The 57,671-nt window shown below is 68.2% G+C and carries 51 protein-coding genes (1 of these 51 running past the window's edge); 20 read left to right on the forward strand and 31 right to left on the reverse strand.

The features are described from left to right. Positions 1-261, reverse strand: a 261-nt coding sequence (locus tag RU09_RS04375; RefSeq protein WP_042537916.1) for a hypothetical protein, incomplete at its 3' end; no start/stop codon positions are given. Between the two features lie 303 nt (positions 262-564). Between RU09_RS04375 and RU09_RS18445 the strand changes: the two genes are divergently transcribed. Then, positions 565-789, forward strand: coding sequence for a hypothetical protein (locus RU09_RS18445; RefSeq protein ID WP_156145868.1), 225 nt, complete (start codon positions 565-567; stop codon positions 787-789). A 184-nt stretch (positions 790-973) separates the two neighbouring features. Here RU09_RS18445 and RU09_RS04380 read toward each other — a convergent pair whose 3' ends face one another. Next, positions 974-2,020 (reverse strand): NAD(P)-dependent alcohol dehydrogenase, encoded by a 1,047-nt coding sequence (locus RU09_RS04380; RefSeq protein WP_042537918.1) that lies wholly within the window; start codon positions 2,018-2,020, stop codon positions 974-976. A 126-nt stretch (positions 2,021-2,146) separates the two neighbouring features. Here RU09_RS04380 and RU09_RS04385 point away from each other — a divergent pair, with 126 nt between their 5' ends. Beyond that, a complete protein-coding gene (locus RU09_RS04385; RefSeq protein WP_042537920.1) occupies positions 2,147-3,157 on the forward strand; it encodes a DUF3824 domain-containing protein in 1,011 nt (336 codons plus the stop codon). 92 nt (positions 3,158-3,249) lie between these two features. Here RU09_RS04385 and RU09_RS04390 read toward each other — a convergent pair whose 3' ends face one another. The 7 genes from RU09_RS04390 to RU09_RS04415 all read right to left on the reverse strand — a co-directional run bounded on the left by RU09_RS04390 (position 3,250) and on the right by RU09_RS04415 (position 11,170). Continuing rightward, a complete protein-coding gene (locus tag RU09_RS04390) occupies positions 3,250-5,319 on the reverse strand; it encodes an acyl-CoA dehydrogenase family protein (protein WP_042537923.1) in 2,070 nt (689 codons plus the stop codon). Positions 5,320-5,469: 150 nt separating this feature from the next. After that, positions 5,470-6,222: an HTTM domain-containing protein gene (locus tag RU09_RS19060; protein ID WP_442922278.1), complete on the reverse strand. Its 753-nt coding sequence runs from the start codon at positions 6,220-6,222 to the stop codon at positions 5,470-5,472. A 24-nt stretch (positions 6,223-6,246) separates the two neighbouring features. Then, entirely contained in the window at positions 6,247-6,711 is a 465-nt protein-coding gene (locus RU09_RS19065) for a hypothetical protein (RefSeq protein ID WP_376708811.1), read from the reverse strand. Continuing rightward, positions 6,708-7,523, reverse strand: coding sequence for a DUF5819 family protein (locus RU09_RS04400; RefSeq protein ID WP_042537925.1), 816 nt, complete (start codon positions 7,521-7,523; stop codon positions 6,708-6,710). The genes RU09_RS19065 and RU09_RS04400 overlap by 4 nt, the downstream gene beginning before the upstream one ends. 74 nt (positions 7,524-7,597) lie before the next feature. Next, positions 7,598-7,966 (reverse strand): hypothetical protein, encoded by a 369-nt coding sequence (locus RU09_RS04405; protein ID WP_042537928.1) that lies wholly within the window; start codon positions 7,964-7,966, stop codon positions 7,598-7,600. Positions 7,967-8,108: 142 nt separating this feature from the next. Next, positions 8,109-9,869 carry a glycoside hydrolase family 3 protein gene (locus RU09_RS04410; protein ID WP_197065955.1) on the reverse strand — a complete coding sequence of 587 codons (1,761 nt, stop codon included), beginning with the start codon at positions 9,867-9,869 and terminating at the stop codon, positions 8,109-8,111. Between the two features lie 2 nt (positions 9,870-9,871). Beyond that, positions 9,872-11,170 carry an MFS transporter gene (locus tag RU09_RS04415; RefSeq protein ID WP_042537930.1) on the reverse strand — a complete coding sequence of 433 codons (1,299 nt, stop codon included), beginning with the start codon at positions 11,168-11,170 and terminating at the stop codon, positions 9,872-9,874. 134 nt (positions 11,171-11,304) lie between these two features. Between RU09_RS04415 and RU09_RS04420 the strand changes: the two genes are divergently transcribed. Then, on the forward strand, positions 11,305-12,588 hold the full coding sequence (locus RU09_RS04420; RefSeq protein ID WP_042537931.1) for a TetR/AcrR family transcriptional regulator: 1,284 nt from the start codon (positions 11,305-11,307) through the stop codon (positions 12,586-12,588). Between the two features lie 35 nt (positions 12,589-12,623). Here the strand turns inward: RU09_RS04420 and recQ are convergent, their stop codons facing one another. After that, positions 12,624-14,699, reverse strand: a complete 2,076-nt coding sequence (recQ, locus tag RU09_RS04425) for a DNA helicase RecQ (RefSeq protein ID WP_042537932.1) — start codon at positions 14,697-14,699, stop codon at positions 12,624-12,626. A gap of 91 nt (positions 14,700-14,790) precedes the next feature. On the opposite strand from recQ, the gene RU09_RS04430 reads away from it, so the two are divergent. Continuing rightward, positions 14,791-15,108, forward strand: a complete 318-nt coding sequence (locus tag RU09_RS04430; protein ID WP_042537933.1) for a GNAT family N-acetyltransferase — start codon at positions 14,791-14,793, stop codon at positions 15,106-15,108. A 70-nt stretch (positions 15,109-15,178) separates the two neighbouring features. Here the strand turns inward: RU09_RS04430 and RU09_RS04435 are convergent, their stop codons facing one another. Further along, positions 15,179-15,556 (reverse strand): hypothetical protein, encoded by a 378-nt coding sequence (locus tag RU09_RS04435; RefSeq protein WP_042537935.1) that lies wholly within the window; start codon positions 15,554-15,556, stop codon positions 15,179-15,181. Positions 15,557-15,620: 64 nt separating this feature from the next. On the opposite strand from RU09_RS04435, the gene RU09_RS04440 reads away from it, so the two are divergent. Then, entirely contained in the window at positions 15,621-16,583 is a 963-nt protein-coding gene (locus tag RU09_RS04440) for a pirin family protein (RefSeq protein ID WP_042537936.1), read from the forward strand. A gap of 59 nt (positions 16,584-16,642) precedes the next feature. On the opposite strand, the gene RU09_RS04445 is transcribed toward RU09_RS04440, so the two are convergent. Then, positions 16,643-19,675 carry a S8 family peptidase gene (locus tag RU09_RS04445; protein ID WP_052492857.1) on the reverse strand — a complete coding sequence of 1,011 codons (3,033 nt, stop codon included), beginning with the start codon at positions 19,673-19,675 and terminating at the stop codon, positions 16,643-16,645. 166 nt (positions 19,676-19,841) lie between these two features. Here RU09_RS04445 and RU09_RS04450 point away from each other — a divergent pair, with 166 nt between their 5' ends. The 5 genes from RU09_RS04450 to RU09_RS04470 all read left to right on the forward strand — a co-directional run bounded on the left by RU09_RS04450 (position 19,842) and on the right by RU09_RS04470 (position 24,651). Then, complete coding sequence (locus RU09_RS04450; protein ID WP_042537937.1) at positions 19,842-20,384, forward strand: ECF transporter S component; 543 nt, start codon at positions 19,842-19,844, stop codon at positions 20,382-20,384. A 91-nt stretch (positions 20,385-20,475) separates the two neighbouring features. Then, complete coding sequence (locus RU09_RS04455) at positions 20,476-22,263, forward strand: ABC transporter ATP-binding protein (RefSeq protein ID WP_042537939.1); 1,788 nt, start codon at positions 20,476-20,478, stop codon at positions 22,261-22,263. Then, on the forward strand, positions 22,260-23,078 hold the full coding sequence (locus RU09_RS04460; protein ID WP_042537941.1) for an energy-coupling factor transporter transmembrane component T: 819 nt from the start codon (positions 22,260-22,262) through the stop codon (positions 23,076-23,078). The genes RU09_RS04455 and RU09_RS04460 overlap by 4 nt, the downstream gene beginning before the upstream one ends. A gap of 11 nt (positions 23,079-23,089) precedes the next feature. After that, on the forward strand, positions 23,090-23,965 hold the full coding sequence (locus RU09_RS04465) for a siderophore-interacting protein (RefSeq protein WP_042537944.1): 876 nt from the start codon (positions 23,090-23,092) through the stop codon (positions 23,963-23,965). Positions 23,966-24,075: 110 nt separating this feature from the next. Then, positions 24,076-24,651 carry an ECF transporter S component gene (locus RU09_RS04470; RefSeq protein ID WP_042537947.1) on the forward strand — a complete coding sequence of 192 codons (576 nt, stop codon included), beginning with the start codon at positions 24,076-24,078 and terminating at the stop codon, positions 24,649-24,651. Positions 24,652-24,874: 223 nt separating this feature from the next. Here RU09_RS04470 and RU09_RS04475 read toward each other — a convergent pair whose 3' ends face one another. Together RU09_RS04475 and RU09_RS04480 are read right to left on the reverse strand one after the other, a co-directional pair. Further along, positions 24,875-26,038: an acyl-CoA dehydrogenase family protein gene (locus tag RU09_RS04475; RefSeq protein WP_042537950.1), complete on the reverse strand. Its 1,164-nt coding sequence runs from the start codon at positions 26,036-26,038 to the stop codon at positions 24,875-24,877. A gap of 163 nt (positions 26,039-26,201) precedes the next feature. Next, on the reverse strand, positions 26,202-27,137 hold the full coding sequence (locus tag RU09_RS04480) for a M15 family metallopeptidase (protein ID WP_042537952.1): 936 nt from the start codon (positions 27,135-27,137) through the stop codon (positions 26,202-26,204). Between the two features lie 83 nt (positions 27,138-27,220). Here RU09_RS04480 and RU09_RS04485 point away from each other — a divergent pair, with 83 nt between their 5' ends. Continuing rightward, positions 27,221-28,282, forward strand: coding sequence for an Rv2578c family radical SAM protein (locus tag RU09_RS04485; RefSeq protein WP_042537954.1), 1,062 nt, complete (start codon positions 27,221-27,223; stop codon positions 28,280-28,282). 52 nt (positions 28,283-28,334) lie between these two features. Further along, the gene (locus RU09_RS04490) at positions 28,335-28,874 is read left to right on the forward strand and encodes a YaeQ family protein (protein WP_042537956.1); all 540 of its coding nucleotides are present in this window, start codon (positions 28,335-28,337) and stop codon (positions 28,872-28,874) included. 372 nt (positions 28,875-29,246) lie between these two features. Here RU09_RS04490 and RU09_RS04495 read toward each other — a convergent pair whose 3' ends face one another. Continuing rightward, positions 29,247-31,532 (reverse strand): DEAD/DEAH box helicase, encoded by a 2,286-nt coding sequence (locus tag RU09_RS04495; protein ID WP_042538312.1) that lies wholly within the window; start codon positions 31,530-31,532, stop codon positions 29,247-29,249. Between the two features lie 293 nt (positions 31,533-31,825). Here RU09_RS04495 and RU09_RS04500 point away from each other — a divergent pair, with 293 nt between their 5' ends. Then, positions 31,826-32,722: an aldose 1-epimerase family protein gene (locus RU09_RS04500; protein WP_042537958.1), complete on the forward strand. Its 897-nt coding sequence runs from the start codon at positions 31,826-31,828 to the stop codon at positions 32,720-32,722. Between the two features lie 111 nt (positions 32,723-32,833). Here RU09_RS04500 and RU09_RS04505 read toward each other — a convergent pair whose 3' ends face one another. The 9 genes from RU09_RS04505 to RU09_RS04545 all read right to left on the reverse strand — a co-directional run bounded on the left by RU09_RS04505 (position 32,834) and on the right by RU09_RS04545 (position 43,093). Continuing rightward, entirely contained in the window at positions 32,834-36,055 is a 3,222-nt protein-coding gene (locus RU09_RS04505) for an efflux RND transporter permease subunit (RefSeq protein WP_042537960.1), read from the reverse strand. 21 nt (positions 36,056-36,076) lie between these two features. Further along, positions 36,077-36,667: a TetR/AcrR family transcriptional regulator gene (locus tag RU09_RS04510; RefSeq protein ID WP_042537962.1), complete on the reverse strand. Its 591-nt coding sequence runs from the start codon at positions 36,665-36,667 to the stop codon at positions 36,077-36,079. A gap of 117 nt (positions 36,668-36,784) precedes the next feature. After that, positions 36,785-37,954, reverse strand: a complete 1,170-nt coding sequence (locus tag RU09_RS04515; protein WP_042537964.1) for a Gfo/Idh/MocA family protein — start codon at positions 37,952-37,954, stop codon at positions 36,785-36,787. 43 nt (positions 37,955-37,997) lie between these two features. Next, on the reverse strand, positions 37,998-39,062 hold the full coding sequence (locus RU09_RS04520; RefSeq protein WP_042537966.1) for a LacI family DNA-binding transcriptional regulator: 1,065 nt from the start codon (positions 39,060-39,062) through the stop codon (positions 37,998-38,000). A gap of 3 nt (positions 39,063-39,065) precedes the next feature. Continuing rightward, positions 39,066-39,959, reverse strand: coding sequence for a carbohydrate ABC transporter permease (locus RU09_RS04525; protein WP_197065957.1), 894 nt, complete (start codon positions 39,957-39,959; stop codon positions 39,066-39,068). Beyond that, complete coding sequence (locus tag RU09_RS04530; RefSeq protein ID WP_042537968.1) at positions 39,952-40,911, reverse strand: carbohydrate ABC transporter permease; 960 nt, start codon at positions 40,909-40,911, stop codon at positions 39,952-39,954. The genes RU09_RS04525 and RU09_RS04530 overlap by 8 nt, the downstream gene beginning before the upstream one ends. A gap of 6 nt (positions 40,912-40,917) precedes the next feature. Continuing rightward, the gene (locus RU09_RS04535) at positions 40,918-42,189 is read right to left on the reverse strand and encodes an ABC transporter substrate-binding protein (protein ID WP_042537970.1); all 1,272 of its coding nucleotides are present in this window, start codon (positions 42,187-42,189) and stop codon (positions 40,918-40,920) included. Positions 42,190-42,344: 155 nt separating this feature from the next. Continuing rightward, positions 42,345-42,704: a fluoride efflux transporter FluC gene (locus RU09_RS04540; RefSeq protein WP_042537972.1), complete on the reverse strand. Its 360-nt coding sequence runs from the start codon at positions 42,702-42,704 to the stop codon at positions 42,345-42,347. Beyond that, positions 42,701-43,093 carry a fluoride efflux transporter FluC gene (locus RU09_RS04545; protein ID WP_042537975.1) on the reverse strand — a complete coding sequence of 131 codons (393 nt, stop codon included), beginning with the start codon at positions 43,091-43,093 and terminating at the stop codon, positions 42,701-42,703. The genes RU09_RS04540 and RU09_RS04545 overlap by 4 nt, the downstream gene beginning before the upstream one ends. Positions 43,094-43,179: 86 nt before the next feature. Here RU09_RS04545 and RU09_RS04550 point away from each other — a divergent pair, with 86 nt between their 5' ends. Next, complete coding sequence (locus RU09_RS04550; RefSeq protein WP_042538316.1) at positions 43,180-44,709, forward strand: FAD-dependent oxidoreductase; 1,530 nt, start codon at positions 43,180-43,182, stop codon at positions 44,707-44,709. Between the two features lie 3 nt (positions 44,710-44,712). Here RU09_RS04550 and RU09_RS04555 read toward each other — a convergent pair whose 3' ends face one another. From RU09_RS04555 to RU09_RS04565, 3 genes are all read right to left on the reverse strand, one after another. Next, entirely contained in the window at positions 44,713-45,537 is an 825-nt protein-coding gene (locus RU09_RS04555) for a nitroreductase family protein (protein WP_042537977.1), read from the reverse strand. Positions 45,538-45,541: 4 nt separating this feature from the next. Then, positions 45,542-45,916 (reverse strand): hypothetical protein, encoded by a 375-nt coding sequence (locus RU09_RS04560; RefSeq protein WP_042537978.1) that lies wholly within the window; start codon positions 45,914-45,916, stop codon positions 45,542-45,544. Positions 45,917-46,122: 206 nt separating this feature from the next. Then, positions 46,123-46,911, reverse strand: a complete 789-nt coding sequence (locus tag RU09_RS04565) for a MerR family transcriptional regulator (RefSeq protein WP_042537982.1) — start codon at positions 46,909-46,911, stop codon at positions 46,123-46,125. A gap of 140 nt (positions 46,912-47,051) precedes the next feature. Between RU09_RS04565 and RU09_RS04570 the strand changes: the two genes are divergently transcribed. From RU09_RS04570 to RU09_RS04580, 3 genes are all read left to right on the forward strand, one after another. Beyond that, positions 47,052-49,538, forward strand: coding sequence for a glycogen/starch/alpha-glucan phosphorylase (locus tag RU09_RS04570; protein WP_042537984.1), 2,487 nt, complete (start codon positions 47,052-47,054; stop codon positions 49,536-49,538). A 202-nt stretch (positions 49,539-49,740) separates the two neighbouring features. Next, positions 49,741-50,583 (forward strand): DUF4097 family beta strand repeat-containing protein, encoded by an 843-nt coding sequence (locus RU09_RS04575; protein WP_042537987.1) that lies wholly within the window; start codon positions 49,741-49,743, stop codon positions 50,581-50,583. Further along, positions 50,580-51,206 (forward strand): PadR family transcriptional regulator, encoded by a 627-nt coding sequence (locus RU09_RS04580; RefSeq protein ID WP_042537989.1) that lies wholly within the window; start codon positions 50,580-50,582, stop codon positions 51,204-51,206. The genes RU09_RS04575 and RU09_RS04580 overlap by 4 nt, the downstream gene beginning before the upstream one ends. A gap of 160 nt (positions 51,207-51,366) precedes the next feature. Here the strand turns inward: RU09_RS04580 and RU09_RS04585 are convergent, their stop codons facing one another. Beyond that, positions 51,367-51,909, reverse strand: a complete 543-nt coding sequence (locus tag RU09_RS04585; protein WP_042537991.1) for a universal stress protein — start codon at positions 51,907-51,909, stop codon at positions 51,367-51,369. 149 nt (positions 51,910-52,058) lie between these two features. Between RU09_RS04585 and RU09_RS04590 the strand changes: the two genes are divergently transcribed. Then, on the forward strand, positions 52,059-52,247 hold the full coding sequence (locus RU09_RS04590) for a DUF3073 domain-containing protein (protein ID WP_042537993.1): 189 nt from the start codon (positions 52,059-52,061) through the stop codon (positions 52,245-52,247). 133 nt (positions 52,248-52,380) lie between these two features. Continuing rightward, a complete protein-coding gene (locus RU09_RS04595; protein WP_042537996.1) occupies positions 52,381-53,202 on the forward strand; it encodes an MOSC domain-containing protein in 822 nt (273 codons plus the stop codon). Between the two features lie 42 nt (positions 53,203-53,244). Here the strand turns inward: RU09_RS04595 and RU09_RS04600 are convergent, their stop codons facing one another. From RU09_RS04600 to purM, 3 genes are read right to left on the reverse strand one after another with little or no spacing between them, the layout of a single operon-like run. Beyond that, entirely contained in the window at positions 53,245-54,576 is a 1,332-nt protein-coding gene (locus tag RU09_RS04600; RefSeq protein ID WP_228385640.1) for an MFS transporter, read from the reverse strand. Beyond that, positions 54,549-56,021, reverse strand: coding sequence for an amidophosphoribosyltransferase (gene purF / locus RU09_RS04605; RefSeq protein ID WP_042537998.1), 1,473 nt, complete (start codon positions 56,019-56,021; stop codon positions 54,549-54,551). Before purF ends, RU09_RS04600 begins: the two co-directional genes overlap by 28 nt. Positions 56,022-56,027: 6 nt before the next feature. Next, entirely contained in the window at positions 56,028-57,158 is a 1,131-nt protein-coding gene (gene purM, locus RU09_RS04610) for a phosphoribosylformylglycinamidine cyclo-ligase (protein WP_042538000.1), read from the reverse strand. 62 nt (positions 57,159-57,220) lie between these two features. On the opposite strand from purM, the gene RU09_RS04615 reads away from it, so the two are divergent. Then, positions 57,221-57,671 carry the 5' portion of a hypothetical protein gene (locus RU09_RS04615; RefSeq protein WP_042538002.1) on the forward strand. 182 nt of this gene lie beyond the right edge of the window, so 451 of the gene's 633 nt are visible here — the first part of the coding sequence; the start codon lies at positions 57,221-57,223; its stop codon lies off the right edge, out of view.

The raw sequence follows: 57,671 nt of genomic DNA on the forward strand, positions 1-57,671 counted from the left end.
GGTCGCACCCCGCACATCCACACCCACCGTCCGCTGCAACAGCTCATTCAGCCCCCGGCAGCCCGCCGAATGCGGAAAGTCGCCCGGATCCCCCGTCGCGATCGTCTCCACGATCACCGCCTCGGCACGCCGGAACGCCGCCCCCGCACCCTGCAACACCGCGACCCGGTCCGCATCCGACAACCCCGCCAGCCCGTCATCGGACAGCACCGCATCGAGGTCGGCGACGACCCGATCCAGAAGCTCCGCAGTGCTGTTCATACCCCCCAGTCAACCGGGGACCACCGACATTCGAGACCCGCAACTGCCCGCTTTTACCCCAGATCAACGCCATATTCCGATCTCCCGATACAGCGCACCTACGCCGCGCACACCACAGCCACGGGAGCGGCGCGAGAGCGAGAAAGAACGGCGACGGAGAGACACATGGAAATGGAGACGGAGAGACGACTCGAAGGGAGAGCACCCGGAGGAAGAGGGCACTCCGACGACGAGGAGAGCGCCGGGCAGGAAGCGAACACCCGGCGAGGACGGACCTCAAGAGGGTGAGAGCGCCCTGACGACGTGGAGAGGAGAGCAGAGGAGCAGAGACGACAGAAGGAAAAGAGAAGACGGAGGAGAGAGAAGAGAAGACGGAGAAGAGAGAAGACGGAGAAGAAGAGGAAGAAGAAGAAGAAGAAGAACAGAGAAGGACAACAGAGAAGGACAACAGAGAAGGAGAACAGAGACGAGAACAGAGAACGAGAACAGAGAACGAGAACAGAGAACGAGAACAGAGACGAGAACTGAGAACGAGAACAGAGAACGAGAACGAGAACGCGGTATAAGAGAACCCGGGAACAACACCCTCGGAGAACGCACCCGCGGGATGGAGACCCGCAGAGAAGAAAACCCCGGGGAGAACGCCCCGGAAAAACACCCGGAGACAGCGAGAAGCCCCGGGGTGTGACACCCCGGGGCTTCTCTCCGACCGTCAGTCCGCGAAGGTCGCGGCGTCGATCACGAAGCGGTAGCGCACATCAGAGGCGAGCACGCGCTCGTAAGCCTCGTTGATCTGCGCGGCCGAGATGACCTCGATCTCGGAGGCGATGCCGTGCTCGGCGCAGAAGTCGAGCATCTCCTGGGTCTCAGCGATGCCGCCGATGTTCGATCCGGCGAGCGAGCGCCGTCCGCCGATCAATGACGAGACGTTGACCGAGAGCGGTTCTGCGGGGGCTCCGACGCAGACCATCGACCCACCCACATCCAGCAGACCGAGGTAGGCACGGAGGTCGACGACGGCACTGACGGTGTTGAGGATGACGTCGAACGATCCGCGCAGCGAGCGGAACGTGTCGGGATCGCTCGTCGCGTAGTAGTGGTCTGCCCCGAGGCGAAGCCCGTCGTCCTTCTTGCTGAGGGTCTGCGAGAGCACGGTCACCTCGGCGCCGAGCGCGTGGGCGATCTGCACGCCCATGTGGCCGAGTCCGCCGAGCCCGACGACCGCCACCCGCGTGCCAGGGCCGACGTTCCAGTGCCGCAGCGGGGAGTACGTGGTGATCCCCGCGCAGAGAAGGGGTGCGGCGACGTCGAGCTCGAGGGCGTCGGGGATGCGCACGGCGAACGACTCGGTCACGACGACCTGCTCGGAGTATCCGCCCTGCGTGATGGTCCCGTCGCGATCGACGCTGCCGTAGGTGAAGACAGCGCCGTTGGAGCAGAACTGCTCGTCACCGCGCTGGCAGTTGCGGCACTCTCCGCACGAGTTCACGAGACATCCGACCCCGACGCGGTCTCCCACGGAGTGCTTCGTGACGTCGGCCCCGATGGCGGCGACGGTGCCGGCGATCTCGTGGCCCGGTGCGAGCGGGTAGCTCTGCGGACCCCAGTCACCGCGCACGGTGTGGATGTCGGAGTGGCAGATTCCGGCGAATGCGATGTCGATCAGGATGTCGTTCGGGCCGAGTTCGCGGCGCTCGATGACGGTCTTCTCGAGCGGTGCGGCTTCGCTGGGTGCGGCGTAGGCGTTGACACGGGTCATCTCGGACTCCTCGGGTCGGGTCGGGTGGGCCAGATCGACACTACTCGCGGCGCCCTGTGCGCCACCCCTGTGCGCCACCCCTGTGTGATCGATACGTTGGGGCTACGACTCCGGAGGGGAAGTCCCATGCACCGCTCGACCTTGACCACCCGACTGATCACCAGCGTGATCGCTCTCGTGCTCACTCCCATCGCCCTGATCCTGCTGTCTGTCGGCGGACAGACCATGATCCTCACGTTCTTCGCGTACGCCAGCGACGGCGACCTCGCGTCGCTGACCGGACCTGTGCTGCTGCAGATCCTCGGTCTCGCGCTGCTCATCCTCGTCGTGCTCACCGGCGTGTGGAGTTCAGCCGGCCTGATCGCCATCGGCATCCTCAGCATCGTGCCGCTGATCGTCGCCGTCTTTCCCGTGACCCTGTCATGGCTCTACGGCATCGCACCCAGGGAGTGGGTCGACGGCTTCGTATACGGCCTCCCTCTCGTGGTGCTCGCCGCGCTCGGGGCGATGGGCCTGGTGCTCGCCCTCGTCCGCCGGGATCCTCGACCGAAGGGTGCCGCGCTCGGCGTGGTCGGCCTGATCGTCGCCCCACTGCTGCTCGCTGCGGGCGCCTGGTCGATCACCTGGGGAATCGCCGAGGGTACGCTGTTCGCCCTGCAGCGGTTCGAGTTCGACGTGCGCCCCGGGCCAGGCTTCGCAGTCGTCGCCGGGGCTCTGCTCGTCATCGCCGGTATCACCGTGACCCGCTGGTCGCGATTCGCACTCGTCGTTCCCGCCCTCGTGCTCCTCGTCGGCAGCATCCTGCTCGTCGTGGCCCGCGATGCCGTGATGCCTGCGCTCTTCGAGCTGCCGCGAGGCATGAACACCGTCGCACCGAGCCTTCTTCTCTACGGCGGAGGAGCCGCGGCCGGACTCATCTATCTGACCTTCACAGCGGTGCTGCTGCGCGTCGTCGCTCACGCGCGATCGGCCGGAGCGCCCGGAGCGACGACACCCGACACCACGGTGCACGCGCAATACCCACACGCGCAATATCCACAGGCGCAGTACCCACCAGCACCGATGCAGCATCCGTACCCGCCGGTCCCCGGTCAGCAGCCGCCCGCTGCGCCGTACCCGCCGCAGCCCGGCCCGTAACTCACGGAGCCGCCGCACGACGGCGGCTCAGACAGAAGGAACCGGCCGGAATCCCACGATTCCGGCCGGTTCCGTGCTCTGCGAAAGCCGCGTCAGCGCTTGGCGTTCTTCTTCAGCGTCTTCTCCAGCACAGGTGCATCGCCGGATGCTGCGAGCGCCGCGTAGTACTCGCGGGCCTCGTCCTGACGCTCTCGCTCTGCACCGGACGCGATGGGCGCTCGGACGTGCTCGGGCTCGTATGCGAACGCATCGACCAGGTCGAGGGCATATGGGCGAAGCCGGGCGCACAGACGGTCGATGTACCGCGAGACCGCAGCGGCGCGCTGCGTCGAGAGACGTCCGTTGATGAGGTGCCAGGCGAGGTGCTTCTCGATGAGCTGCAGGCCGAAGAGGTCGCGCAGCCAGGTGAGAACCTTCTTCGTGTCAGCGTCATCGACTCGGTGGACGGCATCGGTGAACGCCTCCCACTGCAGCAGCTCGCCGTGTGCGCGGGCCGCCTCGATCAGCTCGGCCTGGTTCTCGTTGAACAGCTTCGCGCCGAGCACCTTGTCCTTGCCCGCAGGGCGCAGACGACCGGCGATGTCGGCGACCATCTGCTGCACGCGCTCGGCGAGCAGCAGGTGCTGCTGCTCTTCGCGCAGGCCGTTCTCGACGGAACGCGAGACCTGCCCGAGGTCGACGACCGACTGGCCGAACTGACGCAGGCCGGCACCGTGGAAGAGCTTGCCCGCGGTCATCCCGACGGCGAACTTGGCCAGAGCCGCAGCATCCTTGCCGGTGAACTGCTTGGCGTAGTCGGTCAGCAGCCGCTTGCCGACGAGCTGAAGCAGCACGTTGTTGTCGCCTTCGAACGTGACGTAGATGTCGAGGTCGGCCCGAAGACCCACGAGGCGGTTCTCGAACATGAAGCCGGCGCCGCCGCAGGCCTCGCGCGCCTCCTGCAGTGTGTCGAGGGCGTGCCAGGTCGACAGCGGCTTGAGTGCCGCGGCCAGGGTCTCGAGATCCTCGCGGTCGTCGGGGGTGTCGGTGCGACCCGAGAACACCCCGTCGAACTTCTGCAGGAACTCGTCGTGCGCGAAGATCTGCGCATACGTCGTCGCAAGCCGCGGGAAGAGGCGTCGCTGGTGCTTGCCGTAGTCGAGGAGCACGACCTCCTGCCCGTCTGCCCCGTCGAACTGACGGCGCTGCGTGGCATATGTGATCGCGATCTTGAGCCCCAGAGCGGATGCCCAGCAGGCCGCGCCGTCGAGCGAGACCCGACCCTGCACGAGCGTGCCGAGCATCGTGAAGAAGCGACGGCCGGGGCTGTCGATCGCGCTCGAGTACGTGCCGTCGACCGCGACGTCGCCGTACTTGTTGAGCAGGTTGGTGCGGGGAACGCGCACGTGGTCGAAGCTCAGACGGCCGTTGTCGATGCCGTTCAGTCCGCCCTTGAGCCCGTCGTCCTCTCGTCCGATGCCCGGCAGGTCGATGCCGTCATCGCCGCGCAGCGGCACGTAGAAGCAGTGCACCCCGTGGTTGACGCCGTTCGTGATCAGCTGGGCGAACACCGTCGCCGCGACGCCGTGCAGTGCGGCGTTGCCGAGGTACTCCTTCGTCGCGCCGCGGAACGGCGTGTTGATGACGAACTCCTCCGTCGCGGGGTCGTACGTCGCGGTCGTGCCGACTGCGGCGACGTCTGACCCGTGCCCGATCTCGGTCATCGCGAAGGCGCCGGGGATCGAGAGATCCATGACTCCCGGCAGCCATTTCTCGTGGTGCTCGGTCGTGCCCAGCTGCAGGATCGCTGAGCCGAACAGCCCCCATTGCACACCCGATTTGATCTGCAGGCTCGGATCGGCGACGACGAGCTCCTCGAAGCCGGCGATGTTCCCGCCGTTGTTCTCTTCGCCGCCCAGCGACTTCGGGAACGCGCGGTGCACGGCCTTGTTGTCGACGAGCAGGTGCAGCTGGCTGAGCACGCGCTCGCGGTGCTCGTCCTTGCCCAGTTCGTCCTTGCGCCAGAACGCCGAGTCCTTGATCATCTCGCGCGCCTCGCGGCGGGTGTCGGCCCACGTGCCCATCAGCAGGTCGGTGACCCGAGCGACGTCGATCCGCAGGTTCGCGTCTGCGTTGTCGGTGTGGGGGCGAGTCGTCTTCGGACGGACGGCGGCGTCGACCATGAGCGTTCCTCTCAGAGGGAAGTAGTGATACGCCCATGGTAGGTGTGCCACAACCAGGAGCGAACTGCTGTGTACGCATCCTCCAACTGCCTGCGGGCACATCGCCCCGACGGATTGTCGTCAGACCACAGTCCGCGCGAGACCGCGACCTCAGGCCTCCACGCCTGACGGCCGGGGCGGGGCCGTCTGCGCCTGCTCCCACCGCCGTCTCGTGCCGGAGCTCAGACGCGCCCAGGTCCGATCACGGATGAAGATCGAGTCGATCGCGATCATCGTGAGCGAGAACCAGGGCAATCCCATCAGCACGCCGATGCCGATGTGGAACGAGAGGATGCCGACGAGGCCGATGAGACGCGTCGGCCGCGTGAGCAGCATCAGTGGGAACGCCACCTGCAGGATGATCGATCCCCAGGTCGCGGCGACGACCATCGGCCCCCACGTCGTGACGAGGTCACTCAGAACCGGCCACGTGCCGAACCGGGCGGTCTGCAGCGGGTTGTACACCGCGTAGCCCTCTTCCCAGGGCGCACCGCCGGCTTTGTACAGCGCGCCGGAGGCGTAGACGAAGCACACCTGGGCGGTGAGCGCCACGAGGGCCAGATTGTGGAAGACGGTGCCCAGAAGAGCCGGCTGGCTCCCCGGAGCGAACCACTCGCCCTTCTTCGCACGACGTCTGGCGTCGAGCGACCACCGAGCCGCGGGGTCTGCGAAGAACAACAGCAGCAGGGCGATGCGGAACATGTTGTCGCCCTGGTCGCCCACCATGTCGTTGGCTTCGATGAACCCCACCCAGAGGCAGAAGAACACCGGCAGGACGATCCGGAAGCGCCAGCCCAGCACGAACAGCACGTCCAGCACGCCGAGCAGCAGATAGAGAGCGGTATAGAGGACGTCATTTCCCATCGCCGCATGGAACGCGCTGAAGATTCAGATCTTCGGGAACTCGCTGACGGGTTCGGCGAGCTCGCCGTTCCACGCCGACCCCGAGCCGAACGTATAGAGACGTGTGCCGAAGTTCGATGCGAGCAGGCCGATCGCCGTGATGCCGAAGAGGATGCGGGTGACCGCCAGGCCGTAGAGGGCCTTCTTGCCGTTGAAGAGCCAGTCCCCCACGAACGCAGAGATCCGGTCGATCGCCGACAGGACCATCGACCACAGCCCGCCGATCATCGACGAGACGAAGCTCAGCAGACGCGTCACGAAGGAACGGGGCGGCTGCAGCTGCGGCTGTGGTGTCGCAGAGGGAGAAGGAGCAGGCGAGACCGACGGAGCAGGCGCCGGAGGGGCGGATGCCGGCGCCGGCGCTGTCACCGTCGAGCGGGAGGTCTGAGACCCGGCATCCTTCTTCTTCTTCGCGTCTCGCTTGGGCGCGGTCCTGATCGGCGCGCTCACGGCTGGATCCTCTCGAACTGGGCGCGGAAGGTGTCGGCGAAGTTCTCGCGACTCTGCCCTTCCTCTTCTATAGGCAGCCGCCACCCGGTGGTCGAGAACGTGGGATCGGGGCGCTGCGCGCTCGGATCGTTGCGGTCGGCATAGGGGACGACGTTCTGGCGGCTCACGCGGTACTGGACCTGGACGACTGCATCGGCACCCCAGATCGCATAGGCCACCTGAGTGGCATAGGCGGTCGACAGGTGCTCCTCGGCCATGTACGCCTCGGTCGACGGCTTCTCGCCCTCGAGCTCATCGAAGGAGCGCACCATCCACTCCTCCCAGCCCTCCTCGGTGAAGTCGAGTCCCACGACGGCCTTCTGATCGTCGTCCAGCTTGTTGAACGCGTTCATCTGACCGCTCGCGACCTCACTCGACTGGATGCCGGCGCGAGGCGGGAACAGGTTGTAGCGGATCATCGAGAGCTCGACGTCGGTGGCGCTCACCCACCCGGTCTCGATCTCCTGGCCGTCCTTCTCTATGACGGCCCGGACGTTGAAGTGGTAGTCGCCGTTGATCGGCTCGGGAGCGAAGACGCTCCACGACTGACCGAACATGGGCAGCATGTAGCCGGCGAGTACCTCCTGAGTGGGGATCTCTCGCAGTGCCGAATACGGTGCGATCCAGAGGAACGACGCACCCACATGCCACAGGGTCAGCAGACAGGCGGCGAATGCGATGAGCTTCACCCACCAGGTCGGGCGCGGTCGCGGGGCGGCCACGGCAGTCGCCGCATCCTGCACTTCCGGTGAGGTCTCAGTCATCGTGCTCATCCACATCCTTCTCACCGCTGCAGGTCGGGGCCGCCGCAGCGACGGCCCCGACCTCTCAGCGTTCCTGCACTGCGTTACTCCGTCTGGGCGAGCGGCCGTCGAGAACGCGCGACCCTCGTCATCCCGAGCCCGAGCATCAGCAGCAGCGCCGCCAGCGCGATCCACCCGCCCTGGATCTCACCACCGGTGGTGGCGAGGCCGGACGCCACGACCTGGAACGAGGCCGAGACGCTGCCGGAGGTCGCTCCGGTCAGGGTCACTGCATGGGTTCCGAGGTCGGTGCCGGACGGGATGGTCCAGGTGAAGGTGACCGTGCCCTGCGCATCGGCGACCTTGGTCCCCAGTGCGATCGGCTCGGAGGTCATCACTCCGGTGACGGACTCGCCGGGCTTGAACCCGGTGCCGACCGCCGTCTGCTTCTCGCCGCGCTCGAGTGAACGCAACCGATCGGCAGGTTGATCGCGCCCCTCACGTTTCGACGGACGAAAGGTCATCCCGACAGCACGCAGCCGCGAGCCCTCGGAACGACGAAGACCGCCCCGCAGGTCGATGCCTGCGGGGCGGTCTCAGAGGGGCGGGCGAGTGCTAGAGCGTGAGCCCGTGACCGAATCGGAAGAGCGGATCTGCGGTGTCGAAGGGCACGTCCGGACGCGAGGCGACGACCGCCGCCATCGACCTCGGCAGGTCGAACGGCAGCCTGCCCTGCGCGCTGGCGACGCCACTCAGCACGTCGAGCAGCGCGGCCGCGGAGACGCCCCAGTTGACGGTGACGGCAGCCGCGGCATCCGTGATCGGCTGGAGGATCGGCGGACGATCGGCGAGCACGTCGACCACGGTCGGCACGGCACCCGCGATCGCACGCACGTGATCGAGCACCTCGTCGGGGAACTCGAGCGAGCCCGCGTGGAAGAAGTTCTCGAAGGTGGTGTCGCGCTGCTCGAACGGGGCCTGCAGGCGGATGACCGCGAGATCGGCCTCGTCCGGCGTCGCGACGACCTCGCCGTAGGCCGCCGCGACCTCGGCGTCGATCCCTTCGACGTAGAGCTTGAGCCCGGTGGCGAACGGCAGCGCGCCGTCGTTCGTCAGCACGGTGACGGACGCTCGTTGAGCCGCCTCTCCGGCGGCACGGAACTCGGCGCGGCCGACGATCTCATCGGCCGCGTCCTCGTCGACGAACGGATCCTCGAAGAGCCCGAGCTCGAACTTCTCCCGCAGGATCCGTCGTGCCGAGACATCGAGTCTTTCCTCCGAGACAGAGCCGTCGGCGAGGAGCTCGAGCAGCAGCTCCGGGCAGTCCTCGCCGCCGAACTGATCGACGCCGGCATCCAGCACCTTGAGCATGCGCTCGCGCGGCGTCAGGTCTTCGACGCCCCACGCCCGAGCGGGGAACGGCTGCCCGAAGATCTCGGCGTCGTTGATCAGTCCCCAGTCGGTGCACACGACCCCGTCGAACCCGAAGCGCTCGCGCAGCAGGCCCGTGATGACCGATCTGTTGAAGCCGAAGCCGACCTCTTCGTATTCGGTTCCCACGGGCATGCCGTAGTACGGCATCATCTGTCGGGTGCCCGCGGCGAGGGCGTCTTCGAAGGGCTTGAGGTGCAGCTCGAACTCGTCGCCCGGGTAGACCTGCTCACGGCCGTAGGGGAAATGCGGATCCTCCCCGTCGAGTTGCGGCCCTCCTCCCGGGAAGTGCTTCGTCATCGTCGACACGGATCCGGGGCCGAAGGAGTCGCCTTGGAATCCACGGATATATGCCGCTCCGAGAATGCCTGTCAGTTCAGGGTCCTCCCCGAAGGTCGCGGTCTGCCGTGCCCACCGTGGTTCGGTGGCGAGATCGACCTGCGGATGGAGCGCCACACGCAGACCGACGGCCGTATATTCCTGTCGAGCGATATCAGCGAAACGCTCCACCAGCTCAGGGTCTCGAGTGGCTGCGAGACCGAGTGTCTCCGGCCACTGCGAGAACGGCCCTGCGAGGATCGATGCCCCGGGGTTCTCGCTGAACGAATGCCGCGGGTCGGTCGACAGAGTGACCGGGATGCCGAGTCTCGTCGAGGCGGCGAGCCGCTGCAGCTCGTTCTGCCACGCCGCGATCTCGCGCCCGGTGGTCGCGGCACCCAGCAGATTGAAGTGCGTCATGTTCTTGACCTCGACGAACTCGCGCGCGCTCGGGGTGCCGAAGATCGGGTTCGCCTCGTCGAGGTCGCCGATCGCGATCATCGTGTGGAAGAACAGCCCGGCCTTCTCCACGATGGTCATCTCATCGAGGAGCAGCTGCACGCGCTCATCGATCGCCAGACTCGTGTCGAGCCATGGTCGCGCGGTGATGACATCGGTGTTCGTCATGGTCACTTGACTCCCTTGATGCGGTAGACGAGAACGGCGCCGGCGAGCGCGACGAGCGCCCCGAACAGGTACCAGGTGGTGTATCCGCCGAGCGGGGTCGCCGCCCCGAGTGCGATGATGCTCGGCGCGATGGCGGGAGCGATCGACTGCGGAAGAGCGTTCGCGATGTTCAGCACGCCGAGGTCCTTGGCGACATCGTCGGGATTCGGCAGCACCTCGGTGGCGAGGGCGAGGTCGACCGACAGGAACGAGCCGGCACCCAGGCCGATGATGGCCTGCGCGACGATCACGACCGGGATCGAGGGTGCCAGGGCCAGGATCACGAGGCCGACGACCATGATCACTCCGGCGATCGCGACGAACGGTCGCCGCTTGCCGATCCTGTCGGACAGGAACCCTCCGAGCGGGGCGGAGATGGCCATCGCCGCCATCGACGCGAGGTTCGCGATGAGGATCGTGCCGACCGCCCCCTGCTCGTCGAGCTCGAACTTGTTGACGAGGTACAGGGGAAGGAAGGTGGCGATGCCCGCGTAGCCGAACATGACGAAGAACTTGGTCAGCCAGGTCCAGCCGAAGTCCGGGTGCTTGCGGGGGTTGAAAACGAACGAGCCGAAGAACGTGCCAACAGTGAAGCGTGTGGCCGGCTTCTCGGTGAGTCGACGATCCTTCAGCGTGAGCACGAACACGACGACCAGGATCAGCGCGATCGCACCGGGGACGAAGAACCGCTCGAAGTCACCGGGGAGGAAGTTCACGATGAAGCTGCCGGCGAGGATGCCGATGGGTGTCGTGATGCCGATGATGCCCGAGACCTTGCCGCGGCTCGAGACCGGCACCTGGTCGGGCAGCGTGGCATTGGCTGCAGCGAGCACCGCGTTCATCGACGCCTGCACGAGGCACCAGGCCAGCAGCACGACGAGCACCGAGGTCGCGGCGCCGATGATCGCGAAGCCGCCGAGACCGACGATCGCTCCGCCGAGGATCCAGGGGCGGCGCATGCCCCACTTCGAGGTCGTGCGGTCGGAGAGACGCCCCACCAGCGGGTTCGCGATGAGCGCGAATGCAGCGCCGACTCCCATCACGAGGCCGAGGCTCGCCTCGGTGTTCGTGGGGTCGAGGCGCTGGATCTTGAACGCCATCGACACCATCACGGGGGTGAGAAGCGCCAGGTAGACGCCGAAGTTCACGGCGGCGAGTCCGGGCGTATATCCGCGGGGCGTCTTCAGCGGCGTGGTGCCGGGGACTTTGAAGCCGGTGGTACCGACGGCAGCCGCAGTCGCGGCCGATGACAGCTCTGTCACGGGGGATCCTTTCGGGCAAGGTTCGTCGGTCATCTGCGACCGGACGTGAGGAAGACGATACACGAATCTCGACCGTTTGGTAAGTGAATGTCTACCGACTGGTAATGAGAGAGAATGAGGGGGAAGGGGGAGCGATGACGACAGCGACGACGACAGGCTCGCGTCAGGCGCGCGCCGCGGCCACGCGCCAGCGGATCGTGGACGCCGCCCGCGAGTTGTTCATCTCGAACGGGTACCGCTCGACGTCCCTGCGCGACATCGCCGCCGCGGCATCCGTGAGCCACCCCGGCCTCCTCGGCCACTTCGCCTCGAAGGACGACCTGCTCGCCGAAGTCGTCGCCGGATTCGAGGAGGAGAACGAGAGGGCGTTCGATCTGGTCGGGGCGGCATCGGACTCGGGCGAGCTGATCTTCGCCGACGTTGCACGGCGCAACGCGCGCACCCCGGGTTACCTGGAGCTCTTCGCCGCACTCACGGGCGAGGCGTCGGCCCCCGAGCATCCGGCCCACGAGCGGATGCGACAGCGATACGCCCGTCTGCGTGAGCTGAGCTCGGAGGTGCTCGAGGACGCGGCGCTGCACGGTACCATCGACGCCGGCAGAGATGTGTCAGACGAGACCACCCGTCACATGGCCGGCTGGGACGGGCTGCAGCTGATCTCGCAGTACCTTCCCGACCGCGTCGATGTCGTGCAGATGCTCGAGGAGCGCGAATCGCTGTGGGCGCTGCCCGTCGGTTGGCGCGACCCTGCCCAGCCCGCACCCGCAGACGTGGCCGCGGGTCCGTTGCCCGCCATGTCGGCGGCGCTCGTCGAGGGCGCTGGCGACAACGAGCCCGGTTATGCAGTCGGTCGACGCCGTCGGGCGCAGATCCTCGCGGACGCGATGCATCTGTTCTCGCGGGGAGGATACGGCGACACGAGTCTCAGCGACATCGCCAAGGCTGTCGGGGTGTCGAAGTCGACGCTCCTGCACCACTACCCCTCGAAGGAGCTGCTGCTGAGCGCCGTGCTCACCGAGCGCGACCGCGCCATTCAGGAGCGCAGCGAGGACGAGCATCCCGAACGCGCCGGGGCCGCACTGCGCGATCTCCCCACCGGCGCGCGCGTCAGCGCACTCGACGAGCCGGGCCTGATCGAGGTGTATGCGGTGCTGTCGTGCGAGGCCGTTCCCGCGACGCACCCCGCCCACGACTACTTCGCCGAGCGCTTCGAGGAGGTCATCGGCTACTTCGCCGAGCTCTTCCGGCTCGCGCAGGTCGACGGGGACCTGTCGGAGCATCGCGACCCCGAGCACGAGGCCGTCTGGCTCGTCGCGATGTGGGACGGGCTGCAGTATCAATGGCTGTACGACAGGGACGCGGTCGACATCACCGCCCACCTGCGCGCCCATCTCGACGACGTTCTTCCGCTGCGCTGACGCGTGCGACGTCCTGCCGGAGGCCTCAGACGGCGTCAGGCCGCGGCGATCACCGCAAGCACGCCCTCGCCGTAGGCGTCGCGCTTCTTGGCGCCGATGCCGGTGATGCCGTCGAGGTCGGCGAGCGAGGCCGGCCGGTGCTCGGCCAGAGCGCGCAGCGTGGCATCGCCGAAGACGATGTAGGCGGGAACCCCCTGCTCCCGTGCGGTCTCGGCACGCCACGCGCGCAACGCCTCGAACAGCGGACGGTCGCCGGCGTCGAGTGCATCCGCCGCACTCGCCTTGCGGGCCCGCGGTGAGGACGCCGGTCGCCCGATCGTGTCCTTGCGCAGCGGCACAGGGGTCTCGCCCTTCAACACGCCGACCGACTGCTCGCCGGGGGCGAGCGTGCCGTAATCGCCCTGCGCCACGATGATGCCGCGCGCGAGCAGCTGACGGATGACGCTGCGCCAGTCCTGATCCGAGAGGTCGGCGCCGATGCCGTAGGTCGCGAGCTTCTCGTGGCCCTGCTGGCGGATGCGCTCGGTCGAGGCCCCGCGCAGGATGTCGATCAGGTGACCGGCGCCGAACGACTGGTTGCGCTCGCGCTTGAGGCGCACGATCGTCGAGAGCAGCTTCTGCGCGGGGACGAGCCCGTCGAAGGTCTCCGGCGTCTCGAGGCAGGTGTCGCAGTTGCCGCAGGGCCGGGACTCCTGTCCGAAGTAGCCGAGCAGATTCTGTCGACGGCACTCGACCGTCTCGCACAGCGCCAGCATCGCGTCGAGGTGCTGTCCCATCCGCATCTTGAAGGTGCGGTCGCCCGGGCTCTGATCGATCATGCGCCGCTGCTGCACCACGTCGCCGAGCCCGTAGGCCATCCACGCGATCGACGGTTCGCCGTCGCGGCCCGCACGCCCGGTCTCCTGGTAGTACCCCTCGACGGACTTCGGCAGGTCGATGTGGGCGACGAAGCGCACGTCGGGCTTGTCGATGCCCATGCCGAAGGCGATCGTCGCGACCATCACCACACCGTCTTCGCGCAGGAACCGCGACTGGTTCTTCGCCCGCACCTCGGCGGGAAGGCCCGCGTGGTACGGCAGGGCGTCGAAGCCCTGCGCCGCGAGATACGTCGCCGTCTGCTCGACCGACTTGCGGCTCAGCGCATAGACGATGCCCACCGAGCCCTCCGGCTGCGCGCGGATGAAAGAGACCAGCTGCTTGCGCGGATCGACCTTGGGCACGATGCGGTATTGGATGTTCGGCCGATCGAAGCTGGCGACGTAGTGCTTCGCCGTGTCGAGCCTCAGTCGCTCGGTGAGCTCTTTGTGCGTCGCACGGGTGGCGGTCGCCGTGAGCGCCATGCGCGGAACGCCGGGGAACCGCTCGCCGAGGTCGCCGAGTGCGAGGTAGTCGGGGCGGAAGTCGTGGCCCCACTGCGACACGCAGTGCGCCTCGTCGATCGCGATCACGCTGAGTGTGCCTCGTTGCAGCAGCGCCGTGGTCTGCGGCGAGGACAGCCGCTCGGGGGCGACGTAGATGAGGTCGAGCTCACCGGCGACGTACGCCCGTTCGACCTCGCGCCGCTCGTCGATCCCCTGCGTGGAGTTGAGATACGCGGCGTTGACGCCGTTAGCCCGAAGGGCGTCGACCTGATCGTGCATGAGGGCGATGAGCGGGCTGATCACGAGACCCGTGCCCTCGCGCACGAGAGCGGGAACCTGATAGGTGACGCTCTTTCCGCCACCGGTCGGCATGAGCACGACCGCGTCGCCGCCGCCGATGACCTGATCGACGATCGCGGCCTGGTCGCCGCGGAACTCGTCGTAGCCGAACACCGTGTGCAGCGCCTCGGCCGCCGACGGATAGCGGCTGGGGGTGGCACGCCGCACCGCGGGAGCGGATGCCGCAGAGGACGTTGCGGCGGATGCCGTCGCGCGGGACGCCGACCGCCCGACCTTCGTCGTCACGGGCGTCACGGGACCGGGACCCCAGTCGAGCGGAGGCTCGAACCCGGCGCCCTGCGGCTCCCAGTCCATGGGCTCCGGCGGCTCGGAGGGCTCCCATCCTGCGCCGTCCCAGGGCTCGTCTGCGTACGGCAGATCCTCGTACGGGTCACGGGGAGTCTGCGGCATCCCTCCAGCGTAACGACCCCCGCCGACCTCGGCCCGCCCCTCCACAACTCCACGGGCGTAGGTTGGACGCAGACGCCTGAAGGAGATCCCGATGACCGACATCACCGTCACCCGCGACGACGCAGAATCCCGCTACGAGATCCGCTCGGACGGCACGCTCGCCGGCTACGCCGAGTTCGATGTGCGCCCCGGCGCGATCCGCTTCATCCACACCGAGATCGACCCCGCATTCCAGGGGCAGGGCCTCGCCGGCATCCTCGCCGAGAGGGCGCTGACGGATGCCGCCGCCTCCGGCGATGCGATCGTGCCGCTGTGCCCGTACATCGCGAAGTACCTGACGACGCACGAGATCGCCGGCGCCGAGATCCGCTGGCCGAAGCGCCCCGGTACCGCACCGGCCGAGGCGTGACCGGATTCGGACCTGGGCGAATGGCCTGGCGGGAATGGCCTGATGGGGATGACCTGACTCCAGGGCTCGACTACTGCAGACAGGTGCCCATGTAGTACTCGAACAGGGCTTCTCCTGATGCTTTGGCGTTGTCGTCGTACGCCTCGATGACCGCGGTGGGATCGTCATCGATCGATTCCGCACCCACCGTGAGGTAGTCGGTCCAGGCCGTCAGGTCATCGGCGAGCTCCGGGGTCGGCTCGAGCTCCTCGACGAGGCTGAGCCGCGTCTGCACGTCCGCTTCCGTGTTCATCCCCGGGACCAGCGCGACGAACGCGACCGCCGCCGCCTCATGCTCGTCATGGAGCGGGCCGCAGAACCCGGCATCGCCGCCTGAGGCGCAACCCGACAGCACCACCGCCGAGGCGCCGAGGGCGAGCAGGATAATGGGAGAACGTCGAGACATCATGGGGCGAGCCTAGGAGTCCACCGGAGTGCCGGTGCGCAGACGCCCCTGAGCGAAGGAGAATCGGATGACCGTTATCGCGACCCCATCCGATGACGTCCACGGCGAAGCACGGATCGGCGAACGTCGCATCGTCCTCGAACCGCGCGAGGTGCCTCTCGGCGGGGTGCGCGGCATGAATGTGCTGCGTGTTCTGCCGCACCGCAACCTGCCGACGATCGGGGCCTGGTGCTTCCTCGACCGGTTCGGACCGGCCGACACCCGCATGCGGGTCGAGCCGCACCCCCACATCGGATTGCAGACGGTCACCTGGCCGCTGGTCGGAGAGATCCGTCACCGCGACTCGCTCGGCAGCGACGCCGACCTGCGACGCGGGCAGCTCAACCTGATGACCGCCGGCAACGGCATCTCGCACTCCGAGTACTCGATCGGCGATGACCCCATCCCCCTCGACGCCCTGCAGTTCTGGGTGGTCCTGCCCGACGGCGCACGCCAGGGAGCGGGCGGCTTCGAGCGCCACACCGATCTCCCTCAGGTCTCGCTTCGGGCCGACGAAGGCTCGTCGGCCACGGCCACCGTGGTTCTCGGTGAGTTCGCCGGCGTCACCTCACCGGCCACCGTGCACACACCCATCGTCGGCGCCGAGATCGTGGTGCCGGCCGGCACCCGCGTCCGGCTACCGCTGCGCCCCGAATGGGAGCACGCCCTCATGCTCGTCGAGGGAGATGCAGACGTGGCGACGCACGGGATGACCCAGAACGAGATGCTCTACCTGGGCGACTCGCGCGATGCCGTCGAGGTGACGAGCGTGCAGGGTGCCCTGCTCTTCCTCATCGGAGGCGAGCCGTTCGCCGACGAGATCGTCATGTGGTGGAACTTCGCCGGACGTGATCACGACGAGATCGTCGAGGCGCGCACCGAGTGGGAGGCGGCATCCGCTCGCTTCGGCGTCGTCGAGGGGCACGACGTGCGCATCCCCGCACCTCCCCTGCCCGACGTGCGGCTCATGCCCCGCGGTCGGAAGATCTGACTCCACAGCGCATGACGACGCCCCGCGCTCCGAAGAGCACGGGGCGTCGCCTGTGACTGCTACTGCGCGTCGACCGTGACGATCGTGCGCACGGCGGACTCACCGTATTGCACGAGTCCGAGATAGCGGGTGCCGGCGGTGAGGCCGGTCCAGCTGAGCTCGTAGCTCGTCGCCTGGCCGCGCACGGCCTCGATCGGGTTCGGGGTCGCCGTGAACGCCCCCTCGCCCTCGGGCTGCACGTTGGCGTAGGTCATGTCCCACGTCATCGGCGCCGAGGTCGAGTAGACGTTCGCGACCACCAGGTAGGTGCCGGCCGTCGGTGCAGGAAGCGTCACCCGCTCGTCGGCCGACCCCGTCGCCGACTGCCAGCGCTCGTAGTAGCGCAGGTCGTCGGGGCTCACGACCCGATAGACCGTGAGGTCGAGGTCGCTGCCGGTGTCATCCGACGAGTCGAGGTCGAAGCGCGAGAGCGTCGTGCCCTCCGGCACGTCGACGATCCACGACACGTCCTTGTTCGCGTCTCCCGATGCCTCGTCACCCGAGTGGCCGACGACCCGGCCGTCCGGGTCCTCCAGCAGCGTGAACGGCGTGAGGCCCGACACCCCGAGCGCGAGAGCGCCGTCGACGCCGGGAGTGATGTCGACCGTGGTCGAACCGTCGACTCCCGTGCCCTCGACCTCGGCCGGAGCATCCGCCGTGACGGGGAACACCGCGATCGGCGATCGCACCGTGTTCTTCTTGCTCGTCCAGGTGAGCGATCCGGTCGCCCACTGCTCGACCGGTGCGCTCTGGTTGTCGAACGTGACCGTATAGGTCGCGGTCTGGCCCGGCTTGTCGAACTTCAGCGTCGACGGCTCCACCGTCACGTTCACGCCGGGCAGATCGACGGATGCCGTGAACGTGCCCTTCTCCGTCGCTGTGACCGTGCGAGTGACCGTCTGCGCGCTGGCGAGCGATCCGATCGAGAACGACGCGACGTTCAGGTCGCTGCCGTCGATCGGCTCGCCGGGGAAGTCGGCCAGGCCCTTGCCCTCGAGGAACGCCACCCAGTCGGGCACGTCGTTCAGATAGAGCAGACCCGGGTTGAAGTAGCGCTTCGGGTCGACCTGACCCGCGCCCTGCTGGAACGGGTCCTTGTTGGCAGAGCCGTCGGGGTTCACCGTGTCGTATGCGGTGGTCATCATCGCGGACTTGATCTCGGCGGGCTTGGCGTTCGGCCGCTCGCCGAGATAGAGCGCCGCGAGACCGGCGATGTGCGGAGAGGCCATCGACGTGCCGGACAGGATGCCGAACGTCGGCGCCTCTCCGGGAGCGTTCTGCGTGGCCGCGAGGATCGCGACACCCGGGGCGGCGATGTCGGGCTTCATGATGTCGCTGCCGTCTGCCAGCATCGGGCCGCGGCTCGAGAATCCGGCGATCTGCGGCACGGGCGTCACCACTCCGGTCGTGTTCTCACCCACGAGCGTGATCGGACGGTCGACGCCGCCCTGCACGTAGGCGAGCACCGCTGCGCGATGCACCGAGGCGAGGTGCACGGTCGGCACGGCATGGAAGTCGTTGTCGAGCGAGTCGGCGGCACCGGGCACGTTGACGAGCACGACGCCCATGCCACCGGCATCCTTCACGACCTGCGACTTCTCGGCGCGAGCGTTGCCGCCTCGGTCGCAGACCACGATGTGACCGGTGACCTTCGCGACATCGAGCGTGCCGGGGAGGCACAGCGCGGCATCGGCGGCGGCCTGACCTGCAGCCGGCGCATCGCCCGCGTAGATCGACGGGCCGGTGACCGTCGTGCCGAAGGGCACGCTCACCGACGCACCGGCCTGGGCGAAGCCGTCGAACTGCACGGTGCCCTCCCACGTGGGGATCGTCGAGGCGGCGACCGTGGTGTACCACGGAGACGCGTGATCGGCCGTGACCGGGTCGGGGCCGTCGTTGCCGGCGCTGGTCGCCACGAAGACGCCCGCGGCGGCCGCGTTGAAGAACGCGATGTCCTCCGGCGCGAGCACGGTCGACGCGGCTCCGCCGCCGATCGAGTAGTTGATCACGTCGACCCCGTCGGCGACGGCCTGGTCGATCGCGGCGATCAGGTCGCTGCCGGCACAGATGTCGTCGGTCGTGACCGCCTCGTCGGGTCCGACGTAGCAGGCCTTGTAGGCCGCGACCTTGGCACCGGGTGCGACCCCCGAGATCCTGCCGAAGTCGACGTCCTCGATCGAGGCCTTCACACCGAAGTTGCCGGCCGCCGTGCTCGCGGTGTGCGAACCGTGGCCATCGCCGTCACGCGGCGAGAGGTAGTCGTACTGGAAGTCGAATCCTGCCGCCTCGGCGCCGGTGTAGAAGTACTGGGCGCCGATGAGCTTCGTCGAGTAGTCGCCCTTGTCCCATTCCTGGGCCTCGACCATCGTTCCCTGGAACTGACCGCCGTCGGACTTGTCGAAGTAGACGTAGGTGCCGTCGGTGTACGGCTGATTCCCCTTGTGGCGCTTGTCCTTCTTGGGCTGCTTCTTGAGGTTCTTGCCCTCGAACGACGGGTGCTCGGGGGCGATGCCGGTGTCGATGACACCCACGACCACGCCCTCGCCGGCCTTGTCGACACCGCCGGTCTGCTGCCAGACGCCGCCGCGGCCCTTCTTGTCGTCGCCGAGACCGAGGAAGTCCGTCGAGGTCTGCGCGTCGGGGTGACGGATGAAGTCGGGGTAGACGCCGTAGACGTCCTTCGACGCACGGAGCTTGTCGACCTGCTCTCCCGACAGCTCGGCGCTGAAGCCGTTGAGCACCACCTGGTAGGTGTTCTCCGGGGTGACCCCGACCTCTTGCGCGATCGTCTGCTGCTCGGACTCGAGATGCTCGACATAGCGCTGCGAATCCTGCGACTGCCTCTCGAGCTGCTCGCCCTCGGCCGGCTTCGTCGCCTTGAGGCCGTTGACGTCGCCGGTGTAGCTCGCGAGTGGATCGGACTTCAGCACGACGATGTAGTGACCGGGCGTGCCTTCGACCGGGGTGGGGTGGTTCACCTCCTTCGTGCTTGCGTAGCCTGCGGTTGCCGTCGATGCGATGAACAGCGTTGCCAGGGTTGTGGCCGCTGCCATCCGGAGGGGTGTTCGACCCATGCGCTTCTCCCGATGATCACGGTGCGACTGCGTTGCCGCACCGCCGTTCAAGCTACGCCGGGCTTCCGTCCACACACCAGAGTCGGGGATTATTCCTGGACGAACGGCCAGCCGTGTCGCCGATGGTCGACACTAGGCTGGACGAGTGGCATCCTCCCCCGTCCTGACGACCCGCGTGCTGCTGGTCTGCGCCGCGATCGGCGTCGCCACGGGCCTCCTCGGAGGGATCGCCGGCTGGATCACGCTCCCTGTTCTCGCGGGCCCGGCATTCCTCTACGGCCTCGTCCTCGGCTCGCACGTCCTTCCGGGCATCATCGCCCAGGAGGTGCTGCGCCGCCCCCTGGTCGCGCTCGTCACGCACGTCATCGCCGCGCTCATCTCGAGCGCCTTCAACCCGGCCTGGACGCTGCGCTTCATCGGCACCGCGCTGCTGTTCGGCGCGATCCAGGAGGGCATCGCCGCACTCACGCGGTACCGCTCGTGGGGGGCGTGGCGCTTCTTCATCTCGGCCGGGGTCATCGGGGTCATCGTGGCGGTCGTGGTGTTCTTCGCCGCTCACCTGGCCGTGCTGCCGCCATGGGCGCAGATCGCCTATCTCGTGATCTCGGTGCTCGGCCCCATCGCCTGGACGGCCGTGGGGTTGGCGATCGGCGGCGCCCTGAGCCGGGCAGGCGTGGCCCGGCGCTGAGCGTCGATCGCGGCTGATCCGGCGCGTGGCGATTCAGGTAAGGCTCAGCTAAGTTAGAACGGTACCGATCCGCCGAAACCGGGGTTATGCCGTGCGCTCATCCGCGCCCCTTCTCAGCGTGCGTGACCTCTCGATCACCCACGCCGGTGCGGTGCGCCCCTCGCCCCACGACGTCACGTTCGACATCGGCACCGGTGAGGTCGTGCTGCTCCTCGGCCCCTCCGGTTCGGGCAAGTCGACGCTCACGCTCGCACTCAACGGGCTCGTCCCGCATGCCGTGCCGGCGACCATGACGGGCGCGGTCGACGCCGGCGGCGTCAGCACGATCGAAGCCGACACCGCGTCGTTGAGCACCCACGTCGCGATGGTCTTCCAAGACCCGGATGCGCAGATCGTCACCGGCACCGTCTACGACGAGGTCGCGTTCGGACCCGAGAATCTGCTGCTCCCCCTCGACGAGGTGCACGCAAGGACAGCGGACGCTCTCGGTCGCGTCGGCCTGTGGGAGCGACGGGACGAGAACCCCGACCGGCTGTCGGGCGGCGGGCGTCAGCGCCTCGCGATCGCGTGCGCACTGGCCATGGGGTCGCCCCTGATCGTGCTCGACGAGCCGACCGCGAACCTCGACCCGCAGGGCATCGACGATGTCTATGCCGCACTGACCGATGTGGTCGCCGCCGGCGATCGGGCCATCCTGCTCGTCGAGCACAACCTCGACGCGGCGATGGGCTTCGTCACCCGCACGATCGTGCTCGACCGTGCCGGACGCGTGGCGTTCGACGGCCCGGCGGCCGAGATCATCCGCACGCACGCCCCCGAGCTCATGACCATGGGGGTCTGGTTGCCGGGTGCGACTCTGGCTGCACTGCGGATGCAGGATGCGGGGGCGCACTTCGACGAACTCCCCCTCACGCCCTCCGAGCTCGCCGCGGCGCTGACCGTGACGCGGGTGAACCACCTGCAGGGCCCGGGCGCGACGTCGTCCGCCGCCTCCCGCCCGAACCGTCTGCAGGACCGAGGCACGGATGCAGGACCAGACGACGCTGTTTCGCCCGACGTTCGCGCCACGGTCCTGCAGACGGACGCAGGTCGCGGCTCGACGACCGAGACCGGCGACACCGCACCGATCATCAGCGCCCGCGGCCTCACCGTGCGCCGCCACCGCACCGAGATCCTGCACGGCATCGATCTCGACATCGAGCCGGGAACCCTCACCGCGATCATCGGCACGAACGGCGCAGGCAAGACCACCCTGCTGCAGGCGCTGGCCGGAGTCGTGCCGCCGCCGAAGCGTCAGGTGACGGTCGACGGCATCGACCCCGGCTCGGCGTCGCCGCGTGAGCTCGCGAGCCGCATCGGGTTCGTGTTCCAGAATCCCGAGCACCAGTTCATCGCCCACACGGTGTTCGACGAGCTGGCCCACGGGCTTCGTCTGCGGCACACCCCGGATGCCGAGACGCGCGAGCGCGTCGATGCCATGCTCTCCCGCTTCGGACTCGAAGCCAAAGCCGACGTGCACCCGTTCCTGCTGTCGGGCGGAGAGAAGCGACGCCTCTCGGTCGGCACGGCCCTCATCACCCGTCCGCAGGTGCTGGCGCTCGACGAGCCGACCTTCGGTCAGGATCGCGCGCGGGCCTCCGAGCTCCTCGCGCTGCTGCGCGATCTGCGCGCTGAGGGAACGACGATCGTCATCGTGACCCACGACATCCAGCTCGTCGCCGAGCACACGTCGCACACCGTCATCCTCAAGGACGGTCGAGTGCACGCCGCCGATCGCACCGACGAGCTCTTCCGCGATGAGGCGCCGTTCGTCGAGGCGGGGCTCCGGCTCCCGGCGCTGCAGCGCGTGCTGGCCGAAGCGGGGCAGGCGATCGCATGAGCGCGCACGTCTTCGACCCGTACGCCGCCGTCTCGGCGTCCTCTCCGCGCCAGTTCCTCTATGCGCTCAACCCGCTGGCGAAGGTCGCCGGAGTCGCCCCGGCCATGGTGCTGCTGATCTTCGTGCGCGACCTCGCGACACCCGCCGCCTTCTTGGTGCTGTCTCTCGCGCTGATCGTCGCGGGTTCCCGCGTGACCTGGCGCACGGCCGCGCTGCTGTTCGTCGCGCTGCCGGTCGGCATGCTCGCGATCGGTGTCGGGTTCTCGCTGTGGGTCGATGCGTCGCTCGTCGACGACACCCGTGCCGCGCTGCAGATCGGCGAGTGGACGCTGCACCGGGGCGCTCTTGAGATCGGTTTCGCCACCGCCCTCCGACTCGGTGCGATCGTCGCTCTGGCGCTCGTAGGAGGCCTGACCACCACCGGCCCCGACCTCGTGCGCGCCAGCGTGCAGCAGCTGCGCGTGCCCTACCGGATCGGCTACACGGCCCTCGCCGCCTTCCGCTTCGTGCCGCGCTTCGGCCACGAGCTCGCTGTGATCCGTGCCGCGCATCGGGTGCGCGGTCATCACGGCGGCAGCGGTCCGTTCGCACGCATCGCCCGAGGCTGGGGCTACATCGTGCCGTTGCTCGCCGGAGCGATCCGCCACGCCGAGCGTGTCGCTCTCGCCATGGACTCCCGCGCCTTCGGCGCCCACCCGACACGCACCGAGCGTCATCTCGTGCCGTTCCGCACCCGCGACACCGTCTTCATCATCGCGTCGATCACCGCATCCGCCGCGATCTTCGTGCTCTTCTTCCCCTGGCAGCTGCCCTGAAAGGCGCCCGCATGGCATACAGCAAACTGGTCAAGCCCGAATCGTCCGAGCTCATCCACCTCAGCGTGCTGCGCACCCAGCGCCTCTCCGAGCACTGGATGAGAGTCACCCTCGGGGGAGGCGAGATCGAGAAGTTCCACCCGATGGGATTCGACCAGTGGTTCCGCCTGTTCCTGCCGATCGGCGGCGACGCGGGCCTCGACCGGGTGCCCGCGAAGGCGAACAAGATGTTCGGGTATCTCAAGTTCCTGCGCATCCCCGACGGCGAACGCCCCGTCATGCGCAACTACAGCGTGCGCGCACACCGCCCGGCGACGGCGGAGTCGGGCGCCGAGATCGACGTCGACTTCGTGCTGCATGGGTCTGCGGCCGACGGCACGGCCGGGCCCGCCTCGCGATGGGCGGAGACATGCGCGCCCGGCGAGCACGTGCTGATCATCGACGAGGGACTGACGTTCAACCCGCAGCGCGGAACGGACCGCGTCGTGCTGATCGGCGACGAGACGGCGCTGCCGGCGATCGCCTCGATCTGCGCGTCGCTGCCCGCGCACGCCACGGGCACGGCGATCATCGAGGTGCCGTCCGAGGAGGACGCGCTCGACTTCCCGCATCCGGCCGGTGTCGACCTGGTCTGGCTCGTGCGCCCGCACGAGTTCGACCCCGGGTCTTTCGCTCTGGCTCGACTGCGCGAGCTGACGCTCCCCGACGCGCCGTTCCACGCCTACGCGGCGGGCGAGCAGTCGCTCGCATCCGGTGCGCGCAAGCACCTCGTGGGCGAGCGCGGCGTAGACAAGAACGACGTCAGCTTCTGCGGGTACTGGAAGATCGGCGCTGCGTCGCCGACGTCGAAGGCAGCCCGCGAAGCGGCAGCGGAGCCCCTCGCATGAGCGGCGCGGATGGCATGCCCGGAGCGGATGCCGCGGACTCGAACCCCTACGCGGATTCGGCCCCCGACGGTGGTGAGCGGTCAGAAACGCATCCGAAATCGCCTTCTGGGATGCAGAATCGACCACGCACCGGCGGCGGACGCTCGCGCTTCCGGTTCCCGACGGCGATCCTCCTGACATGTGCCGCGCTCGGTGTCGCCGGTGGAGCGCTGCTCGCGCCGGCGAACTGGATCTCGACGATCCTCTTCCCCGGTCTCCCGTTCGTCAGCGTCGGGCTCGCCGGACTCTGGCTGCTCCCCTCGGTCATCGCCCTGCGTCTGCTGCGCCGCCCTCTCGTCGGTCTGCTGGTGGGCCTGCTGGCCGGACTCGTCATCGTCCCGTTCTCGGGATACGGCTTCAGCAGCGTCGCCACCAACCTGTGGTGGGCGGCGTTCACCGAGCTGCCGTTCCTCTTCGTGCTCTGGCGCTACTGGGGAACCTGGTTGCACTATCTGGGCGCCGCGATCGTCGGCATCGTCTACCCGGTGCTCGCCTGGACGTCGTTCAACCTCGGCAGCTTCGAGCTGCCCCTGCAGGCCACGTTCTTCGCCGTGACCCTCGCCAGCTGCCTCGGGGCGACTGCCCTCGGCATCCTGATCGCCGACCGGCTGCGGAAGGCCGGCGTGGGAGCACGGCTGCCGCGCTGACCGGGGCAGGACCCGTCAGGTGCCTGTCGTCCGGACACAGCTTCGGATGCCGACTCGCGGCGAGCCGTGCTCCGGCATCCGGCTCCGGTGCGTCGCTCCTGCCCGCGGAATATGCGCGGAGCGAAGCCGATCCACTCGCCCACGAGCCGACTCGGGGTGGACCCGGCACCACGAGAAAGGGCCCCGGATGCCGACATCAGGGGCCCTTCGAATCTCCGATGCGTCAGCGCTTGCCGACGATCTGACGACCGACGAGGTCGCGCATGATCTCGTTCGTGCCGCCGTAGATGCGGTGCACGCGGGCATCGGTGAAGGCCCGGGCGATCGGGTACTCCATGATGTAGCCGTAGCCGCCGTGCAGCTGCACACCCATGTCGAGCACCTCCCACTCGCGCTCGGTCGCCCAGAACTTGACCTTCGCGGCGTCCTCGGCGCTGAGCGTGCTGTTCTTGTAGGCGAGCAGTGCGCGGTCGATGTACGCCCACATCGCGTCGGTGGTCGCCGCCATGTCGGCGAGCCGGAAGCGGGTGTTCTGGAAGTCGGCGATGCGCTCGCCGAACGCCTCGCGGTCCTTCGTGTAGGCGACGGTCCAGTCGAGGGCGGCCTGAGCGGCCGCGGCCGCGGCGACGCCGATCGAGAGGCGCTCGAGCGGCAGGTTGAGCATCAGCTGGATGAAGCCCTGCCCCTCCTTGCCGCTGATGAGGTTCTCGTCGGGGATGAACACGTCGGTGAAGCTGAGCTCAGCCGTGTCCCAGCCGTGGAAGCCCATCTTGCTGAGCTTCTTGCCCTGGTCGAAGCCCTCCATGCCCTTCTCGACGAGCAGCAGGCTGAAGGCGTCGGGACGGTTGCCCTCGCCGGTCTTGACGAAGGTCACGACGACGTCGGCCGTCGAGCCGGAGGAGATGAACGTCTTGGCGCCGTTGAGGATGTAGCCGCCGTCGACCTTCTTGGCGTTGGTCTTGATGCCGCGCAGGTCGGAGCCGGCGCCGGGGTCGGTCATGGCGAGCGCACCCAGAACCTCGCCGGTGGCCATGCGGGGCAGCCACTTCTCCTTCTGCTCCTGCGTGCCCATGTGCACGAGGTACGGCACAGCCAGATCGTCCTGGATGCCGAAGGCACCGGCCAGCGAACCCGCGCCGGAGGCGATGACCTCCTCCATCACGACCGTGCGGAATCGGTAGTCCTGCAGCATCCCGGCTCCGCCGAACTCCTCGGGCACGGACAGTCCGATCAGGCCCGCCTCGCCCGCCGCCAGCATGGTCGCCCGGTCGATCTCGCCCGCGGCATCCCACCGCTCGATCGCCTCGTTGCTCACGTGGCGCTTGACGAAGTCCTTGACGAGGTCGCGGAATGCCTCGTGATCCTCTTCGTAGATGTCGCGTTCCATTGCGTCCTCCTGAACGTTCGTGCGTCTTTGCTCCGGCGATTCTATGCCGGGTCGCCGACACCATGACAGCCCGTTGTGAGAATGCATCCCACAATCCGTGGGACTGGGTACCGCGATTGTCGGATGCCGCAATCGAGCCGATCCGGACATGCGCGAGACGCGGTCAGTGGGTGTAATCGGGAGCGGCGGGGAGCCCGAAGAACTCCTCCAGCGTGTGATATCCGCCCTGATGGTAGGCGGCCGCGAGCTCGCGTCCGAGGTAGCGCAGATGCCACGGCTCCGGCTTGTACCCGGTGATCCCCGAACCGATCTGCTCGTATCGGACGATGAAGCCGTATTCCCAGGCGTTCGCCGCGATCCACTCGCCCTGCACGGTCGCCCCGAACGACTCGATGGCTCCGCACGACGAGTCGCAGGCCACGAGATCGAGTGCGAGACCGGTCTGATGCTCGCTGTGCCCGGCACGCGCCGACGAGGCATCCGCCCCGGCCTGGCCGCTGTTGCGCACATGCGATGCGTGGGTCGCGACCTGCAGGTCGTATGACCGGTAACCGTTGTTCGCGCCGATGCGGCCCGCTCCCTCGGCGGCGGCGGCATCGGCCATCTCTCCGACTGCCGCGGCGACGTCTGTGCGGGCCTGCCCCGAGCGAGTCGTCATCTGCAGCGGAAGGTCGGCGAGGGACGAAGGCGCGAAAGAGAGCGGAGCGAGGGGACGCGCCTTGTTCACGACCACCCAGACATGAGCGGGGTCGTCGAGCGCGATGCAGGGCGCGTTGCCCGCGACGACGGCGGCCCGGAAGCTCTCGCCGCCGCCGAAGCCGGCGATGATCGCCGAATCGTCGGCGACCGCTATCGCCTCGAGCACGCTCGGCTCCGAACACGGATCGGCCGCGGTGGTCGCACCGACCTCGACCGCCGGCACCTCCTGCACCACCAGCGGCTCCGGCATCGCCATCTCCGCGGGCGCGGATGCGGCGATGGGCGCGCCCGCGATCGACAGCAGGACGCCGATCGCCGTCACCGCAAGACCGATGGGCAAGGCGGGTCCGCGGATCGGAGAGCGCTGTGCCGCATGCTGAGGCTGCGGCGGGAAGAACATGCTTCCATTGTCCCTTAAGTCCGATCGAACAGAACTCCCACCCCGGGTTGACGTTCCATCGTAAGTATGTTCGAATTATCGGCATGCGGTGGCAAGGGCAGAAACTCGGCGACGTCGATGATGCCGCCCTGCCCGGCCTTGAGGCGCGCACAGGGGTGCTCCGCACGGTGACCACTCCCGACTTCGCGGGCATGACGTTCCATGAGGTGCTGTCGAAGTCCGCGCTCAACCATGTTCCCGGCGCATCGCGCATGCCGTTCGCCTGGACCATCAACCCGTATCGCGGATGCAGTCATGCATGTGTGTACTGCTTCGCTCGGGGCACCCACGAGTACCTCGATCTCGATGGCGGCTCGGACTTCGACTCTCAGATCGTCGTGAAGGTGAACGTCGTCGAAGTGCTGGAGAGAGAGCTGCGCAAAGGCAGCTGGGAGCACGAGACCGTCGCTCTGGGGACGAACACCGACCCGTATCAGCGCGCCGAGGGCCGGTACAAGCTGATGCCGGGGATCATCGACGCCCTCGCCGCGTCGGGCACCCCGATGTCGATACTCACCAAGGGAACGCTGATCCGGCGAGACATCCCATTGCTGGTGAAGGCGGCCCAGCGGGTGCCCGTCGACATCCAGATGTCGATCGCGATGTACGACGACGAGCTGCAGAAGGCGATCGAACCGGGCACCCCGACGACGCAGGCTCGGCTCGACACGGTGCGAGCGCTCCGGGATGCGGGCTTCAAGGTGACCGTGTTCCTGATGCCGATCATGCCCCACATGACGGACTCCGTCGAGGCGATCGACACAGCGCTGCGACGCATCAAAGAGGCGGGAGCGAATCGCGTCATCTACGGCGCTCTCCACCTGCGCGCGGGTGTGAAACCCTGGTTCATGCAGTGGCTCGGCGAGTTCCGTCCCGACCTGGTCTCGTCGTACCGCGGACTGTATCCGGGCGTCTCAGCCGAAGCGCCGAAAGGCTATCGCCAATGGCTCGCCAAGCGGGCACGGCCGCTCATCAGGCTGCACGGCCTCGACGGCCAGCACGAAGACGACTACCCGGTGCGCGGTATCCGCGCGTCCGCGCCGCACGGGCGCCCGGCGCCGGCGTTCACCCCGTCGCCTGCCCCTGCGCAGCCGATGCTGTTCTGAGGGAACAGGACGCGTCGGCGACCATCGCCCCGGGCGCGTAGGCTCGGACGTTATGGCTATCGGCTCCACCATGCACACGTTCGAAGTCCAACTGGCCGACATGGATCGCGGTGTGTACGACGACTTCTCGCTGCGTGCGGCACGGCATCCGTCGGAGACCGATGCGTACATGCTCACCCGCGTGCTCGCTTACGGACTCGAGTTCGCAGAAGGCATCGCATTCGGCGGCGGGATCTCGCAGACCGACGAGCCGGCCGTCCTCGTCCGCGACCTCACCGGCCAGATCACGGCCTGGATCGAGATCGGAGCGCCCGATGCCGAGCGCCTGCACTACGGCAGCCGACTGGCAGAGCGCACAGTCGTCTACACGCATCGCGACCCCGCGAAGGTCATGGCCCCCTGGGCAGACAAGCGCATCCACCGCTCGGAGGACATCCGGGTCTTCAGCTTCGATGCGGGGTTCATCGACTCCGCCGCACCGCTCATCGAGCGCCGCAACACCATGACGCTCACCGTCACCGAGCAGGTGCTCTACCTCGACCTCAACGGCACGACGTTGACGACAGCGATCCACGAGCACCAGCTCGGCTGAGCGTCGGGCGGAGGACTGCGCTTCGGGCGGACGATTCCGCTTCGGGCGGACGACTGCGCTTCGGGCGGACGACTGCGCTTCGGGCGGACGACTGCGCTTCGGGCGGAGGACTGCGCTTCCGGCGGACGACTGCGCTTCGGGCGGACGACTGCGCTTCCGGCGGACGATTCCGACCGATGAGTCCTCCCGAGGCGCAGATCTCCTCCCGAAGACGTCGCCCCACGCGCCGAAGCAGATCACACGCGCCGAAGAGGGTGGGACCCCACGCCCCGTGCCGCCGATCCGGCGACGCACACAGCCCCGGCGAACCGGACGAACATGACGAAGGCCCCGCCCCCGCGGATGCGGGGACAGGGCCTTCGTCGCTGCGGATCAGGCCGTGAGGTCTGACGCGGTCGGCATGCGACCGGCGATCTCCTCGATCAGGTCGTCGTTCAGACGAGCGTTCTCGAACGGAGCGTCGATCTCGGCGCGCTGCAGCAGCTCGGTCATGCGACGCTGACGCTGACGCGTGATCAGCGTGACGACGCGGCCCGAGCGACCGGCGCGACCGGTGCGGCCCGAGCGGTGCAGGTACGTCTTGTACTCGTCGGGTGCGTCGGCCTGGACGACCAGATCGATGTCGTCGACGTGGATGCCGCGGGCGGCGACGTCGGTGGCGACGAGCACGTTCACGCGGCCCGACGTCAGACGCTCGAGGTTGCGCGTGCGCTTGGCCTGGTTGAGGTCACCGTGCAGCGAGACCGCGGGGATGCCGGCGTCGTCGAACTGCTCGGCGAGCATGTCGGCATACGCACGGGTGCGGGCGAAGACGAGGGTCTTGCCCGCGCGGTCGACCAGCGACGTGAGGATGTCGGCCTTGTCGCGGTGCTCGATGACGAGCACGCGGTGCTCGATGGTGCTCGACTCCTGGTCTTCACCTGCGACCTCGTAGACGGCCGGGTCGACGAGGAACTCATCGACGAGGGCCGCGACCTCACGGTCGAGCGTGGCCGAGAAGAGAAGCTTCTGGCTGCCGTCGGCCGTGTGACGCAGGATGCGCTGCACGGGCTCGACGAATCCGAGCTCGCACATGTGGTCGGCCTCGTCGAGAACGGCGATCCGGCAGTCCGAGAGGTCGAGCTTGCCCTGGTTGATCAGGTCCTCGATGCGACCGGGTGTGCCGATGACGATGTCGACGCCCTTCTTCAGCGCGCCCACCTGGCGGCCCTGGGGCACACCACCGTAGATCTGCGTGGTGAACAGGCCGACGCTGCGGGCGATCGGCTGGATCGTGCCGTCGATCTGCAGCGCCAGCTCGCGCGTCGGAGCGAGGATGATCGCGCGGGGCTTGCGGCCGAATTCGCGGCGCTTGCCCGCCTGCGACTGCAGCACACGCTCGACGAGCGGAGCACCGAACGCGATGGTCTTTCCCGAGCCGGTGCGACCGCGGGCGAGGACATCGCGACCCTTGAGCACTGCCGGGATGCTGGCAGCCTGGATCGGGAACGGCGTCGCCGCGCCCATGCCGGCGAGGGTCTCGACGATGTTGGATCCGAGACCGAGGTCGCCGAAGGTCACACCGTCGACCTCGACGGCCGCCACGGACTTCGCCTCGAGGCGCTCGTGCACGACGTCGTCGGTCGGCTCGAACTTCTTGGCGGGGGCCGCACTCGATGTGGCGTTCCAGTCGTTGCGGCTGGGGCGCTCGTTGCGCGACGGCCGTCCACGGGTGTCCGACGTCAGCGGGCGGGGACGATCGGTGCGGTACGCGCCACCGGTCGAGGGACGCGAACGCTCGTCGCGGCCACCCTCGATCGAACGCTGAGTGCGGTCACGGTCGAAGGCACGACGCGCACGGTCGGCGTCGTAGGAGCGCTCAGAACGCTCGGCACCGCCACGGTCATCACGACGCGGGCCTGCGCCACGGTCGTCGCGACGAGGACGGTCGTCACGGTCGAAGCGGGGACGCTCGGATGCTGCGCGGTCGAAGCGCGGACGCTCGGTGCGGTCGCCCGAGCGGGCAGGGCGGTCGTCGCGGTTGAAGCGCTGGCCACCGCGGTCGTCGCGGAAGCCACCGGAACGCTGGTCACGGCGGTCGTCGCGACCCGGACGTCCGCCGTCGCGGTGATCGCCGTCGCGGAAGCCCTGGCGCTGCGTGCCGGCACCGCGGTCGTCACGGCGCGGACGCTCGTCGCGCTGGCCGCCACGCTCATCACGGTACGTACCAGGACCGGTCGGACGCTGTCCGCCGCGGTCATCGCGGCGCGGACGGTCGAAGCCCGCGGAAGAGCGGTCGTTGTAGCGCGGACGGTCTTCACGGCTGTGCGGTGCCTCACGGCGACCCGACTCGGCACGGTTGCGGATGCCGCGCGACTCGTCGCGACCCGCACGCTCCTGCGACGACCAGCGCTGCTTGGGTGCGGCGCCCTCTTCGGCCGGGCGGTAGCCGCGGTGGCCGACGCTGCGGCTGCCGGGACGACGGTCGTATCCGGCCGCGGGAGTGCGCCGCTCACCGGCATCCGCACGTCCACCGCGTGCATCACGCGAATCGCGGGTGTCGCGCGCGCCGTCACGGCCACCGTTGTGGCGGTCGTGGAACGACGTCTTGTTCGCGCCGTAACGCGGCTCGAAGTTGGCGGAGGGGCGTCCGCCGCGGGGCTTCTTGTTCTTGGGCATGAGTGTGTCCTTCTGAGTTCTCGCCACGAGAACGGCGCCGCGCACACGCGCGGTACCCTGCGCGCGGTGGGATGCGACCACGCGGGGTTTCCGGACTGTCAGCGGCCGGGGCCATTCATGTGATGGTTGATTAGCGTCGAGCGACGCTCACCATCGGCCCCTGGACTCACACTTCTTACACAAAAACGTCCGCGCACTGCGCGGGTGTCCGAAGCCGACGCATCAAGTGTAGCGGTCGCACCTGAAAGACTCCCCTGCCCCATGGCGGATGCGGGTCGCCATACGATTGCGGAGTGAACTCCGCATCCCCCACCGGCACACAGGTGCACCTCCAGCTCGGCGACGTCAGCGCTCAGATCGCGCAGGTCGGCGCCTCGCTCCGCTCCCTCCGCATCGGCGCTGTCGATCTGATCGCTCCGTATCCGCTCGACTCGCCCACCCCCTCCTGCTCCGGCGTGGTGCTCGCGCCCTGGCCGAACCGGGTCAGGGACGGACTCTGGAACGACGAGGGCACCGAGCGGCAGCTGGCGATCACCGAGCCGAAGTTCGGCAACGCGAGTCACGGCCTGCTGCGTTTCGCGGCCTACGACATCGCGGATTCCGCGTCGGCGACGACGCTGAGCGCGACGATCTTCCCGCAGACGGGCTACCCGTATCTGATCGAGACGAGTGTCACCTACGTGCTGCGCGCCGACGGGATCGACGTGACGCACGCGCTGACCAACCGCTCTGCCACCGAAGCACCGGTCGCGCTCGGCACGCACCCGTTCCTCACGATCGGCGACGTGGATCCCCATGAGCTCGTGCTGCGGGTTCCGGCGCAGACTGCCATCGACACCGACGAGCGCATGCTGCCCGTGGGCACGCGCCCGGCCGAGGGGGTGCTTCGCGACGGCGTGCGCCTCGGCGACATCTCTCTCGACACCGGGTTCACCGACCTCGAGCGCGACGCCGACGGACTCGTTCGGCACTCACTCACCGCACCCGACGGGCGTCGACTCACCCTCTGGCAGGGTGCGGGATTCGACGTCGTGCAGGTCTACACGACCGACAAGTATCCGGGGCAGTCCCTCGCCGTCGCGATCGAGCCCATGACCGCGCCGGCCGATGCACTGAACAGCGGAGTCGGCCTGCGCCGCCTGAATCCCGGTGAGACCTGGACCCTCGAATGGGGCATCACGCTCGACTGAGCTCGACCGCCCCGGTTCACAACTCAGCAAGAAACGCGCCGATGCCCGCCCGGAAACGCTTCCGGGCGGGCATCGAGCTCAGTCGTGCTGAATCGTGGACGGCGGATGCGGCTACTCGCCGCGCTCGCGAAGCTCGCGCCGCGTCAGCTGGTTCGCGTGCGGCCACTCCGAGGCCGGAGCGGCACCTCCGCTGGAGGCGCCCGCAAGCGCCAGGCCATCGGCAGGCACGGGCCCGTCCGACGGCTCGGCATCCTTCGTCGGCGCAGACCCGTCGTCACCCGAACCCGCCTTGCGGGCCCGGCGTCGCTCTTTCGCACCCTCCACGAGGTTGTAGAGCGTCGGCAGCACGATCAGCGTGAGCACGGTCGACGAGAGGAGTCCGCCGATCACCACGATCGCGAGCGGCTGCGAGATGAAGCCGCCATGACCCGTGATGCCGAGCGCCATCGGTGTCAGCGCGAGGATCGTCGCGAGCGCTGTCATGAGAATGGGTCGCAGACGCTTCTCGCCACCGGCCTTCACGGCGTCGATGGTCGACAGCCCCTTCTCCCGGTACTGGTTCACGAGGTCGATGAGCACGATCGCGTTCGTCACCACGATGCCGATGAGCATCAGCACACCGATCAGCGACGCGACGCCGAGCGGCACTCCCGTCACGATCTGCAGCAGGATGGCGCCCGTCGCCGCGAACGGCACCGACACGAGCAGCAGCAGCGGCTGCCGCAGCGACTTGAACGTCGCGACCATGACGACGTAGACGATCAGGATCGCGGCGAGCATCGCGAGTCCGAGCTGCGAGAACGAGTCGGCCTGCTGCGAGGCGACTCCGCCGACCTCGGCCGATGCGCCGTCAGGCAGGTCGACCGCAGCGAGCGCCTCGGTGACCGACTGGGTCGCCACGGCGAGGTTGTCGGATGCCGGGGGCACCGTGATCGTGGCGGTGCGGCGTCCCTGCTCGGTGGTGATCGAGGTCGGGCCGTTGCGCTCCTCGACGGTGGCGATGTCCTGCAGCTGCACCACACCGGTCGCGCTCGGGACGGCCAGCTCGCGCAGGGCCTGCGCGGTGGTCGGCGGCTCGGACGCTGCGAGGTAGACCGTCAGCGCGGTGTCGTCGATCTCGACGGTTCCGACCTGCTCCGGACGCATCGTGTTCGAGACGATCGATCCGACGGCCACTTCGGACAGTCCGCGCTGCGCCGCGGCGTCACGGTCGACGACCACGGCGAGGTAGGGCAGCGCTGCGGCGAGGTTGTCGGTGACCTGTCCGATGCCGTCTCGACCGTCGAGCTCGTCGATGACGGCGGTCGTCGCGGTCTGCAGGTCTTCGGAGTCGGATGCCGAGACCGTGATCTCGATGTCGCTCGAGCCGAGTCCGGCAGACGCGGCGACCGACACCTCTCCGACGTCGGTGAGTCCCTCGATGGCATCCTGCACATCGGCGCGGAGCTTCTCCTGGTCGGCATCCGCGTCGGTGAGCACCGAGTAGGTCACGCCGGCTCCGCCGGAGAACGCGTCGCGCAGAGCGGATCCGCTCGAGCCGATCGAGGCCTGCACGTGGGTGATGCCGTCGATGTCGAGCAGTGCGTCCTCGACGGCGATCGCCGCCTCCGACTTGGTCTCGAGGCTCGCGGTCGGACCGAGGTCCTGCGTGACGGTCATGGTGTTCTGGCCCGAGTCGCTGAGGAAGTTGATCTTCATCAGCGGTGCGGCGGCGAGCGTCGCGCCGAGCACGACGACCGCGAGGATCACGGTCAGCCCGGAGTGCTTCAGCGTCCACCCGAGGATCGGGCGGTATGCCTTCTGGAGCCGCGTCGGCGGCGCATCGGGGTCTTCCGGGTCGATCTGCACGCCGTTCTCGTCGAGCAGCGGCTTGCCCGGGCGGAGGAACCAGTAGGCGAGCACCGGCACGATGGTCAGCGACACCAGCAGTGAGGCGACCATCGCGATCGACACCGTCATGGCGAACGGTCGGAACAGCTCGCCGACCATGTCACCGACGAACACGATCGGCAGGAACACGGCGACCGTGGTGATGGTCGACGAGGTGACGGCCATCGCCACCTCGCGCACGGCCAGCCGGATCGCGTCTCCCTTGTCGGCGTCGCCGACGTAGTGCCTCTTGATGTTCTCGATCACGACGATCGAGTCGTCGACCACGCGGCCGATCGCGATCGTGAGCGCGCCGAGGGTGAGGATGTTCAGCGAGTACCCGAACGCCTGCAGACCGATGAAGGTGATCAGCACGCTGGTCGGGATAGAGATCGCCGTGACCAGCGTCGAGCGGATCGACATCAGGAACACGAGGATGACGATCACGGCGAAGACGAGTCCGAGCAGGCCCTCTGTGGCGAGGGTCTCGATGGACTGCTGGATGAAGGGCGCCTGGTCGAAGATGATCGTGAACTTCGCGTCGGGGAACGCCTCTTCGAGCGTGTCGAGCGCGGCGATGACCCCCTGCGACACCTCGACGGTGTTCGCCGCCGGCAGCTTGGTGATCGAGATCGACAGGGCGTCCTTGCCGTCGACGCGCGAGATCGACGAGACGGGGTCGGTCTCCTGCACGACGGTGGCGACGTCGCCGATCGTCTCGCTCGTGCCGACGAGCGGCAGCGCCGCCAGCTCATCGACAGACGTGATCTTCGCACCGGTCTGCACGGTGAGCGTCTGACCGTTCTCGGTGATGTCGCCGCCGGGGAACAGCGTGCCGTTCTGCTGCAGCGCCGTGGTGATGGCCTGCGTGCTCTGACCGACCGCAGCGAGCTTCGCGACGTCGGGCGTGATCGTGATGCGCTGGCCGACGCCGCCGATGATCTCCGCGGCGTTGACGCCGTCGACGTCCTCGAGCTCGGGGATCGCGACGTTCTGGAGCTCCGCCTGCGCGTTCTCGGCATCCTCGAAGCCGGTCACGGCGACCTGGATCACCGGGAAGTCGTCGATCGACACCGTCAGCACCTGCGGGCTCACGTCTTCGGGAAGCTGACCCGAGATGCGGTTGATCGCCTGCTGGATCTTCTGCTCTGCCGTCGCGAGGTTCGTTCCGTAGGCGAACGTGGCTTGCACGATCGAGGCGTTCGTCGTGCTGGTGGCAGTGGTGCCTTCAAGGCCCGGAACACCCTGGATCGCCGACTCGATGGGCGTCGAGACGTCGTTCTCGACGACCTCGGGCGAGGCGCCGGGGTAGGTCGTCATGACCATCAGGTTGGGCAGCTCGAGCGACGGGATGAGCTCCTGCTTGAGGTTCGTCAGAGCGAGCCCGCCGAACACGGCGGCGACGATCGTGATCAACGCGATCAGTGCGCGGTTCTTGAGGCTCAGGACGGCGAGGTTCGACAAGGCGGGTTCTCTCTCTGCTGATCAGGCGGATGCTGCGGCGGTGGATGCTGAAGTGGACGCCTGAGGAGTGAGGATCCCGGCGAGGGCGTCGCGGATGAGCTCTTCGTCGAGCGGCTCGTCGTGGATCTGAGAGTGCCAGAGTACGCCGTCGATGAAGACGGCTGCGGCCCTGGCCCTGTCCACTCCGTGAACGGGGGCGATGAAGCCGACGATCTCGTCGGACCAGAGCCGGGCGAACTGTCGGACGCGCGGGTCGTGCACGGCCGCGGTGACGACGGCACGGTCGGCCTGCACCGCACGCGCGTCGTCGAGCCCTCGGCGCACCAGGCGGGCGATCCCCTCGGGCGTCACTCCCTCGATGATCACGGCTTGCCGGGTCGCGTCGATGCGCGCCTCGATCTCGACGGCCAACGCCCCGATCGCCGCCTCGCGCAGGTCGTCGAGGGTGGCGAAGTACTGGGTCGTCGAGCCGAGTGGAACCCCGGCGCGCGCGGCGACCTTGCGGTGGGTGAGAGCGTCGACGCCGATCTCGACGATCAGCTCGGCTGCCGCGGTGACGATCTCTCGACGGCGCGCTTCAGGGTCGCGGCGGCGGCGCGTGCCATCGCTCATTCCGGACTCCCAGCGATCACCCCTGTACGGGCGTACATGTACTTTTGTACATTCTGCATTCCGAACCTGGGGGTTCGCTCAGGGCGCCGCTGGTGCGACAGCTGCCGCTCGCGCCGCCTACTCGACCTGGCCGCGCTCGAAGTAGGCGACGAGGTCTTCGTCCAGTTGAGGGACCGTGATCGCCGAGCCGTCGCCGCGCAGCGACTCGGTGGCGAGGATTCCGGCCGCCACCGCTTCGCGCGCGGCCACCGGCGAGGTCTCGGTGGCTCCTCCGTCGCGCACGAAGCGCAGGAACTCGGCGACGAGCAGCGCGTCTGCCCCGTCGTGCCCTGCACCCTCCGACTCGGGGACGAGGAACGTCTCGTCGGCGTCGGCCGCACCGCGGTGACGGCGGTTCCACAACCTGACCTCGCTGCCGGCGGTGTCGCCGACGTTCTCGATGCGCCCCTCGGTGCCGATCACCGTGTAGTTGCGCCAGTAGTCGGGTGTGAAGTGGCACTGCTGGTACGAGGCGAGGATGCCACCGGACAGCCGCATGTTGACCATCGAGATGTCCTCGACGTCGATCACCGGGTTGAGCCCGGTGAGCGACGTGGGCGGCCAGTTGTCGACGCTGAACCAGTCGGGCATGCGCTCGCCCGTGCGATCCCGCCGGTCGGTGATGTCGCCGTAGACGCTGAGCTCGCCCATCGCGGCGACCTGCTCGGTGTAGGCACCCGCCAGCCAGTGGATGATGTCAATGTCGTGCGCCCCCTTCTGCAGAAGAAGACCTGTGGTCCGGCGGCGGTCGGCGTGCCAGTCCTTGAAGTAGTAGTCGCCTCCGTGCCCGACGAAGTGGCGCACCCACACGGCCTTGACGTCACCGATCCGGCCGTCCTGGATGAGTCCGCGCATCAGCGTGATCACCGGCATGTGCCGCATGTTGTGGCCAATGTAGAGGCGGCTGCCCGTTCGGCGAGCGGTCTCGAGCATCGCGTCGGCGTCGGCGAGGTCGATCGCGAGCGGCTTCTCGCAGAACACCGCGACGCCCGCTTCGAGGGCCCGGATGCTGAGCGCCGCATGCGTGTCATCCGGCGTCAGCACCATCACAGCATCGACACCCGAGGTGAGCAGCTCGTCGAGCGAGTCGGTGATGAGAGCATCCGGAAGGAGGCGTCGAGCGTCGTCGCGGGCGCGCTCCGACGGGTCGCAGACCGCGGTGATGCGCGACCCCTGGCCGGGGCGGTGCACCTCCTCGCGCAGTGTGGCGCGCGCGCCGAAGCCGATGATTCCGATGGTGAGATCCACGGTGGTCCTTCTGTGAGTAGAGATGTGCGCGCAGACGGCGGCGTCAGCGCGAGTGAGAGGAGGGGGCGTCGAGGTCGGTCGACGCCCCGGGGAACAGCGACCAGGCGAACTCGTGCAGCTGCCCGGGAGAATCGTCTGCGGCGAGCGCGCGGTCGATGATGATGCGCGCCTGCCTGTCGTAGAAGTCGGTCGGGCCGACCGTGGTCAGCGTGGGGGCGACGAGCTGCGCGTCAGGGGTGTTGCCGACGCCGATCACGGCGACGTCGTGCGGCACGCGGAGCCCGAGCATGTGCGCCGCGTTGATCGCCGCGATGGCCGCGAAGTCGGTGGTCGCGTAGATCGCAGAAGGCCGGTCGTCCTTCGACAGCAGCTGCACGGCCGCCGCGAACGCGCTGGCCTGCCCCTCGGTGTATGTGACGGTCCAGTCCGGATCGACCTCGAGGCCGGCACCGCCCATCTTCTCGAGGTACGGCGTGTATCTGGTGACCTGCGTCGGCGCGAGGCGCACTGCGCCCTCGGCGGCGAGACACCCGATCGCCGTGTGCCGCTCGAGCAGGTGCTCCATCGCGAGCTCGCACCCCGGGATCGCATCCGACCGCACGACGTCGAAGCCCGCGGGTTCGAGGTGCTCCGAGAACACGACGAGCCGCTGCCCGCGCTGCACGAGGTCGGCGAGCTTGCGCTCGGCATCCTCGTCGATCCCGACGCCGTCGAGATAGGCGACGTCGCTCTCGACCCTGTCCAGGGCCGCATGCCAGTCGCCGTCGGCGAGGATGAGCGTCGTGAGACCGTGCCTGTTCGCCTCGGCGTTCACGGCGTCGGCCACCGCGAGCGACCACGGGTCGCTCAGCATGTGCAGCGAGAGCTGCACCATGCCGCTGCGCCCGGTGCGGATCGTCCGCGCGGCGATGTTCGGTCGATAGTTGAGCTCGTCGGCCGCAGCGAGCACCCTGGCCGCGGTGGCCTCGGCGACGCCCGCCCCCGATGCCGCGCCCGAGCGCCCCGAGAACACGTACGACACCGTGGCCGTCGAGACGCCTGCGCGCTCTGCGACCATCTTCAGGGTCGGCCGCCGTGCGGTCGCCGACTGCTGCCTGCGCTCTGCCATGGGTCAGCCCTTCGATCCGCTGAAGGCGATGCCCTGGATGAACTGCCGCTGCAGGATCATGAAGGTGACCAGCATCGGCAGGGTCGCGAGCAGCGCTCCTGCCATCAGCACCGGGTAGTCGGTGCCGTGGATGCCGACGAGCTGCGAGAGCCCGACCGACAGCGGCATCTTGGCGGGGTCGGTCGTCACGATCAACGGCCAGAGCAGATCGTTCCAGGACCACAGCACAGTGAACACCACGAGAGCGATGATGCCAGGCTTCGCGAGCGGAACCATGATCCGCCAGAAGGTCTGCCACGGATTCGCTCCGTCGATGCGGGCCGCCTCCTCGAGTTCGGCGGGCATCGACATGAAGAACTGGCGCATCAGGAACGTGCCGAATGCACTGAAGATGCCGGGCACGATCAGCGCCTGCAGAGTGTTCAGCCACCCGAGCGCCTGGATGATCTCGTACTGCGGCAGCAGGTACAGCTGCGAGGGGACCATCAGCACCGACAGGAAGACCACGAACAGGGCGTTGCGGCCGGGGAAAGGGATGCGGGCGAAGGCATAGCCAGCCATCGTGCACAGCACGACCTGCCCGACCGTGCGCCCCACAGTGAGCAGCACCGAGTTGGCGAACATCTGCGCGAAGGGCATCGACTCGAAGACCTCGCCGAAGTTCGTGAACACCCACTCGCGCGGCAGCAGGCTCGGCGGCACCTGCACCGAGTCGGACAGCGTCTTGAACGAGGTCAGCAGCTGCCAGATGAACGGGAAGACCATGAGGATCGCGCCGACGAGGAGCACGACGTGGACGATCCAGAGCCCCCTGTTGCGAGGCTTTCCGGGACGGGCGGCCGAGCGACCGGTCGGAGCGCCGACGATGGCACGCGTGTCGAGCGAGACGTCACTCATAGTGCACCCACTTCTTCTGCAGACGGAACTGCACGACCGTGAGCACGAGGATGATCACGAGCAGCAGGAAGGCGATGGCGGCGGCGTACCCCCGGTCGTTGTCGAGGAACCCCGCTTCGTAGAACAGGTAGACGACCGTGCGGGTGTTGGGCATGGCCGGGTTGCTGCGGCCGAGCATCATGTAGATGAGGTCGAACACCTGCAGCGCGCCGATCACGCTGATGACACTGACGAAGAAGATCGACGGCGACAGCAGCGGGATGGTGATGGAGAAGAACTTGCGCACCGGTCCCGCACCGTCGAGGTCGGCCGCCTCCATGATCGTGTCGGGAATGCCCTGGAGGCCGGCGAGGAAGATGACGATGTTGGTGCCGAGACCCGCCCAGATGCCGACGACCGAGATGGCGACGAGGGCGGTGTTCGGGTCGGTGAGCCAGCTGCGACCCTCGATGCCGACCGAGCCGAGGGCTGCGTTGAGCACGCCGTAGTCGCCGTTGTAGATCATGCGCCACACCAGCGCGATCGCGGCGGGCATCGTCACGACCGGGATGAAGTAGAGCGTGCGGTAGGCGCTGCGCCCCTTGAGCCCCGCGGTGTTCAGCAGCGCGGCGATGCCCACGGCGAGCGGGATGCCGATGAGGGCGATGACCGTGTAGAGCGCGGTGTTGCGCAGGGCGCCGATCAGCTCGGGGTCTTGGAACAGGCGGGCATAGTTCTCCATCCCCACCCATTCGGAGCCGCCGAAGGGGCCGGACTTCGTGAAGGAGATGATGAGCGTGCGCACCGTCGGCCACAGGTAGAAGACGGCGATGCCGAGTGCGGTCGGCCCGAGGAAGACGAGAGCCCACCACGGGGAGGCACCGGGATTGCGTCGCCGGCGGCGGATGCCGGGGCTCGAGGCCTCCGGCATCCGCTCTGCCTGGGCGCGCGTGGGTGACGCGACGACGGTCATGTCCGGTTACTCCTGCTCGGCGTCCAGCGCGGTCTGCATCTGCTCGGCCAGGTCCTTCAGGCCCTCTGCGGGGGCGACGGCGCCCGACCACACCTGCGAGAGCACCTCGCTCTCGATGCTGGTCCACGCGGACGTGCTCTTCGAGACCGGGTAGGGCACCGCGGAATCGAGCGCGTCGATGTAGACCTGCAGGTCGTACTGCGGCAGTGCGTCGACCCACCCCTGCTGGGTGCCGTTGAACGCGGGGATCACCGTGCCGGTCTCTGCCTGGATCTCGGCGGCCTCCTCGCCGCTGGCGAAGGCCGCGAACGCCTTGGCCTCTGCGACGTGCGGGCTCTTCGCGTTGGCGACGTTGCCCACGCCGTGGATCACGCTCTGGTTGCCGTCGGGGCCCTCGGGCAGCGGCGCCACGTCGACCTTGTCGGCGATGTCGGCGTTGTCTCCGTAGGCGATGGCGGCCCACGAACCGTTCTGGAACATGGCGACCTTGCCCGAGAGGAAGAAGTCCTCGGGGTTGGTGTCGGTCATCTGCTGCGCTGTCGGCGAGGAACCGGCCTCGATGAGGTCGGTCCACAGCTCGATGCCGGCGAGCGCCTCGGGCGAGCCGTAGCCGCTCTCGGTTCCGTCTGCCGAGATGACCTCGCCACCTGCCTGGGCGATCGAGTTGTAGAAGTTCTCCTGCCCGTACTGGCTGGCTGCGACACCGAACTGCCCCGTGGCAGGGTCGGTCAGCGCGGCGGCCGCCGCGGTGAAGTCATCCCAGGTCCAGCCTGCGCTCGGGTACTCGACGCCGGCCGCGTCGAAGAGCTCCTTGTTGTACCAGAGGGCGACGGTGTCGAAGTCCTTGGGAGCGCCGTAGAGCTTTCCGTCGAAGGTGTAGAGGTCGATGAGGCCCTGCGGGTAGTCGGCGGCATCCACCCCCGCATCGTCCAGCGGCGCGAGCTGGCCGTTCGAGGCGTAGAGCTGGAAGTTCGGGCCGTTCATCCAGAACACGTCGGCCGCGGATCCGCCGGTGGCCGCGGTCTGAAGCTTGGTGAAGTACTCCTTGTAGGGCGTCACCTGAATGTCGATCGTGACGTTCGGGTTCTCCTTCTCGAACGCCGCGGCGATGTCCTCCATGGCGGGCTTCTGGTTCTCGTCCCAGATGGCGTAGCTGAGGGTGACATCGCCGCCGGACGAGCTCTCGCCCCCGGCCGACGACGAGCAGGCGCTGAGCGCGAGGACGGCTGCCGCAGAGGCGGCGAGGGCGCCGAGGGCGCGGGGGGAAGTGCGGGGCATCGGTGTCTCCTTCGACGGGTGCAGGGGATCGTCGCTGCGTCGGATTCTCGTGTTAAACGATTAGCAGTTAAACGATTAGCAAGGAGACTAGCCCGGTGCGGACGATCGGGTCAAGCATGAATCTCACTGCGAGGGGGGGCAGACCCGCGTCGTCGTCAGAGCATCGAGCCGAGCGCGATCCCCAGCCCTGCCGCGAGCAGACCGAGCAGCAGCATCCCCACGGCATTGAATGCGGATGCCGTTCGCTCGCCGTCGCGCCACAGCGCGACCGTGTCTAGCATCGCCGTGCTGAACGTGGTGTATCCCCCGAGCAGACCGGCTCCGAGCAGGAACGCGCCGTCAGGAAGCGCCGCGGTGATGACGCCCAGTGCGAACGACCCGCTGAGGTTCACGAGGAGTATGCCCCACGGGAAGCGCCGACCCGCGACCCTCGCGACACCGAGGTCGACGAGATAGCGCAGCGCTGCTCCCACGCCTCCGGCGAGTGCGGCTCCGATGAACAGCAGCGGGCTCATGCGGCTGCTGCTCCGTCGAGGCGGGCGGGCGGACGAGGTCGGCCGAGACGCAGCCCCGCCGCGGCCGCGGCAAGGCCGAGAACGAGACTGGCCGCGGCGTAGACGAAGGCGAGCAGCGGAGCATCCGCCCAGAGTTCCACCGCACCGGTCATGAACGCGCTGTAGGTCGTGAAGCCGCCGAGCACGCCGGTGCCGAGGAACACCCGCAGGCCCGTGGTCTGCGGCAGCCGAGCGGCGAGGATGCCGATCAGCAGCGCCCCGAGCACGTTGACGGTGAGGGTGGCGACCGGGAAGCCTCCGGCATCCGGAATCCAGAGCGCGACCGCGAGCCGCGCCGCCGTGCCGATGCTGCCTCCCGCGAAGACGAGGAGGAGGCTGCGGAGAGTCACGCGACAACTCTAGCCGCGCCATTGCAACGCATCCGCTGATTGTCAACCGGGTGTGGTTGCGCGGCGTCGGGGCGAAGACTGACGCCATGAAGCCACTGTGGAAGCTCGACCGGACCCCGCCCATCGGCACACCGTTCGATCCCGGCGCACGGCACGACGTGATCATCGTCGGTGCGGGCCTCACCGGCCTCACCACCGCAGTCATGCTCACGCGCGCGGGGCTCGACGTGGCGGTGATCGAGGCGGGGGAGGTCGCCGAGCTGGCGACCGGCGGCAACACCGGCAAGCTCACCCTGCTGCAGGGCAAGCGGCTCGCCGAGATCCGCAGGCATCACTCCGCTTCCCTCGTGCAGGCGTACGTCGAAGGCAACCGCGAGGGCATGGACTGGCTGGTCGGCTTCGCCGACTACGCGGGCGTCTCGTACGAGCGGCGAGCCGACCACTCCTACGCGCAGGATCCGAACGGCGTCGACTCGGTGCGCGAGGTGCACGAGGCGGCGCGCGAAGCGGGCCTCGCGACCAGGATGCTCACTCGGGAGGAGCTCTCGGAGGCGGCATTCCCCGTCGTCAGCGCCGTCGCGCTCGACGACCAGGTGACCATCGACCCTGCGCTCGTGACGCAGGCGCTCGCCGAGGAGCTGCTCGCGACCGGCGGCACGTTGCACACGGGAACCCGGGTCACCGCCACCCACGTCCTTCCCGAGCCGCGCGTCGAGACCCCGGTCGGGCCCATGTTCGCGGAGCACATCGTGATCGCGACGGGCTATCCGATCCTCGACCGCGGGCTGTACTTCGCGAAGATGCGCGCCTTCCGGTCTTACTGCGTCTCGTTCCGCGTCGCAGGCGACGTGCCGGAGTCGACCTTCATCTCGCTCGACTCCCCCAGCCGGTCGATCCGTCCGGTCTCGCCCGCCGACGGCCCCGGCGGCACGGCGCAGCTCATCGTCGGCGGCAACGGGCATCCGGTCGGGCGCTCCGACAGCGAGGCCGCCGCGGTCGACGATCTGATCGACTGGACGAAGCAGTACTTTCCGGATGCCGAGGAGACACACCGCTGGTCGGCGCAGGACTACGAGTCGCACAACCAGATCCCGTTCGTGGGCGCGATGCCGCGAGGATTCGGCAGCATCCGCTTCGCGACCGGCTACGCCAAATGGGGGCTGTCGAACGCGCCGGCCGCTGCTCTGCGTCTGACCGCAGAGATCCTCGGCGCCAACTGGCACGATCGGCCGTCATGGATGGTCAAGCTCGGCACGAGGCTGACGGTGCCGGCCGATCTCGCCCGAGGAGCCGCAGAAGGAGCGAAGGTGGCGGCCGCCGCGACGAGCGGATGGGTCGAGGCCGAGCGCAACCCCGTGCCGGTTCCGAAGCCAGCGGAGGGCGAGGGTGTGGTCGCCAACCGCAGCGGACGCCCGGTCGGAATCTCGACGGTCGACGGAGTCACCCGCGCGGTCTCGGCCGTCTGCCCGCACCTGGGCGGAGTGCTCGACTGGAACGATGCCGAGTGCACCTGGGACTGCCCGCTGCACGCCTCGCGGTTCGCCGCCGACGGCACCCGCATCGAGGGCCCGGCGCTGCAGGATCTGAAGGTCCTCCCCCGCAAGAGCGGGGGCTGACGCTCAGCTCGTCGGCGGGGCGCCCGCACCCGGCGGCGGCGCGTCCCAGCCCTGCTGGGGCTCGTCGCAGTTCTCACGGAACACATACTGCGAGGCGAGCTTGCGCTGATGGCTCGACCAGTCGATCGCCGGGCGGCGCTGCTCGGGTGGCAGATAGCCGAGGCGGTAGACCGCCATGAGCTCGAGGTCATCGGGCACATGGAGCAGGTCGATGATCTCCTCCCACCGCCCGGGGACCTCCATCGGGAACGAGATGAACTGGATGCCCATGCCGAGCTCGACCGTGGTGAGCCAGACGTTCTCCATCGCGGCGCCCATGCTGAACACCGAGTAGAACGACGAGAGCTGGCCGGGCCGGTACTCACTGCGATCAAGCATCACACCGAGCAGCAGCGGCGAGCCGCCGACCAGCTTGTGGTTCTCCTCGCCCAGGGTCTTGGGCACCCCGAACGTGTTCATCAGCTTCTGGCCGCGCTTGGTGAACACCTGGCTCGTGAACGGGCGGAGCGCTGCAGGGAGCTTGTCGAACAGCATCCCGCTGCGCTTCTCTTCCATCTCGGCCTGGCTGAACCGGAAGTACGGCTTGTAGCGCTCGAAGAACGTCCCATTCGACATGGCCTCGGTCATGCTCTCGCCCGAGATGCGCGCGATCTGATCGATGGTGTCGCGGTTCTCGATGACCACGAACCGCCACGGCTGGCTGTTCAGCTGCGAAGGGGCACGACCGGCCGCCTCGAGCAGGATGCGCTGATGCTCCTCCGACACCGGGTCGGGCAGGAACGGCCCGTTCGTGGTCTTGCGGCGGCGGATGGCGTCGAGCAGTTCCATGCGTTCACTTCCGGTCGGTGGCGAGGCGCGAGCAGATGAGGCCCGCGACGATGAAGGGGGCCGCGGCGAGCGCGACGAGCGGATGCCGTCGGCTGTGCGTGCCCAGGTAGGGGATGGCGGCGAGGGGAGCGGCGGCGGGCGCGAGCGCCAGGGCGGCGCGGCGGCTCGCATGCGTCGGCCGGCCCCAGATGATCGCCGAGAACGCGGCGGCAGCGGTGGCGCAGGTGGCGACGTAGATCGCATGGTGCAGCCAGCGGAAGTTGCTCGTGTCGATGACCTTGGCGGCGACCGCCGTCCCGAGGGCGACGTTCGCGGTGTAGGCGACGGCCGCCGCGGCGAAGAGCGGCGCGGCGTCGGTGCGTCTGCGGCGGTGGCCCATGACCCGACCCTACGCCCACCCCCGGCATCCGCTCTCGGCCTTGCCCTGGTGTCTCGATCTGTGCAAAGCGGGGCGTCTCGTCGCTCCCCGGTCGTTGAGCGAGCACGGCGAAGCCGAGCGAGACGAAACGCCCCACCGAAACGAGACCGGCCCACTACATTTCGTCTCCGTCGACTCCGTCGTCGTCGCTCAACGACCGGGATGGGTCACAGGTTGCCGTCCGCGTAGATGCGGAGGGCGTCGCGGACGAACTCCGCTCCCTGCGTGCCGCCGGCCGACGTCGCGTAGTTCGCGCCGAAGCGCGGGTCGGCGACGTACATCTCTCCGAGCCCGATCACGTATCCCTTCACGTCACCACCCGGCACGGCCGCGGGGGTTCCGGGGATGCCGGTGAGCCACTCGACGTGGCGCCGAGCGACATCCTGAGCCTCGGCGGATGCCGGGTCGATGCCGCTCTCTGCGGCGGCGATCCAGTCGCGACCGAGGTCGGACACACGCTGCTGCCAGTCGGCGCGCTCGGCATCGGTCATCCCGCGCCACCAGCGGTCGCTGTCGGCGTAGGCCTTGCGACCCCAGCGCTCTTCGACCTCCTCCTTGTACTGGGTGTGGTCGAAGCCGTCGAACATGTTCTCTGCCATGAGTTCTTCACCTCCTTTCAGTGCGTTGATGGTGTTCTCGACCGACGCGATCTGCCGCGCCAGCCGGTTCTGCTCCTCGCGCAGCAGCGCGAGGTGTGTCTCGAGAGCGGACTCCTCGCTCTGCCGCGCATTCACCGGGTTCAGCACCTCCGCGATCTGCGGCAGACCGAGTCCGAGCTCACGCAGCAGCAGGATGCGCTGCAGGCGCACGAGCGCGGCCTCGTCGTAGTGGCGATAGCCGTTGTGCGCGATGCGCGAGGGTGACAGCAGGCCCACGTCGTCGTAGTGACGCAGCGTTCTGCTGGTGGTGCCCGCGAGTCGGGCGATCTCCTGGATCGACCAATCACGACCGGTCATCGAGTCCTCCTTCCGTGGATCCGTTCTTCGATATCTCCACGGTAGAAGTTGACGTTGCGTCAAGGTCAAGCTTGCTGCCCAACCGATATTCTTCATCCGCGCGTCACACGAATCGGCTCGTCGCTCGCTACGGTCGTCTCGTGCCCGAATCACACTCCCCTCTGCATCCGCTCGCCCTCGCTCCCGTGATCGCTCCGCCGAGCACTGCGGATGAGTTCGTCGAGCGCTTCCTGCACAACCTCAACTTCGACCGCGGCGTCGCGCTGTCGGCATCCAGCGCGAATGACCGCTATCTCGCGCTCGCCCACACGGTGCGCGAGTACCTGATGGCACGCTGGCTCGAAGACGTGCGGCACCAGAAGGAGGTGCAGGCGAAGGGCGTCTGCTACCTCTCGGCCGAGTACCTGCTGGGCCGTCAGCTCGACAACAACCTGCTCGCGGCCGACCTCACCGAGGTCGCCGGCGAAGCCCTGGCGTCGTGCGGCGTCTCGCTCGACGAGCTGCGCGCGCACGAGGTCGAGCCAGGTCTCGGCAACGGCGGACTCGGGCGCCTCGCCGCCTGCTTCATCGACTCGCTCGCCACGATGGCTGTGCCGAGCATCGGCTACGGCATCCGCTACGAGTACGGGATCTTCCGTCAGACGTTCGTCGACGGTCAGCAGGTCGAGCAGCCCGACGCCTGGCTTGCGCTCGGCTCCCCGTGGGAGTTCGCGCGACCCGAAGACGCGCAGACGATCGCGTTCGGCGGCCACACCGAGAAATACGACGACGACGGCGTCACGCGCAGCCGGTGGGTCCCCGCGTGGAACGTGCAGGCCGTGCCCTACAACTACATGGTCCCCGGATTCCGGAACGGCCGCGTCAACACCCTCCGGCTGTGGAGCGCGGTCGCCACGAGCGCCTTCGACCTGCGCATCTTCAACTCGGGCGACTACGAAGAGGCCGTGCGAGCGCAGACGTTCGCCGAGAACATCTCGAAGGTGCTCTACCCCGAAGACTCCACCCCGCAGGGCAAGGAACTGCGCCTGCAGCAGCAGTACTTCTTCGTCGCCGCATCCATCCACGACTTCCTCGACAACATGCTCGCCGACGGCTTCGACCTGGCGAACCTCCCCGAGCGCGTGATCTTCCAGCTCAACGACACCCACCCGGTGATCGCGGTGCCCGAGTTCATGCGCGTGCTCATCGACGAGAAGCACCTCGAGTGGGATGCCGCGTGGGCGATCACCCAGCAGTGCTTCGCCTACACGTGCCACACTCTGCTTCCCGAGGCGCTCGAGGTCTGGCCGGTCGAGCTGCTGGGCAGACTGCTGCCGCGCCACCTCGAGATCATCTACCGCATCAACGACGAGTTCCTCGTGGCGGTGCGCGAGCGCTTCGGCGACGACGAGATGCTCGTGCGCAACATGTCGATCATCGCCGAGCATCCGGAGCGCTCGGTGCGCATGGCGTACCTCGCGACCGTCGCCGGCGCGAAGGTCAACGGCGTCGCCGAGCTGCACTCGCAGCTGCTTCGCGAGAAGGTGCTCAGCGACTTCGACGCGTTCTTCCCCGGCAAGTTCACGAACGTCACGAACGGCGTCACCCCGCGTCGGTTCCTGCGTCTCGCGAACCCCGAGCTCTCGTCCCTCATCACCGCGGCGATCGGAGACGGCTGGACGACTGAGCTCGAACGGCTGCATGAGCTCGAGCCGTTCGCCGACGATGCCGAATTCCGCTCGGCGTTCGCCCGGGTCAAGGCCGCGAACAAGCGCCGCCTGAGCGAGGTGCTGCGCGAACGGGACGGCGTCGAGATCAGCGACGGCCACATGCTCGACGTCATGGTCAAGCGTCTGCACGAGTACAAGCGCCAGCTGCTGAAGGTGCTGCACATCGTCACCACCTACGAGGGCGTGATCTCGGGGCGCATCGCCGTGTCTGACGTCGTGCCGCGAACGGCGATCTTCGGCGCGAAGGCCGCGCCCGGATACGCGATGGCGAAGCGCATCATCCACCTGATCAACGCCGTGGGCGAGGTGGTGAACACCGACCCGCGACTCGAGGGTCGACTGAAGGTCGTCTTCCCGCCGAACTACAACGTGACTCTGGCCGAACGCGTGATCCCCGCCGCCGACCTGTCGGAGCAGATCTCGCTCGCCGGCAAGGAGGCGTCTGGCACCGGCAACATGAAGTTCGCGCTGAACGGCGCGCTCACCATCGGCACGGATGACGGGGCCAACGTCGAGATCCGCGAGCTCGTCGGCGACGACAACTTCTATCTCTTCGGCATGAGCGAGCCCGAGGTCGAGGCGCTGAGCACTCGCGGCTATCGGCCGCAGGAGTTCTACCAGGCCGATGACGGCCTCCGTCGGGCGCTCGACCTGATCGCATCCGGCGCCTTCTCTCGCGGCGACCGCTCGGTGTTCGAACCCGTCGTCTCGAACCTGCTCTACGAGGACCGCTTCATGGTGCTCGCCGACTATGCGACGTACATCACCGCGCAGGATCGGGTGGATGCCGCATACGCCGACCAGGATTCCTGGACCCGCTCCGCGATCCTCAACGTCGCCCGCACCGGGTTCTTCTCGTCCGACCGCTCGATCCGCGACTACATCGACCGCATCTGGCACACTCCACCCCTCGTCTGAGGTCGCCGTTTCCGCACCCCACCCGTACCGTTTGCAGGACCGAAGCACGACTGCAGGACCATCTCCCCCGAACCGTCCTGCCAACGTGCCCGGATCCTGCAGACGGCCCGCGACCAAAGACACCCTTGACAAGATCGAGATATATCGTGTTACTCTTGCCACACACGATATATCGTGTTCCCTCGAACCAGGAGAAGCAGACATGACCGAGAAGTGGCTCATCGCCCCCGGCGAAGAACGCGTCATCGACATCGAGAACGTCACCCGGCTGAAGATCGGTCTGGTCGGCGGTCAGGTCGATGTCATCGCACACGACGAACCCGGCATCCGCATCGAGGTGCACGGTGTCACCACCAAAGACCTCCGCATCGAGGCGAACGACGGCGAGGTCGAGATCGACCACCCGCAGCTCGGCTGGGACAACTTCCTCGAGGTGTTCCGCAACTTCGGCTCGGGCGGCCCCAAGGCCGAGGTCAGCGTCGCCGTGCCCCGCTCGATCGCCCTGAACCTCGGCGTCGTCAGCGCCGGAGCTCTCGTCTCGGGCATCCGCAACGACGCCCGCCTCAACACCGTCTCGGGTGACCTCATCGTCGACACCCTCATCGGCGACCTCACGGTCAACTCGGTGTCCGGCGACGTGCAGGTGCGCGGCCTCACCGGCTCGATCAACGCGAACAGCGTCTCGGGAGATGTCGCCGTCACCGGCACCATCCGCCGCGCCACCGTCGACATCGTCTCGGGGTCGACGCTGGTCGACGCCGCCGGCGACGTGAACGCCATCAACGTCAACTCGGTCTCCGGCGGCACCACCGTGCGCCTCGACGAGTCACTCGCCGCGAACTACGTCGTGCGCTCGCTGAGCGGACGACTGCTGATCGACGGCGTCGAGCGTGGCTCCTCCGGGATCAACAACTACACCGGCTCGACCGGTGAGCTGGCCGGACGTTTCGTCGACCTGCGCGCGAACTCCGTCTCGGGCGGCGTCACGGTCCTTCGCCGCACGCCCAGCTCGATCGAGAACGACCCCGAATGGGAGGAAGCATGAGTCCCGCAGTGTTCTCCCACGGCGATCTCAGGCTCTACCTGCTCTCGCTGCTCGCCGAGGCGCCCCAGCATGGCTACGGCATCATCCAGGCTCTCACCGATCGCACGGGAGGCACCTACACGCCCAGCGCCGGCACCATCTATCCGCGGCTCGCGAAGCTCGAGGAGGAGGGTCTGGTCAGCAAGACCGTCGACGGCCGCACCACGATCTACGCGATCACGGATGCCGGACGCGCCGAGCTCGCGTCACGCGAGGGCGACCTCGCCGGCATCGAGGCGGGTCTCACCGACTCGGTGCGACTGATCGCCAACGAGGTGCGTCAGAGCGTCAAGGAGGCCATGAAGAGCCTTCGCGCAGACCTGGCCACGGCTGAGAAGGACGACCGCGCCGCATCCAAGTCCCGCCCGCGCACCGCGGGCGACGACGAGCGCACCGTCACTCGCGAGGAGCTGCACCGAGCGGATGCCGTCATCAACGCCTTCCGCGCGCGCGTGCGCACCGACCTCCGCACTCACGTGGCGAAGGGCGGCACTCTGCCGGCATCCGTCGTCACGCAGCTGGAGGACGGGCTGGATGCCGCGGCCCGAGGGATCACGACCGCTCTGGCATCGCTCGGGCGCTGACCTCACCCCGTCGCACGTCCGAAGCCCCTCCCGTCACTCGACGAGAGGGGCTTCTGTCGTGCGGTGGGCTGGCGTCTTGCCGGTTGGCTGGGCCGTCCGGGAAGACGCCAGCCGTGCGGCGATCGGCCAGCCATCCGAACCGGAAGGGGTCGGCCGAGACCTACTCGGTCCAGATCTCGGGCTGAGTGTCGGGAACCGGGTCCTGCAGGGGCACGACGAGCACGGGCCTGTGCTGGCGATGCGCGAGGCGGGCGGCGACGGATCCCGTGAAGAACTCGCGGATCGACTCGCCGATGCCACGTTTGCGTGTGCCGACGACGATCAGCTGGGCGTCGAGCTTGGTGGCGAGCTGCTTGATGGCGAGGGCAGGGTCGCCGACGAGCTGGCGGGCCGTCCACGTCAGGCCTGTGCCGTCGAGCGCCGCAGTGGCTTCGGCCTGCACGGCCTCGAACTCGGCTGCTCCGGCGTCGATGTTGATGTCGATGGGCGCCGAGTGCACATAGCCATCGGGATCTTCGTAGGTGACGAAGCGGGTGACGTCGACGTGGGCCACCACGAGAGGCACCCGGAGGAGCCGCGCGAACCGCGCTGCTTCTTCGATCACCCGCGTGGGCTGCCCCGGCTGCATCCCGACGATCACGGCGTTCTGCAGTGTCGCGTTCTGTGCGGCCTCGTCGGTGGGCGTCGAGGTGTTGTCGGTCATGAGGATCGCTCCCTTCACCAGCTGCCAACGGGCCAGTGCGGTCTGGCCGCGTGCTATTCTGAATGCTACTCTTACCGGCCCTCAGCCGGTGTCGTGAATGACTCGGGCAGATGGTTGCCCGCAGCTTAACTCGTGAGGGGGTCTCAGGCATGGGCCGTGGCCGTCAAAAGGCGAAACACACCAAGATCGCCCGCGAACTGAAGTCGTTCAGTCCGTCGGTGAACTACTCGGCGCTCGAGCGCGAACTCGCGCACCCGAGCGACGCTGAAGACGCATATGTCGACAAGTGGGCCGACGAGTATGCAGACGAAGACGAGGACGAACTCGAAAAGGCCTGACCGCCGATTCGATCGTCGTCGACTCCCCCGTGCGATGCACGGGGGTTTCGTCGTGCCCGGAATGCCGGAACCCGTCGCTGCCGATGTCCTGTCGGTGACGGACGGACCCCTAACAGCCTGAGAGGATCTCCTCATGGCTCGTGTCGTCTCGCTCTTCCGTCACCCGATCAAGGGCTTCACTCCCGAATCCGTCGATTCGCTGACCGTGCAAGCCGACGGCCGGATCGCGGGCGATCGCGTGCTGGCGTTCCGCTTCGCCGAGGCGACGGCCCCGGAGCACCACGACGGCCTCGACCACTGGCCGAAGGCGAAGGGCCTCTCGCTGCAGGACTTCCCCGGGCTCGCGGCACTGCGCACCGACTACGACGACGCTCGGCAGCGCGTGCGGATCGAGCACGCCGGAGCAGTGCTCGTCGAGGCGGGACTCGATGACGCCGGCCGTGTGGAGCTCGCGGATGCCGTGACCGAGTTCGTGCTCGCAAGCGCGGAGGGCCGGCGCATCCGACGCCCAGGACGACTGCCGCTCGTGCTGGTGGGCGACGGTGTGACGTCGAGGTTCCAGGACCGCGCTCGCGGATACGTCTCGGTGCACAGTCGCGGCAGCGTCGACGCGCTCAGCGACGCCCTCGGCTTCGGCATCGATGACCGGCGATTCCGCTCGAACGTCGTCGTCGATGACGTCGCCCCGTGGTCCGAGCTCGACTGGACGGGTGAGCTGAGCATCGGTCGGGTGTCGTTCCGCACAGCGGGCCCGATCGTTCGGTGCCTGGCGACACACGCCAATCCCGACACCGGAGCCCGTGACGCGAAGGTGCTCAAGACCCTCACGAACGACCTCGGACAGGATGAGCCGACGCTCGGCAGGCTGCTGCTTCCGCCGCGTGCCGCGGCCGACGGATCCGCCGAGTGGGCCGGCGGCACCATCAGCGTCGGCGACGAGGTGCGGGCGCACTGAGGGCACGCTGAGGTCGCACCGGTGCCGTGACCTCGCCGCGAGTCACCAGCGACCGTGCCGGCGCTCCCAGTCCTCTTCGATGGTGCGACGACGACCCGCGATCCACCCGGCGGGGATCACCGCGATCAGAACGCCGACGAGAAGCCAGAGCGGGATCTGCCAGCTGTCGGTCATGTCGTGCAGCAGACCGATCAACAGCGGGAACACCGCGGCGACCGCGTATCCGATGCTCTGCACGAACCCGCTGAGCGCCACGGCGCTCTCCGGCGTGCGCGCGCGGATGCTGAGCAGCACGAGAGCGAGCGGGAACAGCCCTGGCGCGAGGCCGAAGAACACGACCCAGATCGGCAGCGCCACCGTCGGGAGGAAGATGAATCCGAGGAGTCCGATGAGGCCACAGGCGATCGAGATGACGAACACGGGTCGCGTGGCCTGGAACCGGACGATGAGGATGGGCACGAGCAGGGAGCACGGCAGACCCATCAGACCGAACAGTGAGAGCAGCAGCCCCGCATTCGCCGGCGTCACCCCACCCACGTCGATCATGATCGAGGGCAGCCAGGCGAAGGAGACGTAGGCCAGCGTCGACGACGCCGCGAACACCAGCGCGATGGACCATGCCATCGGCAACCGCCACAGCCGGCCGAAGACCCGGGGGTTCGCAGGCGTCGTCGCGATCGGGCCGGTCGCCACGGATGCCGCGTCGTACCCGTCGCGCTCGACCTCGGTCGAGGCGGGATCGACGCGTGTCTGCGCGGCGGCGACGGCATCCGCTCGGCTCGTGACCAGCATCGCCACCCACGGCACCAGAGCGATCGCGGCGAACACGCCCCACAGGCCGAGCGAGACCCGCCACCCCGCCGAGTCGGCGAGCGGCACCGCGACGAGCGGCGGCACGAACGTCGACACGGCCATGGTGGTCGAGTACACGGTCATCATCAGACCGAGTCGATCGGGGAAGTACTTCTTGACCAGAGGCGGCAGCAGCACGTTGCCCGAGCCGACACCCGCGAACACCACGGTCGTCGCGGCGAGCAGCGACGTCGAGTCGACGGCGAGGCTGCGCAGCAGCAGCCCGGTCGCGATCAGCGCGATCGCGACCACGGCCACGCGCTCGAGCCCGAACCGGCGCTCGAACAGCGGAGTGAGCAGACCGAAGACGGCGAAGCACACGGGCGGCGCGGCACCGATCAGACCCACGACGACCGACGAGACCGCGAAGTCCTCGGCGACGTGGTCGAGCACCGGTGACAGGGATGCCACTGCCGAGCGCAACGAGAAGGCGACCAGCACGATGCCGATCAGCGCGAGGGCGCGACCACGCCAGAGCGGCTGCGCACCCGAGGTCACGAGGTCTGCGACCCCTCCACCCACGCGAGGTACTCGTCGGAGACCGTGCCGGTGACGTACCGGCCGTCGAAGCAGCTCATGTCGAGATCGTTCAGCACGGAGCCCTCGGTGATCGCAGCCTTGAGGTCTTCCACCTCCTGGTAGACCAGGTGGTCGCAGCCCAGCTCGGTGGCGATCTCGGGGATCGTCCGTCCGTGGGCGATGAGCTCATGGCGCGACGGCATGTTGATGCCGTAGACGTGCGGGTATCGCACGGGCGGCGCGGCAGACGCGAACGTCACCGAGGTGGCACCGGCATCCCGGGCCATCTGGATGATCTGCTTCGACGTCGTGCCCCGCACGATCGAATCGTCGATCAGCAGCACGTTCTTGCCCTGGAACTCGGTCGACATCGCGTTCAGCTTCTGACGCACGCTCTTCTTGCGCACGGCCTGGCCGGGCATGATGAAGGTGCGGCCGACATAGCGGTTCTTGTAGAAGCCCTCGCGGTATTCGATGCCCAGCTTGCGGGCGACCTCCATGGCCGCGGGGCGAGACGAGTCGGGGATCGGCATGACGACGTCGATCTTGTCCATCGGCACGTGCTTGGCGATCGTGTCGGCGAGCTTGTCGCCCATGCGCAGACGCGACTCGTAGACGGAGACGCCGTTCATGACCGAGTCGGGACGAGCGAGGTAGACGTACTCGAACGCGCACGGCGCGAGCACGGGATCCTTGGCGCACTGCCTGCTGTGCAGTTCGCCCTCGTTGGTGATGAAGATCGCCTCGCCGGGCTCGACCTCGCGGACCACCTCGTAGTCGGCGTTCTCGAGCACGAGCGACTCGCTCGCGACGACCCATTCGTCGCGGCCTTCCGCGCCAGGGACGGTCGAGGGGCGACGACCGAGGATGAGGGGGCGGATGCCGAACGGGTCGCGGAACGCGAGCAGGCCGTAGCCCGCGATCACGGCGATGACGGCATAGGCGCCCTCGATGCGCTCATGCGTGCGCTCGACGGCCTCGAACACCCGCTCGGCGTCGAGGTCGACCGTCGACGTCGTGTTCTGCAGTTCGCCGGCGAGCACGTTGAGCAGCAGCTCGGTGTCACTCGAGGAGTTGAGGTGACGGCGGTCGCGCTGGGCCATGTCGGCCGTGAGCTCGCGCGTGTTCGTCAGGTTGCCGTTGTGGATGAGGATGATGCCGTACGGCGCGTTCACGTAGAACGGCTGCATCTCCTCTTCGTTCGACGCCGTGCCCTTGGTCGCATAGCGCACGTGACCGAGCCCGACGTTCCCGAGGAGCCCGCGCATGTCGCGGGTGCGGAACGCCTCGCGGACCATGCCCTGCGCCTTGGCGTTGTGCATGACGCCGTTCGCCTCAGCTGTCGCGATTCCCGTCGCATCCTGGCCGCGGTGCTGCAGCAGCAGGAGTGCGTCGTAGATGTCCTGATTGACCGGGGCAGAGCCCACCATTCCGACGATGCCGCACATGGGCTCTTACTTCGCTCCGTCCGCATAGGCGCCGACCAGGCGCACTGCTCCACCGTCGACGCCCTTGGCGCCCTGTTCGAACTCTCCTGCCGGACGCGCGCCGAAGCCCACGGTTCCGACCTGCCACGCGGGCATGCCGTCTGCCGCGAGCGCCGCGATGGCGGCATCCTTCTTGTCGGCCGCGACGATCGCGAGGAATCCGATGCCGAGGTTCCAGGTGCCCTCGGCGGATTCCAGCGTCGACCCTGCGATGTCGCTGAGCACGCGGAAGACCGGGCTCGGCGACCACGTGCTGCGGTCGACCTCGGCCCAGCTGCCCTGCGGGAGCACACGGGCGAGGTTGGCCGCGATGCCGCCGCCGGTGACGTGGCTGAGCGAGTGCACTCCGCCCGCGCCCGTCGCGCCGCCGAGCTGCTCGATCAGACGAAGCAGCGGAAGCGTGTAGAGGCGCGTCGGCTCGAGAAGAGCCTCACCCCAGGTCTTGCCGAAGTCGGCGGCGTTGTCGCCGTAGCCGATTCCGGCGTTCGTGACGATGTGGCGCACGAGCGAGTAGCCGTTGGAGTGCAGTCCGCTGGACTCGACGGCGAGCACGACGTCGCCGTCCTGCACGCGGTCGGCCCCCAGGATGCCGTCGGCCTCGACGACTCCGGTCGCGGCGCCTGCCACGTCGTAGTCGCGCGGGCCGAGGAGCCCGGGGTGCTCTGCGGTCTCGCCGCCGATGAGCGCGGTGCCGGTGGCGGTGCACGCCTCGGCGATGCCGCGCACGATGTCGGCGATGCGCTGCGGGAAGACCTTGCCGCAGGCGATGTAGTCGGTCATGAAGAGCGGCTTCGCGCCCACCACGACGATGTCGTCGACCACCATGCCGACGAGGTCCTGGCCGATCGTGTCGTGCTTGTCGATGGCCTGCGCGATGGCGACCTTCGTGCCGACGCCGTCTGTGCTGGTCGCGAGCAGCGGGCGACGGAAGTCGCGCAGCGCACTCGCGTCGAACAGTCCGGCGAAGCCGCCGACACCGCCGAGCACTTCAGGGCCGTGCGTAGCGCGCACGGAAGACTTCATCAGCTCGACGGCGAGATCGCCTGCAGCGGTATCGACGCCGGCTTCGGAATAGGGATTGGTGGGGGAGGCAGCCACACCTCCAGCCTACCGCCCGCGGGGCCCTCCTCTCCCCGCCCGCGATCTCCTACGATGGGGCCATGGCCGACAAGCCGCAGTGGTTGATCCGCGAGGATGCGAGCGTTCCAGTGCTCGTCGCGCTCGCGCTGCGTCAATCCCTCGGCATCCGGGCCCCCGAAGACCTGCCGAGCCTGCGCGATCTGCCCGTCAGAGCGCCGGATGCCGTCGAGGTGACGCCCGAGCTCGAGAAGCAGTGGCGCGACTTCTGGGACATGACGGTCGAACCTCGGGCGCACCCCTCCGGCGTGCCGCTCGAGCTCGTCGACGGCTTCGACACGCTCGTGGCCCTGCCTGCGACCGGTGCCGAGCAGCTCGCCGACGCGATCGCGCCGCACGCGGAGTCGGCGATGCACTTCGCCCGCGTCGCGCACGACCGCTACGTCGCGTCGATCCGCAGCTCGATGGCGAGCCGGTCGGGCAACGGCAACATCGGCGGCGAGGCGTACCGTGCCTATGCGAGCGCGATCGCCG

It is taken from the genome of Microbacterium sp. MEJ108Y, assembly GCF_000834175.1.
In the GTDB taxonomy this organism is placed as follows: domain Bacteria; phylum Actinomycetota; class Actinomycetes; order Actinomycetales; family Microbacteriaceae; genus Microbacterium; species Microbacterium forte.

Excerpts from the sequence above, each read along its gene's own strand:
- RU09_RS04575 (WP_042537987.1), top strand. The coding sequence starts at position 49,741 with ATGACCGAGAAGTGGCTCATCGCCCCCGGCGAAGAACGCGTCATCGAC.
- RU09_RS04385 (WP_042537920.1), top strand. The coding sequence starts at position 2,147 with ATGCACCGCTCGACCTTGACCACCCGACTGATCACCAGCGTGATCGCT.
- RU09_RS04400 (WP_042537925.1), bottom strand. The coding sequence starts at position 7,523 with ATGAGCACGATGACTGAGACCTCACCGGAAGTGCAGGATGCGGCGACT.
- RU09_RS04475 (WP_042537950.1), bottom strand. The coding sequence starts at position 26,038 with ATGGAACGCGACATCTACGAAGAGGATCACGAGGCATTCCGCGACCTC.
- RU09_RS04460 (WP_042537941.1), top strand. The coding sequence starts at position 22,260 with ATGAGCGCGCACGTCTTCGACCCGTACGCCGCCGTCTCGGCGTCCTCT.
- RU09_RS04390 (WP_042537923.1), bottom strand. The coding sequence starts at position 5,319 with ATGGTCGACGCCGCCGTCCGTCCGAAGACGACTCGCCCCCACACCGAC.
- RU09_RS19060 (WP_442922278.1), bottom strand. The coding sequence starts at position 6,222 with ATGGGAAATGACGTCCTCTATACCGCTCTCTATCTGCTGCTCGGCGTG.
- RU09_RS04510 (WP_042537962.1), bottom strand. The coding sequence starts at position 36,667 with ATGAGCGATGGCACGCGCCGCCGCCGCGACCCTGAAGCGCGCCGTCGA.
- RU09_RS04530 (WP_042537968.1), bottom strand. The coding sequence starts at position 40,911 with ATGACCGTCGTCGCGTCACCCACGCGCGCCCAGGCAGAGCGGATGCCG.
- RU09_RS04595 (WP_042537996.1), top strand. The coding sequence starts at position 52,381 with ATGGCTCGTGTCGTCTCGCTCTTCCGTCACCCGATCAAGGGCTTCACT.
- RU09_RS04430 (WP_042537933.1), top strand. The coding sequence starts at position 14,791 with ATGACCGACATCACCGTCACCCGCGACGACGCAGAATCCCGCTACGAG.
- recQ (WP_042537932.1), bottom strand. The coding sequence starts at position 14,699 with ATGCCGCAGACTCCCCGTGACCCGTACGAGGATCTGCCGTACGCAGAC.
- RU09_RS04560 (WP_042537978.1), bottom strand. The coding sequence starts at position 45,916 with ATGGGCCACCGCCGCAGACGCACCGACGCCGCGCCGCTCTTCGCCGCG.
- RU09_RS04535 (WP_042537970.1), bottom strand. The coding sequence starts at position 42,189 with ATGCCCCGCACTTCCCCCCGCGCCCTCGGCGCCCTCGCCGCCTCTGCG.
- RU09_RS04410 (WP_197065955.1), bottom strand. The coding sequence starts at position 9,869 with ATGACGAACACCGATGTCATCACCGCGCGACCATGGCTCGACACGAGT.
- RU09_RS04380 (WP_042537918.1), bottom strand. The coding sequence starts at position 2,020 with ATGACCCGTGTCAACGCCTACGCCGCACCCAGCGAAGCCGCACCGCTC.
- RU09_RS04525 (WP_197065957.1), bottom strand. The coding sequence starts at position 39,959 with ATGAGTGACGTCTCGCTCGACACGCGTGCCATCGTCGGCGCTCCGACC.
- RU09_RS04435 (WP_042537935.1), bottom strand. The coding sequence starts at position 15,556 with ATGATGTCTCGACGTTCTCCCATTATCCTGCTCGCCCTCGGCGCCTCG.
- RU09_RS04555 (WP_042537977.1), bottom strand. The coding sequence starts at position 45,537 with ATGGAACTGCTCGACGCCATCCGCCGCCGCAAGACCACGAACGGGCCG.
- RU09_RS04565 (WP_042537982.1), bottom strand. The coding sequence starts at position 46,911 with ATGACCGGTCGTGATTGGTCGATCCAGGAGATCGCCCGACTCGCGGGC.
- RU09_RS04580 (WP_042537989.1), top strand. The coding sequence starts at position 50,580 with ATGAGTCCCGCAGTGTTCTCCCACGGCGATCTCAGGCTCTACCTGCTC.
- RU09_RS04485 (WP_042537954.1), top strand. The coding sequence starts at position 27,221 with ATGCGGTGGCAAGGGCAGAAACTCGGCGACGTCGATGATGCCGCCCTG.
- RU09_RS04470 (WP_042537947.1), top strand. The coding sequence starts at position 24,076 with ATGCAGAATCGACCACGCACCGGCGGCGGACGCTCGCGCTTCCGGTTC.
- RU09_RS04590 (WP_042537993.1), top strand. The coding sequence starts at position 52,059 with ATGGGCCGTGGCCGTCAAAAGGCGAAACACACCAAGATCGCCCGCGAA.
- RU09_RS04495 (WP_042538312.1), bottom strand. The coding sequence starts at position 31,532 with ATGCCCAAGAACAAGAAGCCCCGCGGCGGACGCCCCTCCGCCAACTTC.
- RU09_RS04465 (WP_042537944.1), top strand. The coding sequence starts at position 23,090 with ATGGCATACAGCAAACTGGTCAAGCCCGAATCGTCCGAGCTCATCCAC.
- RU09_RS04440 (WP_042537936.1), top strand. The coding sequence starts at position 15,621 with ATGACCGTTATCGCGACCCCATCCGATGACGTCCACGGCGAAGCACGG.
- RU09_RS04490 (WP_042537956.1), top strand. The coding sequence starts at position 28,335 with ATGGCTATCGGCTCCACCATGCACACGTTCGAAGTCCAACTGGCCGAC.
- RU09_RS04445 (WP_052492857.1), bottom strand. The coding sequence starts at position 19,675 with ATGGCAGCGGCCACAACCCTGGCAACGCTGTTCATCGCATCGACGGCA.
- RU09_RS04520 (WP_042537966.1), bottom strand. The coding sequence starts at position 39,062 with ATGGCAGAGCGCAGGCAGCAGTCGGCGACCGCACGGCGGCCGACCCTG.
- RU09_RS04550 (WP_042538316.1), top strand. The coding sequence starts at position 43,180 with ATGAAGCCACTGTGGAAGCTCGACCGGACCCCGCCCATCGGCACACCG.
- RU09_RS04585 (WP_042537991.1), bottom strand. The coding sequence starts at position 51,909 with ATGACCGACAACACCTCGACGCCCACCGACGAGGCCGCACAGAACGCG.
- RU09_RS04420 (WP_042537931.1), top strand. The coding sequence starts at position 11,305 with ATGACGACAGCGACGACGACAGGCTCGCGTCAGGCGCGCGCCGCGGCC.
- purF (WP_042537998.1), bottom strand. The coding sequence starts at position 56,021 with ATGTGCGGCATCGTCGGAATGGTGGGCTCTGCCCCGGTCAATCAGGAC.
- RU09_RS04540 (WP_042537972.1), bottom strand. The coding sequence starts at position 42,704 with ATGAGCCCGCTGCTGTTCATCGGAGCCGCACTCGCCGGAGGCGTGGGA.
- RU09_RS04480 (WP_042537952.1), bottom strand. The coding sequence starts at position 27,137 with ATGTTCTTCCCGCCGCAGCCTCAGCATGCGGCACAGCGCTCTCCGATC.